The 57,671-nt window shown below is 35.9% G+C and carries 48 protein-coding genes (2 of these 48 cut by a window edge); 36 read left to right on the plus strand and 12 right to left on the minus strand.

Annotated features, from left to right (window positions below):
- The 6 genes from SCA31_RS07915 to SCA31_RS07940 form a co-directional block, all read left to right on the plus strand.
- Positions 1 to 978, plus strand: the 3' portion of a protein-coding gene (locus SCA31_RS07915; protein ID WP_410696418.1) for a hypothetical protein. The gene continues 63 nt to the left of window position 1, outside the view; only the last 978 of its 1,041 coding nucleotides appear in the window; the start codon falls outside the window, past its left edge; it ends in the stop codon at positions 976 to 978.
- 23 nt (positions 979 to 1,001) lie between these two features.
- Complete coding sequence (locus SCA31_RS07920) at positions 1,002 to 2,066, plus strand: hypothetical protein (protein WP_410696419.1); 1,065 nt, start codon at positions 1,002 to 1,004, stop codon at positions 2,064 to 2,066.
- 2 nt (positions 2,067 to 2,068) lie between these two features.
- Positions 2,069 to 2,554: a DUF4280 domain-containing protein gene (locus tag SCA31_RS07925; RefSeq protein WP_410696420.1), complete on the plus strand. Its 486-nt coding sequence runs from the start codon at positions 2,069 to 2,071 to the stop codon at positions 2,552 to 2,554.
- Positions 2,555 to 2,564: 10 nt separating this feature from the next.
- The gene (locus tag SCA31_RS07930) at positions 2,565 to 5,420 is read left to right on the plus strand and encodes an OmpA family protein (RefSeq protein WP_410696421.1); all 2,856 of its coding nucleotides are present in this window, start codon (positions 2,565 to 2,567) and stop codon (positions 5,418 to 5,420) included.
- Positions 5,421 to 5,497: 77 nt separating this feature from the next.
- Positions 5,498 to 6,400, plus strand: a complete 903-nt coding sequence (locus SCA31_RS07935) for a hypothetical protein (RefSeq protein ID WP_410696422.1) — start codon at positions 5,498 to 5,500, stop codon at positions 6,398 to 6,400.
- 14 nt (positions 6,401 to 6,414) lie between these two features.
- A complete protein-coding gene (locus tag SCA31_RS07940) occupies positions 6,415 to 6,900 on the plus strand; it encodes a hypothetical protein (RefSeq protein WP_410696423.1) in 486 nt (161 codons plus the stop codon).
- A 75-nt stretch (positions 6,901 to 6,975) separates the two neighbouring features.
- On the opposite strand, the gene SCA31_RS07945 is transcribed toward SCA31_RS07940, so the two are convergent.
- The 3 genes from SCA31_RS07945 to SCA31_RS07955 all read right to left on the minus strand — a co-directional run bounded on the left by SCA31_RS07945 (position 6,976) and on the right by SCA31_RS07955 (position 9,671).
- Positions 6,976 to 8,757, minus strand: coding sequence for an endonuclease (locus tag SCA31_RS07945; protein ID WP_410696424.1), 1,782 nt, complete (start codon positions 8,755 to 8,757; stop codon positions 6,976 to 6,978).
- Positions 8,758 to 8,959: 202 nt separating this feature from the next.
- Entirely contained in the window at positions 8,960 to 9,487 is a 528-nt protein-coding gene (locus SCA31_RS07950; protein WP_109619095.1) for a DUF4136 domain-containing protein, read from the minus strand.
- Position 9,488: 1 nt separating this feature from the next.
- Positions 9,489 to 9,671, minus strand: coding sequence for a DUF5522 domain-containing protein (locus tag SCA31_RS07955; protein ID WP_034745671.1), 183 nt, complete (start codon positions 9,669 to 9,671; stop codon positions 9,489 to 9,491).
- Between the two features lie 40 nt (positions 9,672 to 9,711).
- Here SCA31_RS07955 and SCA31_RS07960 point away from each other — a divergent pair, with 40 nt between their 5' ends.
- The 4 genes from SCA31_RS07960 (at position 9,712) to hemL (ending at position 13,634) form a co-directional block, all read left to right on the plus strand.
- Complete coding sequence (locus SCA31_RS07960) at positions 9,712 to 10,038, plus strand: hypothetical protein (protein WP_410696425.1); 327 nt, start codon at positions 9,712 to 9,714, stop codon at positions 10,036 to 10,038.
- Positions 10,039 to 10,289: 251 nt separating this feature from the next.
- Positions 10,290 to 11,198: a 1-aminocyclopropane-1-carboxylate deaminase/D-cysteine desulfhydrase gene (locus SCA31_RS07965; RefSeq protein ID WP_410696606.1), complete on the plus strand. Its 909-nt coding sequence runs from the start codon at positions 10,290 to 10,292 to the stop codon at positions 11,196 to 11,198.
- Positions 11,199 to 11,213: 15 nt separating this feature from the next.
- A complete protein-coding gene (locus tag SCA31_RS07970) occupies positions 11,214 to 12,272 on the plus strand; it encodes a glucosaminidase domain-containing protein (protein ID WP_410696426.1) in 1,059 nt (352 codons plus the stop codon).
- 72 nt (positions 12,273 to 12,344) lie between these two features.
- Positions 12,345 to 13,634 carry a glutamate-1-semialdehyde 2,1-aminomutase gene (hemL, locus tag SCA31_RS07975; protein ID WP_410696427.1) on the plus strand — a complete coding sequence of 430 codons (1,290 nt, stop codon included), beginning with the start codon at positions 12,345 to 12,347 and terminating at the stop codon, positions 13,632 to 13,634.
- Positions 13,635 to 13,699: 65 nt separating this feature from the next.
- On the opposite strand, the gene SCA31_RS07980 is transcribed toward hemL, so the two are convergent.
- A complete protein-coding gene (locus SCA31_RS07980) occupies positions 13,700 to 14,053 on the minus strand; it encodes a hypothetical protein (protein WP_410696428.1) in 354 nt (117 codons plus the stop codon).
- 214 nt (positions 14,054 to 14,267) lie between these two features.
- On the opposite strand from SCA31_RS07980, the gene SCA31_RS07985 reads away from it, so the two are divergent.
- The 4 genes from SCA31_RS07985 (at position 14,268) to SCA31_RS08000 (ending at position 18,656) form a co-directional block, all read left to right on the plus strand.
- A complete protein-coding gene (locus SCA31_RS07985; protein ID WP_410696429.1) occupies positions 14,268 to 15,602 on the plus strand; it encodes an amidohydrolase in 1,335 nt (444 codons plus the stop codon).
- Between the two features lie 18 nt (positions 15,603 to 15,620).
- On the plus strand, positions 15,621 to 16,292 hold the full coding sequence (locus SCA31_RS07990) for an ankyrin repeat domain-containing protein (protein WP_410696430.1): 672 nt from the start codon (positions 15,621 to 15,623) through the stop codon (positions 16,290 to 16,292).
- Positions 16,293 to 16,491: 199 nt separating this feature from the next.
- On the plus strand, positions 16,492 to 17,337 hold the full coding sequence (locus tag SCA31_RS07995) for an AraC family transcriptional regulator (RefSeq protein ID WP_410696431.1): 846 nt from the start codon (positions 16,492 to 16,494) through the stop codon (positions 17,335 to 17,337).
- Positions 17,338 to 17,417: 80 nt separating this feature from the next.
- Positions 17,418 to 18,656 carry an amidohydrolase gene (locus tag SCA31_RS08000; RefSeq protein WP_410696432.1) on the plus strand — a complete coding sequence of 413 codons (1,239 nt, stop codon included), beginning with the start codon at positions 17,418 to 17,420 and terminating at the stop codon, positions 18,654 to 18,656.
- A gap of 355 nt (positions 18,657 to 19,011) precedes the next feature.
- On the opposite strand, the gene SCA31_RS08005 is transcribed toward SCA31_RS08000, so the two are convergent.
- Together SCA31_RS08005 and SCA31_RS08010 are read right to left on the minus strand one after the other, a co-directional pair.
- Entirely contained in the window at positions 19,012 to 20,421 is a 1,410-nt protein-coding gene (locus SCA31_RS08005) for a hypothetical protein (RefSeq protein WP_410696433.1), read from the minus strand.
- Between the two features lie 46 nt (positions 20,422 to 20,467).
- Positions 20,468 to 23,257, minus strand: a complete 2,790-nt coding sequence (locus tag SCA31_RS08010; RefSeq protein ID WP_410696434.1) for an outer membrane beta-barrel protein — start codon at positions 23,255 to 23,257, stop codon at positions 20,468 to 20,470.
- A gap of 314 nt (positions 23,258 to 23,571) precedes the next feature.
- On the opposite strand from SCA31_RS08010, the gene SCA31_RS08015 reads away from it, so the two are divergent.
- The 15 genes from SCA31_RS08015 to SCA31_RS08085 all read left to right on the plus strand — a co-directional run bounded on the left by SCA31_RS08015 (position 23,572) and on the right by SCA31_RS08085 (position 45,652).
- Positions 23,572 to 24,246 (plus strand): response regulator, encoded by a 675-nt coding sequence (locus SCA31_RS08015; protein ID WP_076352431.1) that lies wholly within the window; start codon positions 23,572 to 23,574, stop codon positions 24,244 to 24,246.
- A gap of 48 nt (positions 24,247 to 24,294) precedes the next feature.
- Positions 24,295 to 25,326: a sensor histidine kinase gene (locus SCA31_RS08020; protein ID WP_410696435.1), complete on the plus strand. Its 1,032-nt coding sequence runs from the start codon at positions 24,295 to 24,297 to the stop codon at positions 25,324 to 25,326.
- A gap of 134 nt (positions 25,327 to 25,460) precedes the next feature.
- On the plus strand, positions 25,461 to 26,057 hold the full coding sequence (locus SCA31_RS08025) for an IS1096 element passenger TnpR family protein (RefSeq protein WP_410696436.1): 597 nt from the start codon (positions 25,461 to 25,463) through the stop codon (positions 26,055 to 26,057).
- Positions 26,058 to 26,205: 148 nt separating this feature from the next.
- Positions 26,206 to 27,555, plus strand: coding sequence for an alpha-amylase family glycosyl hydrolase (locus tag SCA31_RS08030; RefSeq protein WP_410696437.1), 1,350 nt, complete (start codon positions 26,206 to 26,208; stop codon positions 27,553 to 27,555).
- A gap of 148 nt (positions 27,556 to 27,703) precedes the next feature.
- Entirely contained in the window at positions 27,704 to 28,144 is a 441-nt protein-coding gene (locus tag SCA31_RS08035) for a hypothetical protein (protein WP_410696438.1), read from the plus strand.
- 16 nt (positions 28,145 to 28,160) lie between these two features.
- Positions 28,161 to 28,811 carry a hypothetical protein gene (locus SCA31_RS08040; protein WP_410696439.1) on the plus strand — a complete coding sequence of 217 codons (651 nt, stop codon included), beginning with the start codon at positions 28,161 to 28,163 and terminating at the stop codon, positions 28,809 to 28,811.
- Between the two features lie 145 nt (positions 28,812 to 28,956).
- A complete protein-coding gene (locus SCA31_RS08045) occupies positions 28,957 to 29,751 on the plus strand; it encodes a thymidylate synthase (protein ID WP_410696440.1) in 795 nt (264 codons plus the stop codon).
- 102 nt (positions 29,752 to 29,853) lie between these two features.
- Entirely contained in the window at positions 29,854 to 31,293 is a 1,440-nt protein-coding gene (locus tag SCA31_RS08050; RefSeq protein ID WP_410696441.1) for a hypothetical protein, read from the plus strand.
- 146 nt (positions 31,294 to 31,439) lie between these two features.
- Positions 31,440 to 31,658, plus strand: coding sequence for a hypothetical protein (locus SCA31_RS08055; RefSeq protein ID WP_410696442.1), 219 nt, complete (start codon positions 31,440 to 31,442; stop codon positions 31,656 to 31,658).
- A 22-nt stretch (positions 31,659 to 31,680) separates the two neighbouring features.
- Positions 31,681 to 34,191, plus strand: coding sequence for a M1 family metallopeptidase (locus SCA31_RS08060; RefSeq protein WP_410696443.1), 2,511 nt, complete (start codon positions 31,681 to 31,683; stop codon positions 34,189 to 34,191).
- 119 nt (positions 34,192 to 34,310) lie between these two features.
- Positions 34,311 to 35,639, plus strand: a complete 1,329-nt coding sequence (locus SCA31_RS08065) for a hydroxymethylglutaryl-CoA synthase family protein (RefSeq protein ID WP_410696444.1) — start codon at positions 34,311 to 34,313, stop codon at positions 35,637 to 35,639.
- 419 nt (positions 35,640 to 36,058) lie between these two features.
- Positions 36,059 to 38,941, plus strand: coding sequence for a SusC/RagA family TonB-linked outer membrane protein (locus SCA31_RS08070; RefSeq protein WP_410696445.1), 2,883 nt, complete (start codon positions 36,059 to 36,061; stop codon positions 38,939 to 38,941).
- A 12-nt stretch (positions 38,942 to 38,953) separates the two neighbouring features.
- Positions 38,954 to 40,546, plus strand: coding sequence for a RagB/SusD family nutrient uptake outer membrane protein (locus tag SCA31_RS08075; protein ID WP_410696446.1), 1,593 nt, complete (start codon positions 38,954 to 38,956; stop codon positions 40,544 to 40,546).
- 561 nt (positions 40,547 to 41,107) lie between these two features.
- Positions 41,108 to 43,960 (plus strand): SusC/RagA family TonB-linked outer membrane protein, encoded by a 2,853-nt coding sequence (locus SCA31_RS08080; protein WP_410696447.1) that lies wholly within the window; start codon positions 41,108 to 41,110, stop codon positions 43,958 to 43,960.
- 12 nt (positions 43,961 to 43,972) lie between these two features.
- Positions 43,973 to 45,652, plus strand: a complete 1,680-nt coding sequence (locus tag SCA31_RS08085; protein ID WP_410696448.1) for a RagB/SusD family nutrient uptake outer membrane protein — start codon at positions 43,973 to 43,975, stop codon at positions 45,650 to 45,652.
- A 75-nt stretch (positions 45,653 to 45,727) separates the two neighbouring features.
- Here the strand turns inward: SCA31_RS08085 and SCA31_RS08090 are convergent, their stop codons facing one another.
- Positions 45,728 to 46,654 (minus strand): AraC family transcriptional regulator, encoded by a 927-nt coding sequence (locus SCA31_RS08090; protein ID WP_276875859.1) that lies wholly within the window; start codon positions 46,652 to 46,654, stop codon positions 45,728 to 45,730.
- A gap of 183 nt (positions 46,655 to 46,837) precedes the next feature.
- Here SCA31_RS08090 and SCA31_RS08095 point away from each other — a divergent pair, with 183 nt between their 5' ends.
- The 3 genes from SCA31_RS08095 to SCA31_RS08105 all read left to right on the plus strand — a co-directional run bounded on the left by SCA31_RS08095 (position 46,838) and on the right by SCA31_RS08105 (position 50,096).
- On the plus strand, positions 46,838 to 48,367 hold the full coding sequence (locus tag SCA31_RS08095) for an aldehyde dehydrogenase family protein (RefSeq protein WP_410696449.1): 1,530 nt from the start codon (positions 46,838 to 46,840) through the stop codon (positions 48,365 to 48,367).
- A 220-nt stretch (positions 48,368 to 48,587) separates the two neighbouring features.
- Entirely contained in the window at positions 48,588 to 49,622 is a 1,035-nt protein-coding gene (adhP, locus tag SCA31_RS08100; RefSeq protein ID WP_106915057.1) for an alcohol dehydrogenase AdhP, read from the plus strand.
- A gap of 90 nt (positions 49,623 to 49,712) precedes the next feature.
- Positions 49,713 to 50,096, plus strand: coding sequence for a DUF779 domain-containing protein (locus SCA31_RS08105; protein ID WP_410696450.1), 384 nt, complete (start codon positions 49,713 to 49,715; stop codon positions 50,094 to 50,096).
- Positions 50,097 to 50,153: 57 nt separating this feature from the next.
- Here the strand turns inward: SCA31_RS08105 and SCA31_RS08110 are convergent, their stop codons facing one another.
- Positions 50,154 to 51,356: a dicarboxylate/amino acid:cation symporter gene (locus SCA31_RS08110; RefSeq protein WP_410696451.1), complete on the minus strand. Its 1,203-nt coding sequence runs from the start codon at positions 51,354 to 51,356 to the stop codon at positions 50,154 to 50,156.
- A 93-nt stretch (positions 51,357 to 51,449) separates the two neighbouring features.
- Between SCA31_RS08110 and SCA31_RS08115 the strand changes: the two genes are divergently transcribed.
- From SCA31_RS08115 to SCA31_RS08125, 3 genes are read left to right on the plus strand one after another with little or no spacing between them, the layout of a single operon-like run.
- Positions 51,450 to 52,364, plus strand: coding sequence for a DnaJ C-terminal domain-containing protein (locus tag SCA31_RS08115; protein ID WP_410696452.1), 915 nt, complete (start codon positions 51,450 to 51,452; stop codon positions 52,362 to 52,364).
- Between the two features lie 3 nt (positions 52,365 to 52,367).
- A complete protein-coding gene (locus SCA31_RS08120; protein ID WP_410696453.1) occupies positions 52,368 to 52,670 on the plus strand; it encodes a chaperone modulator CbpM in 303 nt (100 codons plus the stop codon).
- Between the two features lie 36 nt (positions 52,671 to 52,706).
- Positions 52,707 to 53,237 (plus strand): hypothetical protein, encoded by a 531-nt coding sequence (locus SCA31_RS08125; protein WP_410696454.1) that lies wholly within the window; start codon positions 52,707 to 52,709, stop codon positions 53,235 to 53,237.
- Between the two features lie 98 nt (positions 53,238 to 53,335).
- Here SCA31_RS08125 and SCA31_RS08130 read toward each other — a convergent pair whose 3' ends face one another.
- Positions 53,336 to 54,319, minus strand: coding sequence for a PLP-dependent cysteine synthase family protein (locus SCA31_RS08130; protein ID WP_106915062.1), 984 nt, complete (start codon positions 54,317 to 54,319; stop codon positions 53,336 to 53,338).
- 122 nt (positions 54,320 to 54,441) lie between these two features.
- On the minus strand, positions 54,442 to 55,671 hold the full coding sequence (locus SCA31_RS08135; protein WP_410696455.1) for an ABC transporter permease: 1,230 nt from the start codon (positions 55,669 to 55,671) through the stop codon (positions 54,442 to 54,444).
- Positions 55,672 to 55,675: 4 nt separating this feature from the next.
- Between SCA31_RS08135 and SCA31_RS08140 the strand changes: the two genes are divergently transcribed.
- On the plus strand, positions 55,676 to 56,872 hold the full coding sequence (locus SCA31_RS08140; RefSeq protein ID WP_410696456.1) for an exo-beta-N-acetylmuramidase NamZ domain-containing protein: 1,197 nt from the start codon (positions 55,676 to 55,678) through the stop codon (positions 56,870 to 56,872).
- Here the strand turns inward: SCA31_RS08140 and SCA31_RS08145 are convergent, their stop codons facing one another.
- Together SCA31_RS08145 and SCA31_RS08150 are read right to left on the minus strand one after the other, a co-directional pair.
- On the minus strand, positions 56,873 to 57,079 hold the full coding sequence (locus tag SCA31_RS08145) for a hypothetical protein (RefSeq protein WP_410696457.1): 207 nt from the start codon (positions 57,077 to 57,079) through the stop codon (positions 56,873 to 56,875).
- A 4-nt stretch (positions 57,080 to 57,083) separates the two neighbouring features.
- On the minus strand, positions 57,084 to 57,671 hold the 3' portion of the coding sequence (locus SCA31_RS08150) for a DUF3575 domain-containing protein (RefSeq protein ID WP_410696458.1). Its footprint extends 33 nt past the window's final position; the window shows 588 of its 621 coding nt (coding positions 34–621); its start codon lies beyond the right edge, outside the window — the gene reads right to left on this strand; its stop codon occupies positions 57,084 to 57,086.

The following is a 57,671-nucleotide window of genomic DNA, read 5'->3' on the forward strand; positions in this document are numbered from 1 at the left end:
TATGGTTTGGATACAGACGCCTTGAAGTTATTTCATAACAACCACTGTCAGGTAAAAGATATGATCCTCATAGGACTTACCGTGCAGAAAGAGCTTTTTATTCCAAGAGTAGCTGTTGCAGATGAAAATAAGAAAGTGAAATTTGGAAGAGGAAACAGTATTGTTTTTCAACCAGAGCATTCATTGGAGAAATATGGAGTGGTCATCAATATTGAAACAGGAGATCATAAAAATGAACTGAAATATGAAACATCTGTACGCTGGCTGAAATACGAAAATAACCTGCATTATTTTGATATTGACAGAACTTCCAATCTGTATCTGAATGAGGAAGAAGTTAATGAAATAGCAGATACGCTGGCGTATAAAACTTCCAAGGTTTTATACCCTTTGCAGGTGAGTGTAGATAAGCACGGAAAATTTAACAACATTGAGAACCTTTCAGTATTTAAAGAAAGATGGCCCATAGTTAAAGATGAGGTTTATAAAGAGTTTGAGGGGGTTGTAGTAGACCAGTATTGTGATAAGATTGAAAAAATAATAGAGGAACCAGAGACCCTGAAGCTTTATCTGAAAAATGATTATTTCATCAGAACCTTATTCTTCGGAATGTATCAAAGCTTTGGACAAAATTACCAGATAGAGGGTAAAGAAAGCTTTCCGGTTGTTAATAACCCTATAGAACCTGAGTATAAAATCCAGATTGAAGTAGATCCATTAAAAGATGAATACGATCTGGTCAATATAGCAGGAGAAGGAAAATTGAATGATGAAAGAACCACATCTGATTTTATCAATAACTATCCTTTTTCAATGATTATTTCAGATGATCCAATGATGAATAATGAAGGAGAATTCAGGATACAATATTATCTGAACGGGGAAACATCCCTCCCTGAAACGCTGTATCTGGAATGCAGTATTATGTTAGAAGAAGAAAAGAAAATATCGGTAGTAATTACTGCGATAGCAGAATAAATAAATAAAAAAAAACGAACAAAATGAATCTTAAATTAAATCATAAAATACTTACGCTGATCTTTATCATATATTTCAGCATGTCTTTCGGACAAAAAGTAGAATTTACCGTACCGAAGAATATAGAAGTCCTGGAAAATATCATTTTTAATTTCGAAAATGATTTTACCAAAAATGATGGAATGGCGGCTATTGCGACGGCTTCTGATGGCGGTTTTTCAACAACTATTGACCTCCATAACCTAAAATATGATACAGGCTACAAAAATCCTTATCTGGAACTTGCATTAAACAAAGGAGCAAAAACTAAGCAGTTTATTCAACAAGCAAGTTGGAATGTGAGCCTTGCTAAAATTTCCAAAAAAAGTACAAAGGTTAGTATTTCTCTTGAACATATTACCCCTGATAGCTGGTCAAAGAAAGAGGTTGATGTGAAACAAACCAAATCAACAGGCAAGCTGGAAAAAGAAATCAAAGAATTTCTATTGAATCATAAAGGATCCAAAACTTCATCTGCTCAAGCTGTAGCAGATGCTGCTGCCCCTACATCTGATCAGATGGAAGAAGCGGAAGTACAGGCAGAAGCCCAAATGGCAGAGATTGAAAACAGAAGAGCTATAGAAAAAACAACCTCCAAAAAGCTGCAAGGATTATTTGGTAAAAAACAATTTATTTCCCTGCCGGCTACTGCTGATACCTTTACAAAACTCCTACAGATACAACCAAGCGAACTTGAATGTGAAAACTGTAAAGGTGGAAAATATTCCAGCTGGGATATTGAAGAAGTTTTCAATATGATCTACACCAAAATGAATGATGGAGAAGAATACTATGCTTTACAGTATTATGGAGATAAAAAAGTATCAGGGCTGCCTTATGGGTTAATTTTCAATGAAAGTTCACCTACAGAATGTCAAACAAAATTTGCAAGATATAATGCACAGCTTTACCAGACAACGGTAGACACCGATGAAAACTCTTCAAAAGCATTAACGGTAGTCACTTTCAAGATGAACACTAATTTTGTTCGCCTTGAATTTGGAAACCAGTACCTCACAAGACTTGTAGTATCCAATAAAGAGCAATAGTTATGGCAGAAAAACATATTGTAGTACAGGGAGCAATGTGCAAGTGCCAGTTCGGACAGGCTCCGGACAAGCTCAAGGTGCTTTCACATCAGAAAGAATATGCTAATGATAAAAGTGCATCCAAAAAACTGATTGTTACCACAAAGGAAATTGGAGGAGCAACATTTGAAAAAAACACATTCGGAAACTGTACAAAAAATGGAGGTCCGCCACCACCATGCAAAATCATGGTCACCGAATGGCAAAAATTTTATGATAAGGTACAACTTAGCAATGGTGGATACATTATTCTGGAAGACAGTAAGGCAATCTGTGCTGTTGCCGGAACGCCCTGTATAGAAATCATAGATCATGGCCAAAAGGCAGAAGCCAGTCAGCAGAACTTTAAAAATGCCGATAAGGATGTACAACAGCAGATTAATCCTTTGGTAGACACAGAATCAATGTATAAGGATCAGCCTTCTGGTGGGGGTGATGATGTAATTTAAAATAACAGAAATGGCAAAAGGAGTTAAAACAATAAAATTCAATGGTCCTTATCATCCTGATATGACAGTGCCAGGAAAAAGAGTGACACTTATAGCCGATAAAGAGGTTACTTTTGAGGTGAAAGATTGGCTGCCGGGTACTACTGCTGAAGAAAAGAAGAAACCGGTGGTTTGGATAAAACAAACTACGGACAGACAAGGAGTTATTGAGAAAAAAGCATCTGCAGTTGGGTATAAGTTTAAGATTCCAAAAAAATATTGTGGAAGCTATTATTACTATATAGAAGCAAGTCTTTCGGGAAAAAGAGATTCCAATACCACAGGATTGTATGTAAAGGGCTGGTCTGAGCCCAGAATTACCAATAGTGCCTGGTGCAAACAAAAAGGAGGTGAAGATTCAAGAAAAAGCTATGTGTTTTCTTACGGACATCTTATTTATCTTCGTTTAGACACAGAAGGATTGAATGGTGAAAGGGTATTTGTAGATGTTTATAAAGTTGTAGAAGGAGGAAAAGGCCTTAAGGATGATAAACTGATTTTTACCTATTATAACGTAGACGTTGTTGATGGACAGATTAATATTAAAATAGGAAATACGTATCAATGGTACGGTATAATAGGTAAACCTAAAGCTAAGGAGGAATTCTATGTAAGAGTAAAAACAGCATCAGGGCTCGAAGTAACGGATGGTAAAGACAATACCCACGCACGTTTTCTTAGGATTCAGAATAATGTGGTAAGTAAAGGCATAGAAAGTTCCGTAACGAATACTCCTACCAAAGTAGGCTTGCCTGATAAAAATGCAAAGAATACACATAATTGTACATTTAAACAAATTAATGTAGATGATAATGGAGAACATTTTGTAGTGTTTAAAGAGGGGAGCACAAAATTTAAAAAAGTAACTTCCGAAACGCAGCTGGTAACCAACAGAATTCATTTTGCTTTTGATGAATCAGTGATACGTCCTGGTGAAAGAGACGTTTTACAAACAATACTAGACTTTCTATTATACAATCAACATCTGGATATGACCCTTTCCGGGCATGCAGATGATAGGGGTAGCCTGGATTATAATCAGGGCCTTTCTGAAAGAAGAGCACAAGCGGTAAAAGATTTTTTTGTAAAAGGAGGACTTCTTAAAAATAGAATAAAGACGAGAGGCTATGGTAAAGTAAACCCTGCCGTATCAGGAAAAACTGAAGAAGCCTATAAAAAGAACCGCAGAGTAGAGATTGATTTCAGCTATTTAGAATACAACCAGGCTGCATTGATCTATGAAACCATCGGTCCGGATGCAAAAAAAAATAAAGAAATTACTGTAAGCGTAATTGATCGTGAAAATAAAGGATGTTTCAGAAAAGAAAAGCATGATAAAACTACGATCTATATTAATGAGACGGGAGGTAAAGACTTACTGCCTAAAAAAGGAAATAAGATAAAACAAACCGTATTTTCACAACAGGCTGAGTTTCCCAAGAACTATGTATTAATGCTGGCAAAATTTCTTAATCCTTTGTCAGTGATTGATTATAAATTTGCCTTTTACATCAATAGTTGTGCTTATTATGCCAGTAAGAAAAATGCTACCCTGGAAGTAAGAGTATATCCGGATATTATTTGGATTGGCCATTTTCAGTACAATAGCGAAGATAAAGTAATGCCTTACTATTTTCATGAGAAAAATTTCACTCTGGAGCAAGGGATTTCTGATGTTCTTAATGAATTGAAGAATACAACATTCTATAAAATATACAGGCTGTTTCCTGCCAATTTTATCATGGAGCAGACCCTGTTGAAATATATTGAAAGCCAGGCAAAAAGCTATTTCTACGGAATCCACACCATTCATAACCGTACCGTGGAGAAATCAGGGCAGGAGCTTTCTCTTGTTGGTAGCCAGACCAATCTTATTAAGCAGACCGACTATACGAGATTTGCAGCAGCAGCCGTTATTTATGGTTTTGTAGTGATAGGAATTCTTGTCGAGCTTTTAATGATCTATCTAACAAGAGGGAGAAATATTGCTACCAAACTTCAGAAATTCGCTAAAATGGCAAGAAGAGCAGACGCTGTTTTAAAAAGAATGGAAGATGCAGGGGTGGAACTTATTCCACCAGCAATAGCAATGAATGCAGGAATGTATTATCAAAAGCAGAAAGACGGTAGGTTAGGAGTAGTGTATGAAGTAAATATAAAAGCAGATCCTTTAATTGCGTTGAGTTTCAAAAAAGAGTTTGATCTGTTACAGCTGATAACGAAAACGATACAAGATATAAAAGGGGCAATGTATCCCAAAGATAAGGAGGCTAAGAAAAAATTAGACCTAAATAAAGAGAATAATAACAGCATTGCAGAATATTTCAAAAATAAAGGAGTACCAGAAATAAAAGGAATTATAGAGGTAAAAGGCGATATAATGTTTGAACATAATGTGAAATATAGTCTTCTTACCAATACATACTCCATAACTGATAAGCTAAAGAATGGTATTTTTACAGCAAAAGATGAAGTTCTGCTTAAAGACCAGATAAAATTCACGGCAACGGTATTAGGGTCATACAAATATGAGTTTGAATTTGATCCATTACAGACATCAATACAAGGAAAACTTAATATAACAATTCAAGGCTCATGTGGATCCCGATTGAGATATGGAGTCGATAATAAAGGCGGAAAAGGGCTCTTTGTTAAAAAAACATTATATTGTTCTGGTATTGAAGGAACATACCTGGGAGAGCTTAAAATTAAAAATAGATTTACTGATGTTTTTGATGCATCTACTAATAAAGGGAAACCAGCTCCGTTTACATTAATAGAACCTTTTGAAATGCCAATGTATGAGATTCAATTATTTAAACCTTAAATAAAATGAAAAGAATTATTCCAATATTTTTAACATTAATCAGTTTACAAAGCTGTTCACAAGAAAAAAATAAGACTATGCAAAATCCCAATATTACAGCAGATAATATTGTCACAGAAATATCAAAGCAGGTAAAAAATTATCCTATAGAACCCAATTATGGTTTCAGATATGAGAATAATCAATGTTATTTTGAAGTATTTATTAATGACTTTCCCGCTTTTAAACAATTTAAAAAGCCAACGAGTTCGGCCTTTGAGATAAATCCTTTTATTTTTAAAAATGGTACTCAAAAAATAACTTATAAATTATATCCGGTCAATTCAGCAGCTTTATCTGAAGAGACTTCTTTGACATTGAATCTGGAATCTTTTGATATGAAAAATGAAAGTCAGGGAGATGTTGTAGTACAAGAATTTAAAACCCCTTCTACAGAAGTAAAAATAGCTGACAATTATTCTAATCAGAAATTTATAGGAGCAGGAAAAAATTATTACGAAGGAAGTTTTGATGTCAAAGTAAACGTTCCTTATCAATTACATTCAGCCTTTGAAAATGCACAAGATCTTCAAAAAATGGATAAAAAAGAGTTGGAAACAAAATTACTGAAAAAATATAAAGAGATCTGGAGTATTTATCAGAACAAAGAACTGGACAATATTGCGAAGCTTGAGTACGATAGTTTCAAAGATTTGTTTGTATCTGGATACAGTAACAAAAACGAAATTGAAAATAATTGGAAAGAGCTTAATCAAGCATATACATCTTCTACATTCAAGATGCAGCCTATAGAAAAATATAAATTACAGTTTTTTGCAGGAGGCAAATTGGTGGCATTAATGCTTGATACAACAGACAATCAATTAAGAGGAAACACTGCATTATGGGCAAAAGTTGATTATGATGGAGGGATGAGAGGAATGTTTATCAACCGCTATTTTTATATCCCACAAGGAGAAACCGAATTTAAAGTTTACTAAGTGAAATTTTTGATATGATAAAGAATATAGCATTAATAGGAAGCTGGTGTATATTGCTTCTGTCCTGTTCTCAAAATCAGAAAAAAGAGACAAAAGCAAATGATGAACTTAGAACTGTAATTGCAAAATATAAACCTACAGGAGATACCCTGAAGTATGTAAATTCCTTTCTTAAAAAACTGGATGATAAAAATACGGAGGCCGGCATCTTTATCAATAGATATGAATATCAGATAGAAGATTCATGTTTTAAAGCCCAAAAAAAACTTTGGGATTCTTTGAGTTTCCATCAAAATGAAACGGCGCAAGAAACTTTTGACAGCCTCATTATTACTCCTCAAATAAAAAAGTACAGAGAACATTTTACCATCAACTTTGATGAATATGCTATAGCCAGAGAATTTTTAGTATCACGCAACAGCACGGTAAAATACCTCAATAAAAAATACAAATTAGGACTTTGGGATCCTACCTTAGATCCGGTCAGAAAAGACCAATAAAAATAATTTGAATAATAAAAAACAAAAAGGCCGGTCTCACGAGAAGACAGGCCTTTTATAATAAATATACCTGATTTATTTTACCAAAAACTGTATCGTAGAACCATCCAGCTTCAAAATGTATACCCCCTGACCAAGATTTCTGGTCTTGATTGAATTTCCATTTCTAAAAGGACTGTCAATAGTCTGAAGAACCTTTCCCTGTAATGTGTAGATTTCAGCTTTCTTGATATTCTGAACATCGCCACTTACAAAGATTTCCTGATTGGTAACCGGATTGGGAGAGACCTTATAGCTTGGAGCAATACTTTGCGCCTGTCTTCCTGCAGCACCAGAATAACACGTCCATTTAAGATCATCAATAGCCACTCTGTTACTTGCAGAATTATTGACCAAACTTACCGTTACGTTTCCTGAAACATTAATATTGTTAATAGTTGTTGTAGTAGCTGTTGTACTATAAGGAATAGTTCCAACACTTGTTCCATTTATTTTTACATCAAAAGTACCATTGCTTCCTGAGAATTTCATTTGTGTAGTTACCGTTAAAGAACCAATACCACCATTAGATGAACTGCTAGACGTTAAAGAACCATTTCTTATCGTAATAGCCTTATTGTTGATCGTTTGGTCAGTTCTTGAATCTGTAGCTGTCCAGGAAACCCCATTATTACTCCATGTTTTAGAAGTGTAAGTAGAGCTCGCTGCCGGAATTGTTTCGAAGTTTTCATTTACACAGTCCGTAGTTGGAATTGTAGTACCTCCTGCATTTGTTGTTCCGGAAACTGTAGAGCTGTTAGATGAAGAATTTCCTGCAGCATCCTTAGCTATTACATAAAAATTGTATGTAGTGGAAGGGTTCAATCCTGAAATTGTAGCAGAAGTAGAACTCGCAGAGGTTTTCAGACTTCCATTCATGTAAATATCATATGCTGTTACCGCTATATTATCCGTAGAAGGATTCCATGCAAGAGAAATACTATTGGCCGTTTTTCCGGAAACATTTAAACCTGTAGCTGTTGTTGGAGCCTGAGTATCACCTGTTGGTTGTTGAGAACCCCAGATAAGATTAACATAGCTTGGATTATCAATAAAAGGATTCCTGTTACCCTGATAGCTGTAAGAAGCATTATTTCTCTTAATCTCCGCCTGTGAAACCGGATCCTGATTGTGCCATGCAAGAAGAACATTTAGCTCCCAGGTTTGAAGTCCCGGGAATGTAGAACTTCCTAACATATTTCCTGAAGAAAAAGAAGAAAGTTTACTCTGGTAACGCGTTACAAAATAAAAGATCATACGCGCTACATCACCCTTAAATTCATCAATCGGCTCAAAAACCGTTCCCGCATATCCTGAAGAAATAGAACTTCCAAGCCTTGATCCGTTTTGAGAAGTAAAAGTAGCATTTCCCACCTTTCCAAATGGATAGTTGCTTCTCATTCCGTTTACCTTTCCATCTGTAGCCCTGATGAAGTGAACATCAGATACCATTGGTGAAGACTGATTAAACAAACTTTGAGGAACAATGTGTTCCCTGTTATAGCAGTTTCCTTCTGTAGAATAAGTTCCACACTGGTTAGAACCCGGAGTATATTTGTATGGATCAGTTCCTACAGGCTTTTCTGAATAGATATCAAGAATGGAACCGTCATTTTCATAGTCCTTATCAATATCTGTAGTTTTATAAGCAGTCCACAGTCCGCCATAGCCTTTGTCCTGATGTCCGCTACTAATGATGCTGCTCAATGCCGTTTTCAATGCTGCGCCATTCAGTCCGCTGGCCGAGTTATAATATCCTGCAGGTGCCTGTGCGTTGGCAAGTCCCGCAAATACAGAGAATAAGATGATTTTTTTCATATAATATAATTTCTAACAAGATTACTATATTTTTATGAATAAAAAATTACATTACCATTAATTTTGAATGTACCGCATTCAGCTTTAAATAGAGGTGTGTTACCCACGAATTAAGACAGCCTTTATGGATAGTAAATACACAGTTTCTCATAAAAAAACCAGCACAAAAAGTGCTGGTAATATATAATAATAGAATTACATCTTATTTTCTCTGTGGTGGATAATTTTTCATGATCTCAGCCAGAATTTCAGGAATTTGTCTTTGCTTAGATTTTGGAGAATCTACAGAAATTCCGCTTCCGATACCCTGCCAAACCAATTTGTTGGTTTTTGAATCGATGAGGTCAACAATCAGCGCTCCTTCATTGTAATTGGTTGTCCATGTTCTGTTCATCCCAACACCCCATCCGAATGGTCCGCCCCATCCCCACATTCCGTAAGGAGAAGAACTATTGATATCCGTAACTTTCTTATGGTTAGCTTTTACATTGACAATCAGATCTGGATTTTCTCCGGACTGAAGCCCCTTGCTTTGAAGTTGTCTTGAAAGTTCATTCAAAACCCTGTCTTTATCAATATCATTCAATTTTAAATCATCAATTCTTATCTTATACGTTTTAAAAGAATTGAAATTGGCTGTTTCAGCATAATCCGAACGTACCTGAAAAGGGCTACATGAAGTTAAACCCAATGTAGCGGATGCCAACAAAATAAAAATATATTTTTTCATTTTATTTATTTTTTTTATCATTTTTAATGAATGTATCAGTCTTTTTATCGTACCCGTAAGGACAGTGTCTGCAGCCGCTTTTACAGCAATGTCCCCTTTTTAGATGGAATTTTTCTGTAAAAACCTTGTATCCCTGTTCATTATAGTAGAAGTCTTCACCTTCTTTGATGTCATAATGGGCCATAAGTTAAAAGCAAGTCAAAAAACTTTTTATATTTGTTACTATGATAATTGTATGCCAAAAGCCACTAAAAAAGTTAAAAATTAATGGCATTGCTCTTTTTCCCTTTATCTTCATTAGGAAACCCGAAGATAAGGAAAATAATGTACTTATCAATCACGAAAAAATCCATCTTAGACAACAGTTAGAAATGCTCATTATATTCTTCTATATTTTCTATGTCATCGAATATTATTATTGGTTCTTTAAACTAAAAGATGGCTATCTGGCCTATAAAAGAATATCATTCGAAAGAGAAGCTTATGCTAACGAACACAATTTGAATTATCTTAAAAAGAGAAAATTCTGGAACTTTAGGAAATATCTTTAAAATGATGAATGATCTTGTTGTCAACTATCAATCAGTATCATAATATTCAATAGGGGTGGATTTTAATCCGCTTTAACAAATAAAGAAATCAAAACTCTTCTCTCACTCCTTCTGCTTTTGTATGTAAATTTATTCTTTTGCAAACATAGGAGCCAAAACTTAATGTTTACAAACACAAATAGCACGGTTATTTAAAATTAAATCTTTTCCTATTTTTGCAATAATAACCCATGAATAGTACAAAAACTAAAATGCTATTAAAATTCCCGACAGAACCGATTCCCATTCAGGAAATTCCAATCCATAAAAATGTAAGACTTTTCATAAAAAGAGAAGATCTGATTCACCCGCAGGTTTCAGGCAATAAATATTGGAAATTGTTTTACAATGTCAATCATTATCTGGAAAAGAATCCGGAAAAGCCCTATGTTATTACTTTTGGTGGTGCTTTTTCTAACCATATTGCTGCGGTTTCAGCGGTAGGAAATTTGGCGGGTATTCCTACACTGGGGATCATAAGAGGAGAAGAATTACAGCACAAATGGCGCGATAATCCAACATTGCTTTTTGCTAAAAGAAACGGAATGAACCTGAAATTTGTCACCCGCGAAGAATATCGCCATAAAGAAAAGCTAACTGAATTTCTGCAATATGAGTTTCCTGAAGCACTGATTGTTCCCGAGGGAGGTACCAATGAAGAGGCCGTAGCAGGCGTAAAAATGATGCTCAATGAGCAAACAAAAGATTTTGACTATCTTTGCACCGCAGTTGGAACCGGAGGAACCATTGCAGGAATTTCAAAATTTTGTGAAGACAATCAGAAAGTTATAGGATGTAAGGTTGTTGACGATGCTTCACTGGAAAATAAAATTTTTGAATTAACTTTGAAACATAATTTTAATCTAATAGATTCATGTTTTGGAGGTTATGGTAAAATAAGTGATGAAAATATTCGTTTTATCAATGATTTCAAAGAAAAATATGAAATTCCTTTAGAACCGATTTATACAGGAAAGATGATGCAGAAGATATTTGAACTGATTGATGAAGAGTATTTTCCTGAAAACAGCAGAATTTTGTGCTTTCATACAGGTGGATTGCAGGGAATTGAGGGAGCAAATCTGCTTTTAGAAAAACAGAATAGAAATTTAATTATATAAGTAAAATTGAAAAACATGAAAAGACTTTTCCTATCAATAAGCCTTTTAGTTTTATCAAAACTTTCTGCCCAGGGCTGGGCAACTGAAGATCAGTACATTCAGAATTTTGCTAAATATGCAGTAGAGGAAATGGAAAAATATAAAATTCCGGCTTCTATTACTCTTGCTCAGGGACTCCTGGAAACCGGAGGTGGGCAAAGCAGATTAGCACAACAGGGAAAAAATCACTTCGGAATAAAATGTAAAGAAGATTGGACAGGTAAAACAATGAAACATACGGACGATGCTCCCAACGAGTGCTTCCGCGTGTATGATGATCCAAGACAATCTTATGAAGACCATTCCATATTTTTATCCACCAGAAAATATTATGCTAATCTTTTCAAGCTTGATATGAAGGATTACAGAGCGTGGGCTACCGGTTTGAAAAAAGCTGGATATGCAACTAACCCAAGATACGCTTCAATCCTTATTACGAAAATTGAAAAGTATAAATTATACGAATACGACAACACGAATTCTAAAGAAGTGTTGTATGCGGTCCTTAAAATGTATCCGGATCTGAAAGACGACAGAACATTCATGGCTCAGCTGGAACCTGGAAAGGCAATAAAGAAAACCAAGGAACCCGTTACCGTAGAAGTTCCATACAAGCAGACTTCCTATGCACAACAGCAAAAAAGAGTAGAAAGAATCAAGACAAAAGCTGAGATTCTTAATTCTATTCTTATCAAAAGCCACCCGAATGACGGCTTGAAATATATCATCATTCCTGAAGATACCAATGTTAAGTTCATTGCCAATAAATTCAAAGTAAGCGAAAGCAGACTGATGAAGTGGAATGAACTGGAGAATGAAGAATTGAAGAAAAATGAAATCGTTTTCCTTGAATCTAAAAACTCTGCAGGGAATACGGCTACTTACAAGGCAGAATCAGGTGAAGATATGCATGATATTGCCCAGAAATTCGGAATCAAACTACACAAGCTATATGCCAAAAACAGAATGGATGAGGGACAACAGCCATCTGCAGGACAGCTGATTTATTTGATTGATAAAAAACCAAGAAACTAATTTTTGTTGATGGTTTATCATTGACAGTAAAATTTACGCGTCAATTAAGAACCGTCAGCCAGCAACAAATATATGAAGTACCAAAGAAGTTCGGCTTTATTTGAGGAAGCCTATAAATACATTCCGGGAGGAGTAAATTCTCCGGTAAGAGCATTCAAATCTGTGGGCGGAGTTCCCGTTTTCATGAAATCGGCAAAGGGGGCTTACCTTACCGATGCAGATGATAATACGTATATCGATTACATCAACTCATGGGGTCCGGCTATTTTAGGGCACACTCACCCTGAAGTATTGGAAGAACTGAAAATTCAGGCAGAAAAAGGATTCTCATTCGGTGCTCCTACAGAACTTGAAACGGAGATTGCAAAATTCATCATTGAAAACGTTCCCAATATAGACCAGATCAGAATGGTTTCTTCAGGAACAGAAGCTTGTATGAGTGCCATCAGACTGGCAAGAGGATATACCAAAAGAGATAAGATTGTAAAATTTGAAGGATGTTATCACGGTCATTCCGATTCTTTTCTGATTAAAGCGGGAAGTGGTGCCGCAACTTTTGGAAATCCAAATTCTCCGGGAGTTACAGCGGGTACAGCTAAAGATACATTATTGGCTCGTTACAATGATTTTGAGCAGGTTGAGGATTTGTTCCGTCATAATCAGGGAGAAATTGCAGCTGTGATCATTGAACCGGTTGCAGGAAACATGGGATGCGTATTGCCGGAAAACAACTTCTTGCAAAACCTTAGAAAAATCTGTGATGAAAATGGTGCTTTACTGATCTTTGATGAGGTAATGACTGGTTTCAGATTGGCATTTGGAGGAGCGCAGGAGCTTTTCAATGTTAAGGCAGATTTGGTAACCTATGGAAAAGTAATCGGAGGTGGACTTCCAGTGGGAGCCTTTGCAGGAAGAAACGAAATTATGGATCATCTGGCACCAAAAGGAGGGGTATATCAAGCCGGAACATTAAGTGGAAATCCTTTGGCAATGAGAGCTGGACTAAAAACTCTTCAACTGATTAAAAACGATTCGGAATTTTTCAACAGATTAAATAAAACAACAGAAACCTTAGATTTTGAAATCGGAAAGATTTTAAATGAAAAGGGAATTGCTCATAAAATCAACAGAAAAGGTTCTATGATTTCTGTATTCTTCCATATCAACAGAGTTTCCAACTTTGATGAAGCACAGGAAGCTAATCATTCATTGTTCAATAATTTTTTCCATCAGATGCTTCAGAATGGAGTGTATCTTCCACCAAGTGGTTATGAAACTTACTTTATCAGTGATGCAATCAAGGATAAAGAAATTGACATGACACTGGAAGCTGTAAGAAAATTTGAATATTCTAATTTATAAATATAAAGAGACTGCCTTATTAGGCAGTCTCTTTTTGTATTTTTTTACGAGTAATTAAGTTTTTATTATAGAGCAGCATAGCAGAATAGGCACATCCATCGTCCCTCTTTATTGGCTGCTTCAGAATCAAAGATGTAGAGACCTTTACCTTCTATATATTCTCTCTGTCCCAACCTATCTCCTTCCGTAACATCTGTAATATATAATATTGCTCCTTCCTGCTCCTTTCCATATAAAGTGTTTCCTTTTTCTGTAAGCTCTGCACGGGTTAATCTTGGGGGAAGTAATCCGTCAATGGTCAAAATTTCTTTTTTAGCCGTAATATCAAGGGTCGCTTTTGGGATTTCAGTATTAATCCCTGTTTGGGCAGATACAATCAGCGATGCAGATATCGAAATAATGCTTAATATTTTTTTCATAAAATTTTTTTTCAAAAATAAGAAGAAAGTTAGGGAATGATGCTTAATTAGTAGAATTCTTATATTAATTATTTCTATATTCCCTCTTTAATCCAAAAATATTACAGAAGTATTTATTATAAAATCAAGAAAGTATAAATCATACAGATTTTGTAATAAACCATACACTTTGTTCAGGACAGTTCTTTATATTTTTGTCATAAATAGATTGGAAATGAAGACTTCAGACAATAATATGTCCCGTAAGAATTTTATAAGAAATTCAGCACTGGCAATGGCAGGATTAACTTTAATACCTAATATCATGACTGCATCACCTTTTGTGGATGAGAAAAATATTTCAGCAAAGGGAAAACTGAACCTTAAAAATGTTCGTTTAGAAACCGGTTTTGAATATGAGGAGGGAGAAGTTTCTGCTACCAAGACCGATCTATTTTATATAGAAGTTGAAAACGGAAAGATCACCAAGATTGCTCCGAATCAACCTAATGCAAAGGCTGTAGATGCAAAAGGATTACTAATGCTTCCTGCATTTAAAGATATGCATATTCATTTGGATAAAACCTTTTATGGAGATCAATGGCACGCTGTAAGAAAAAGAACAGGAGGAGTGAAAGGAATGATTGAGCTTGAACAGAAAATGCTTCCTGAAATGCTTAAGAATTCAACATTTAAAGCTGAAAAAATGATTGAATTGCTGCAGTCTAAAGGAACTTCATTTGCAAGAAGTCACGTGAATATTGAACCGACTTCAAAACTTCAGTCCTTAAAAAATCTACAAAAAGCTTTAGAAAATAAAAAGAAAGGCTTCGGTGCTGAATTGGTGGCTTTTCCACAGCATGGAGTGTTTTATACAGAATCAGCTCCTTACCTGAAAGAGGCTGCAAAGATGGATGTTGATTTTATTGGTGGAGTAGACCCGTTCAATGTAGATGGAGATATTGAAAAAGTGATGGACTTTACAGTTCAATTGGCTTTGGATAATAAAAAAGGAATAGATATTCATTTGCATGAAACAGGAGATTCCGGACTGAAGACCGTTGAATACCTTATTAAAAAAGTGAATGAAAATCCATTTTTAAAAGGAAAAACTTACCTGAGCCACTGTTTTATCTTAGCCAAATTAGAAGCTTCCAAACAGGAAGAAGTGGCTGAAAAACTTGCCGAAGCACAAATCGGGATTGTTTCTACGATTCCTTTTGGAAGAATGATTATGCCTATTCCGACATTATACAAGCACAATGTAACAGTATTAACCGGAAATGACAGTATTGTAGATCACTGGAATACTTTCGGGACCGGAAGTGTACTTCAGAAAGCCAATCTGATGGCACAGCTGTATGGATATTCAACCGAATTTTTATTATCGAGGAGCTTAAAGCTGGCAACAGGAAATGTACTTCCTTTGGATGATAAAGGAACTCAGCAATGGCCTAAAACAGGAGATAGGGCAGATTTTGTCTTATTGAATGCAAGCTGTTCTGCAGAAGCAGTATCAAGAATCTCAGAGGTAGAATCGTTGGTGCATCATGGAAATGTTGTTTTTTAAATCCTTATCTTAAATAGAATGAAGAAAGTATTGGTATTTCTTTTAGCGTTTGGAAGCCTGAGTGCCTGTGAAGAAAAACCTGTTGATTTTCCAAAAGAAGAAATGATGCAGGAAAAAGATATAATAAATTTGGTGAAAAAAGATAATATCTCTGCCGTAAAACTGGCGTTGGATCAGGGTGCCGATGTTAATACCCAGGATAAAAAGGGACGGTCTTTACTATTGATTGCAACGATAGAAAAGCAAACAGAAATGGCAAGACTTCTGGTTTCCTACAAAGCAAATGTTAATCTTCAGGATGATCAATTGGACAGCGCGTTTTTGTATGCCGGAGCTAGTGGACAAACAGAATTGGTGAAATTATTTCTTGAAAATGGAGCCCGTTTTGATCTGTTTAATCGTTATAATGGTACAGCCTTGATTCCTGCCTGTGAACGAGGACATGTGGATACTGTGATGGTTTTGGTTACAACAAAGAATTTCCCTATCAATCATGTGAACCGCTTAGGCTGGACGGCTTTAATGGAAGCGGTTATTCTTGGAAATGGAACCCAAAAATATCAGGAAATTGTAAAGATTTTAAAAGATAACGGAGCGGATATCAATATTCCGGACCATTCAGGGAAAACACCTTTGCAGCATGCAGAATCATTAGGATTTACAGCAATTGCCCAAATCCTGAAGTCATAGCCCAAATCTTACGATTTAATATTCACCCCATATCATTTCATAAATGTTTTTAACAAGATGTAATGATTTGTTACTTAAGAATTTAGAGATATAATTTAGTTGGTGTTTTTTTGGCCACAAAGGGTATGTTGTATCTTTTGTGGCTATTTTAATTTTTTCTCTCATAAATTTTATTAATTTTAAGAGAAATTGAGGTAGCGTGGGTTATCATACAGATCATTTTCCCATTTTAGGAATTCAGGAGTTTAGTGAGAATCAGCTTAAGGGCTGCAATTTGTTGTTTAATGAACTTTACGGGGCACGCTCTATTAATGATCCCCACAAGCATGATTTTTTTATCATTAATCTTTTTGAACACGGAGTAGGCTCACATACCATAGATTTTACAGAATATAAGGTTGGAGACCATCAGATTCATCTTCTTTTTCCTGATCAGGTACATCAATGGGTGATTGAAAAAGAAACGATAGGCTACCAGTTAATGATCAGCAGGGATTGGTTTGAAAGTTTTTTGCCATCATTACGTTTTTCGGCTTCTTATTATCAGAATCATCCGGTTATTAATCTTTCCAGGGAGTGTTTTTCAACTTTTTTGTATGAGTTTCAGGCTATTCAAAAAGAATTATCTGAAGAAAATATTTTTTGGGAACTGATTCAAAAAAGAAGTGAGTTAATCGGTTTATTGGTAAGCCAATCGGTGAAAGGTGCCTTTAAGGATTTTGAAGTCTATAATTCAAACCCGATCATTTCAAAATTTCTACTTCTTATTGATGAACATTTCAGGACAGAAAGATCGGTTTCCTTTTATGCAGATAAACTTAATATTTCTGCCAATTATCTCAATATCGTCTGTAAAAAGAATCTTAATGCTTCTGCATCATCGCTTATTCAGGATCGTATTTTACTGGAAGCAAAGCGCCTTTTAAAAGTTTCAGAAATGTCTGTAAAAGACATTGTTTACGACCTGGGTTTTTATGATCATGCCAGTTTTTCTAAGTTCTTTAAGGCTCAGACCGGAATGACTCCATCTCAATTCAAGGAATAATTTATACAAAACAAGACATAATTGATACACCGGTTTTCAACAAAAGCTGGTGTAATTTTGTAGTGTTAAAATATTAAAGAATGCAATTTCCCTATCAATTAACTGCAAAAGGAAAATATTCCCTAAAAAATGTCCGCCTGGAAACAGGTTTTGAATATGAAAATGAAGAGGTAATCGGAACAAAAACAGGCCTTTTCAGTATTGAAATTGAAGATGGAAAGATCAAGACTGTAAAAGCAAATGATCCCGCCTCTGATGCAATAGATGCCAAAGGATATCTGATGCTTCCCGCTTTTAGGGATATGCACATCCATTTGGACAAAACATTATATGGTCTTCCATGGCAGGCTCTTTCTCCGAAAAGAAGAACAGTAAAGGATATGATTGCCTATGAGCAGGAAATCATTCCGGAACTGCTAAAAACTTCTGTCGATAGGGCAGAGCAGTTGATTAATCTTCAACAGCACTATGGAACTCATTTTGCGAGAACACACTTTAATATTGATCCTACCTCAGGATTACAATCTCTTGAGCATTTGGAAGAGGCTCTCGAAAATAAAAAGGATTCTTTTAAAGCGGAACTGGTTGCCTTTCCACAGCATGGTGTATACTATACGGCTTCGGCGCCTTTAATGAAAGAAGCTGCCAAGCTAAAAAGTGTTGGCTTTATCGGAGGATTGGATCCATTGAGTATTGACGGAAGTATCGAGAAAGTAATGGATTTTACGGTGCAGCTCGCCCTTGATCATAACAAAGGAATTGATATTCACCTCCATGAAGTAGGAGAGTCGGGAATGAAAACAATCAACTATCTGATTGATAAAACAATTGAAAATCCGGCGCTTCAGGGAAAAACTTTTGTAAGTCATGCATTTGCACTGGCACATCTTTCTCCAAAAGAAACTGAGCAGATTGCAGAAAGGCTGGCGGCAGGAAAGGTGGGAATTGCTTCTTCTGTGCCTTTTAAAGGAACGATAATGCCGATTCCAACTTTAAAGAAATATGGTGTAAATGTCCTGATTGGAAATGATAATGTTCAGGATTACTGGAGTACATTCGGATCCGGAAATATGTTGCAGAAAGCAAATCTGATTGCAGAATTATACGGATATGCTACAGAATTTGCCCTATCAAGAACTTTACAATTTGCTACCCAAAGTATTCTTCCATTGGATGAAAAAGGAAACCAGCAATGGCCTAAGACAGGTGATGAAGCTGCCATTGTGCTTACGGATGCTTCATGTTCCGCAGAAGCTGTTTCCAGAATCTCTAAAATAGAAGCCCTGATGCATGAAGGGAATCTGTTTTGGAGAAGTTAAATGAAATGTATATATATTTTTTATACACTTGTTTTTTGTGAATGCCATCGGAGTTTTCCGGTGGCTTTTTTTGTGATTTATACTTTGTTTAATAAGGGCAGAATCGATTTTATATAAACAAATAAATAGACCAAATTCATCTGTCTTTAAACCCAATTGTATAAATTAAGTCAGATATGGCAATGTGGAGTTATTTTATTTCTCAGGAATTATGAGAATCTGAATTTTCAATGTTAACACGTTTTAACATTCAAAAGTGCTGTTGTTGGTCATTTTTGAAAATCAAGTAAAAAAAAGCCTTCGGAAAATCTTTCCAAAGGCTTCTGATTGAATAAAATCTAATTACTATATTGTTCTATAAATTGAAGTTTGTCCAACCTGCATACCAAGTATCATTCGCATCTTTTACAGCACCTCTGTACGTTACCTGAGTAAACCAAGTAGCTAATTTAGGATTAGTAAATGCTCCTCCTGTTAATAGTGGAGAGCCTGAAGCTGGAGTAAAGTTAGGGGTAGTTCCTGCAGGAGCCCATGCACCGGCAAGTTTTACATCAGCAGTAGAAGCAAGGATTGTATTTCCTTTAGCATTAAACCATGTGGTAAGATCGTTTAATGTGTAGCTTGTAGGAGTAGAAGTAGAGGCTCCGAATTTTAAAGGAGTGGTGCTTCCTGCTATAATATTGTTTTCAAAAAACAGTTTATTACCTACAATATTATTATCTGTTGGAGTTCCTTTAGTGGCATCAATGAATAAACCAACCGGGAATCCTGTGAAAACAGAGTTGAATACTGAAATAGAAGAGTTTCTTCTGATCTGTAATGCATTTTGGAACAATGAATTGATTGAACCTGGGCTTGAAGAATTGATTGGCCCAATGATCGTCATATTAGAGAATGTCGCTGATGATTGAGGCGTTAGAGAAGAACCGTTGGCATCATTATCAGATTCAAAAGCGTTAGAGCCTGAAACGTCCGCTACCTGAGCATCTCTTACTGCAATACCGAACTGAACATTTCCTGAGAAACCGTTATCAGTATCGAAATCGTCATCAAGACCTTTGTAAGAAATAAGGTGAGAACAGTTTACTGTTCCTCCGAACCACTCAAAACTATCATCATTAGCATAAGCAACTTCTACATAATCTACTGTAGTCCCGTTACCTACACCTCCGAATGTAAGTCCGTTAACCTCTTTATCTGGTAAGAAAGCATATCCTGCATATTCAATTCTTACATATTTTAAGATACCACTGTTATCAGCAGCATTAGTTCCACCGTAAAGTCCAAGACCTTCAGAGTTGTTGATACCTCCTTCAATCTCTCCAACTCCGTTAGCACCTCCGAAAGATGCATTAGTAGGTGCATTTCCTAGGATAACAACACCAGCCCAGTCTCCTCTTTTCGGACTTGGCTTTTCTGAAGTGAAGATAATTGGGTTGGCAGCAGTACCTTCTGCCATTATTTTACTTCCTCTTGTAATAATTAAAGCTCCGTTTTTATCAGCTTCACCTACAATTTTTGTACCCGGCTCGATGGTTAAAGTAGCTCCGTTAGTTACATATACTAATCCTCTTAGCTTATAGATTTTATTAGCCTTAAGGGTAAGATTTGATGTGATTTTTCCTGAAAGAATAAGGTTTTCAGTCTCTCCGTTTCCGTTACCACCACCTTGAACGATGGTAGGTCCATCTTCTTCTATATTTCTACAAGCGGTAGTTGATACTAGAGCGCCAAGCATTAAAGAATATAAAACGAACTTTTTCATGTTATAAAGAATTAAATTATTTTTATTAGATTATTTATTGGATATATTAAAATTTGTACCCCAGTGTTAAGCTGATATTGGTACCTGTTACTCTTTCAATAGCAAGAGCATCTGTTTTGTCATATTTACCATTGTCATTAAGGTCATGGTAGAATTTAGCACGACGGTTCAGGATATCTGAAACATTCAGCTTTAGCTCACCTTTGTCTTTCCATATTTTTTTAGAAATCTGGAAGTCTAAAAGAGGTCTTGGAGCTTCCCAGATTGGTGGAACCTGATCATTTCCTACATAAAGAATTCTTCTTCCGATCATGTTGAAAAGTACAGTAGATGACCACCCGGATTTCTCAGTATCATACTGAAGACTGGCATTGATCGTGTAAGGAGACTGCCCCTGCATGGGTCTGTCTATTTTTGTGGTTTCATCCGTTACTCTGTTCCAGATTCTGGAAGCGTTTCCACCCAATGTAAAGTTTCTAAGTGCAGAGATGAAATCAAGTTTTTTTCTGAATTCAACCTCTATTCCATACGCATCTGCTTTGTCTACGTTAAGGTAGTTGAATGTATTACTCGTTCCTACCCCCGATTGATTGAAGTATAGTTCGATTGGTTTTTTGAAGTTTTTATAGAAACCTGCCACCGAGAAGATCTCACCATTTCTTGGGTAATATTCCCAACGAAGATCCGCACTGGTAATCTTAGTTCTTTCAATATTTTTACTACCAATTACCGTAGCTCCCAAGTCGAAATCATAATAAGCCAAAGGAGAAACCTCTCTAAACTCTGGTCTTACAACAGTTTGTGAACCGGCAAGACGTACATTCATCTTAGGATTTACCTTGAATGTTAAGTTAAGCGCCGGTAAAAAGTCTGTTACACGAGTGTTTACAAAACGGTCATCACTTTTTCTTGTGCTTCCCACTAACTGGTCAAAGTTCTCAACTCTTAATCCCCATACAGCTCTTAACCAAGGCGTAAAGTTGTTGTCAAACTGTAAATATCCAGCATTAAGAATGGTGTTGGCAATATATCTGTACTGATTTCCGGCAATTTCATCGAATGTAAATCTACCATCAGTTCCGAAGTTTTCTTGATTAAAGATGGTTTCAAAAGGCTGAGACAGTAATCCCTGGTTGTATCTTTCAAGCCTTACAGAGAATGGTCTTGAATTGTATATTCTGTCTTTTACCTGGAATAAATATCCTCCTTTGATGGTTTGCTTCTGTCCAAATAAAGTAAATGTCTTAGAAATATCACCACCAGCATTGTATAAATAATCGCTTAGTGTGGAATAGAAAACACTTCCTGATTTTTGTGAAAGACCATTAGAAATCAACGCCAGATAAGGACTTCCTTCTATATTGGTATACTGGTTATACTGCAAACGCTGTAGCAATGGAATGTATTGGTCTAGGATTCCGAAGCTTCCGTACCAGTTTACGGTAAATCCGCCAAGAGCATCTATCTTATGGGTTCCGGTAAGAGTAGAGTTATAGAATGTAGTATTTTTAAATCCTGTTTCTCTTGCTATGATATTCGTTCCATTGATAGGATCAAATTCAAAGTCCTTTCCAGATCGGAAAGACATATGATTCACCGAGTTATTGGTGATAATATTCTTGATGGAAATTTTATTGTTGTTGTTAAGCTTTAAGGTAAAATTCAACATTCCACCCAAGGTAACATCATTGCTGTATTTTTCAGTAAAATAATCAAAGTTCGTATCAGCAAGTTGGTTGTTGATGGTAAAGAAACGGTTGGTAGATTCAGTTCTTCTTTTGTTGTTGCTGTAGTTTAGCACTGCAATTACTCCTAAATCCTTTCCGAATAGCTTGGTATTGAAACCTCCGTCTAGTTGTAAACTTATGTTCTCAGGATAACCCACACTATTGTAGCCAAAGTTCTTGGTGTATCCCTTACCGATTTCTGTTTTCTGAGCTTCCGTTAAGACCGTGAATGCATTTTTTGCAGGCATATTGGTCGGAAGTTTTCTATATCCGTCATCAATTCCTAAAAAGTCCCATTTTCCTCCTTTTTGCATATGGAACTCTTGTCCCATCGTGATAGAGTTTCCTCCTACACCTATTTGTGCATTAAAGAAATTCTTATTAGGAATATCCTTAGTATTTACCTGGATTAATGCGCCTCCCCATTCACCTGTATATTCAGGAATAAAAGTTTTATTAATTACCAGGGTTTCAATAACATTGGCAGGGAAAAGGTCAAAAGAGAATGTCTTTCTATCAGGCTCCGTACTGGATAACTGAATACCATTTAACATGGCCTGATTATAACGATCTGATAAACCTCTTACTACAATATATTTTCCATCAAATAAACTCACCCCCGAAACTCTTTTCAGAACCTCTCCCGTGTTTCTATCCGGACTTCTTTTAATAGCTTCAACACCAATAACCTGAGAAACTACCCCTGAATTTTTCTGTAAACCGATGGTAGAAGCTATGGTTTCTTTTCTTGCATTTGATTTTATTACAACTCCCTCAATTTCTTTTTCCTTAGTAGTGGGCTTATCTAAAACAATATCAAGGTGAGTGTTACCATCATTTTTTACAATAACTTCACTGATTTCCTTTCTGTTGTATCCGTTAGAGCTTACCGTTATAATGTAATTGGTACCAGGTGATAGATTGATTGAGTAATATCCGGCAATATCAGTAGTTACTTCCTGATCATTCACCTTTACTTTTACACCCTCTATAGGAGTGTTGTCTTTCTCATCCAATACCCTGCCTTCTAATACTTGGCTCTGTGCAAAAGCAAGGCCCGCAGAAAACAAAGCAAGTAGCGTAATACTCTTTTGGAGTTGTTTTTTCATTTTACTTCTTTTTCAGGGGCAAAATAAGGGCTAAGTTTTCAGGAAAAGTTTAGGAGAATCTTAATTAATTGTGAAGTTTATATTAATAGATGATGAGAGGATTTTGTTATTGATGTTTGTTTTTTATAATTGTATTTTTTTGTTTATTCTATTAATAGTTTCGTATATTTGATTTATATGTATTTATTTACTGTTTTTATTATCGATTTTTGAATTTGAAATTGATGATATGTTTTTTAATAATTAGTTAACATAACATAAATAAGGAAGACCATGGAAAATAGTTACTTTTGTGGGAATTCTTAAACTAGAAGATGAGCAAAAAAATTCTTTTAATAGACGATGAACTGGACATTTTAGAGATTCTGTCTTACAATTTGGAAAAGGAAGGTTATGATATCTATACAGCTACCAATGGTAACGAAGGTATAGAGAAAGCGAAAGAAATAATTCCGGATCTGATCCTCCTAGATGTAATGATGCCTGAAAAAGATGGCATTGAAACTTGTCAGGAACTTCGTAAAGTGAAAGAACTTCAAAAAACATTGATTGTTTTCCTTTCTGCGAGAAGCGAAGAATTTTCTCAATTAGCCGGTTTTCAGGCGGGTGCTAACGATTATGTCGTAAAACTAATCAAACCAAAAATTCTTATTTCTAAAGTAAATGCATTACTGCAATTAACCTCTCAGGTTTCTGATAATGCAAAACTGATCGAAATTGGGGATCTTATTATTGATAAAGATAACTTCAGAGTTTCCAAAAGCGGACAGCAGTTTCTGCTTCCTAAAAAAGAATTTGACTTACTTTATCTTTTAGCTTCCAATACAGAGAAGGTTTTTAAAAGAGAAGAAATTCTGGAAAAGGTTTGGGGTAACGATGTCATTGTAGGAGAAAGAACTATAGACGTTCACATTAGAAGATTAAGAGAGAAGTTAGGAATCAATACCATTCAGACTTTAAAGGGAATTGGATATAAACTGATCGTTTAATCACTTAAAAGCCTTAACTTTACGTTCAATCATTAAAACTTTGTAAAATTGAAATTTTACAGACTTACACTTGTTGCCTCCAGTCTTTTGACTCTGGTAATGCTCTTTTTGGTGGTCGTTTTCGATTCACTTAAGGATATCTATTACGAAACCCCTTTGTTTAAAACAGGGGTTTTAATCTGTGTTATCCTGATCTTTATTATCAACTGTGTAGTATTGGAACTTTTGTTCAATTATTATGGCAGGAAACAGGTAAAAGGACTTTCAGGAATTCTTCCTCAGGAGATTGTGCACGACCATGATGAAAATATTACCATCAAGGAACTGGGAGAAAGGTTTTCAGACCTTAACCAGCAGAAAGTGACAGAAATAGATATGATGAAAGAAATGGAAAGCTACCGAAAAGAATACATCGGAAACGTTTCCCATGAACTTAAAACCCCACTATTTTCTATCCAGGGCTATGTAGAAACCTTAAGAGATGGAGGTGTGGATAATCTCACCATTCGAGATAAATATCTGGAGAGAATTGATAAATCTGTAGAAAGGCTTATTGCTATTGTTACAGATCTGGATATGATCAACAGGCTCGAAGCCGGAGAAATCAATCTTACCGTTTCAAAATTTGATGTCAATCTTCTCATCAAGGAGATTTTTGATTTACTTGATCTTGAGGCAGAAAAACATAATACCACATTACAGATTCAGACCCTTCATCCACAAATTTTTGTGGAAGCTGATAAACAAAAAATTTCTCAAGTCTTTATTAACCTTATTTCAAATGCTATTCATTATGCAAACAGGCAGGAAGCAAGGGTTATCGTGAAGACAAGTGTCTTAAAAAATAAGGTGCTGATAGAAGTAATAGACAACGGAATGGGAATCAAATCAGAAATTCTTCCAAGGATTTTTGAGAGATTCTATCGCGTAGAAACCAGCAGAAGCAGAAGAGAAGGCGGTTCAGGATTAGGGTTGGCTATTGTAAAGCATATTCTTGAAGCTCATAACGAAAATATTACCGTAGAAAGTGTATACCTCGAAGGGACAAAGTTCAGTTTCATGCTCGAAAAAAGTAAATAATTTCGTCAAAATGTAAGAAAAAAAAATAATTTAAAAAATCCTGAAATATTTTTTTGTCACATCTCATTTATTATATATTTGCACCAGAGATTTATCATAATTATAAAGGCAAAAAAGTAATTTAAGAAACTGATATGGTTTACAAAATCCGCGTAATATTAGATGCGAAAGAGGATATTTTCCGTGATATTGAAGTTAAGGGAAAACAAACGTTATGGAATTTACATTTAGGAATTAAAAGTGCGTTCAATCTGCAAGGAGAAGAGCTTTCTGCTTTTAATCTGTTAGAGAGTGATGGAACAATCGTAAAAAGTGTCCCACTCGAAGATATGAGTGATGATGGTGATGGCGAGATTATGTCAGATGTGTACATTGATGAGGCTTTTGAAAATGTTGGAGACAAAGCACAGTTCCAATATGGGCTTCTGGATCTTTGGGAGTTTTATTGTGAACTTGTAGAGATCATTGATGAGAAAAAAGGAGTTGCTTACCCTATTACTGTTTTCAGGTTTGGAAATGTTCCTTTGAAAGCTCCTAGCAAAAGCGGAAACGCAGGAGGGTCTAAAAAGAAATCAGCAATGCCTCTTATGGACGATGATTTTAGCTTTGATGACGATTTTGGAGCAGGGGGGAACTTCTCAGATGAAGATGACAGCTTCGATGATGACGACGAAGAAGACTACAACGACGATGTCTTTGATGATGAAGATGACAATGAAGATGAAAGATAGAATGTAATCATATACAAAATATAGGCCCTGGATTTTTAATCCGGGGCTTTTTTATTGAGTGATGGCAATTCAATGTTATCTTTTCGCCTTTCTCTGCTTCTTTATCCTTTTCCTATCCAAAATTCTTACTTTTGTTAAAAATAGATTAATGAAAAAATTAATTTTATTAGCCATAATTGGTCTGGGAATTTTTTCCTGTACCACTCAAAAAAATAGAGGGAAGATGACAGATTTGCCAAAAGACTGGAAACATAATACGAATATCTACGAAGTAAACATAAGACAATATACTCAGGAAGGAACTTTTAAAGCGTTTGCAAAAGAAATGCCCCGACTGAAATCAATGGGAGTAAAAACACTTTGGTTTATGCCCATTACTCCAATTGCCCAGCAAAATAAAAAAGGAAGTATGGGAAGTCCTTATGCAGCGGCAGATTATACTTCCATCAATCCGGAATTCGGCACGTTGGAAGATTTTAAGAATATGGTGAATGAGGCACATAGACTTGGCTTCAAGGTAATCATTGACTGGGTAGCCAATCATACCGGATGGGATCATGTCTGGACAAAAACACACCCTGAATTTTATTTAAAAGATCCTGATGGAAAGTTTCACATTGCTTCCGGAATGGATGATATCATAGAGCTGGATTATAAAAATCAGGAAATGCGTAAGGCAATGATTGACGCCATGAAGTTCTGGGTAACAGAAACCAATATTGATGGCTTCAGATGTGATCTGGCTTCATGGGTAGAGGCTGATTTCTGGGAACAGGCACGTCCTGAAGTAGAAAAGGGAAAACCCCTCTTTTGGTTAGGCGAATTTGATGAGCTGGAAAGTCCTGAGTACGGAAAAGTATTTGATGCAAGCTATTCTTGGAAATGGATGCATAAATCCGCTGATTATTACAAGAAAAATGAACCTCTTCAGGAATTGAAAGACTTACTGGTACAGTATTCTAATATTGGAGATAAGTCAATGAGAGCATGGTTTACAGCCAATCATGATGAAAATTCATGGAACGGAACAGAATACGAAAAATATGCAGTCATTGCAAAGCCTATGGCCGTATTTTCTGCAACATGGAATGGTGTTCCATTGTTATATTCTGGTCAGGAACTTCCCAATATGAAAAGGCTGGAGTTTTTTGAGAAAGATGTCATCAAATGGAATAAAACGTATCAGGTTGCAGATTTCTATAAAACACTATTAGACTTAAAATCATCCAACCCAGCTTTGAGGGGCGGAGATTCAAATGTTACTACCTATCTTCTGAATACAACTGCCAATGATAAGATTTTGGCCTACGTAAGAAAAAATGGTAAAGATGAAGTATTGGTTGTTTTAAACATGTCAAAAGAGCCTGTAAACTTTACCATTGAGGATGGAAACCTATCAGGAACATTCAGAGATGTTTTTGAAAAAACTAGAAAAAACTTTGATGAAAGCAAGGACTTCAATTTCAAGGTTTCAGATTATGCTGTATTTGAAAAATGAAAATTAAGACCATTGAAATTCTGGCTGAAAATATAAAGCTCTAATTATAGAATTTAAGTGTATCATATTCCCCTCTGCCGGAGGGGATTTAAAATTTATGATTTTGATGGGTGGCTTCTACCTCTCACAACCAAACAATATCATTACAATGAACAAACAGGAAATAATAAATATACTCAAAGCCAAAATAACAGATAAGATTCAGTATTTCGAAAACCTGATTAATGAAACACGTGCTTCCAATAATGATACGAAAAGCTCGATGGGGGACAAATACGAAACGGGTAGAGAAATGCTTCAGCAGGAAATTAATAACCTTCAGCGTCAGCTTAATGAAGTTCTGAATCAACAGGCTGTTTTACAAAAAATAACAGCAGATCTTTCGGAAAAAGTACAGAACGGAGCCTTGGTAAAAACCAGTAAGGGGTTGTTTTATGTAGCGGCTTCAATGGGAGAAGTTGTTTTTGAAAATCAAAAGATTATGACCGTATCAACAGAATCTCCCTTAGTGAAAGCAATGTTTGGCAAGAAAATGGGAGAAGCATTTACCATCAATAATATCAATCAGGATATTGAAAATATCTGGTAAATTAATACTTACTATTATGAAACTTAAAAATTTACTTCTCATTGCTTTTTTATTGGGCGGTTTTGTGATGAATGCACAGGTTCGTGCCACTGTTTCAGGAAAAACCTATGATCTGGAATCTGTAAAGCTTACTGTGGACGGGTTTGTTATTACCCTTGATTCTGAAGGGGTAATCTCAGATTTTAATGCTCCGGATCTGAATGGTAAAATTGAATACTATAATGATAAGACTTTCGATAAGATTAAATATGGAAAGCTTAAAAGTATTGGAGGTGTCAAAATAGATTATTGGGATGAACTGGGCTGGGATAATGCCAAAAACGGTAAACTGAAAAGTATAGGAAATATTTCTGTAGATTATTGGGATGATTCTGCTTTCACCAGAGAAAAAGCAGGTAAAGTAAAGAAAATAGGAGGACTTAACGTAGATTATTGGCCTGATGATATTATCGATAACAGCAGAATGGGTAAGTTGAAAACGATAGGTGATATTTCCATAGATTATGGAACAAAGGATATTATCGACCAGAGTAAATTTCAGAAATTGATAAAGTTCGGTCCTGTAAGTATTGATTATTCAAATGATAAATTTATAGATAAACAAAGTTATGGACAAGTGAAATCCATCAATGGAAATAGTGAAAAAATTAGCGTTTCCGTATTATAGTTCCATAACATGATATAGATGATTTCAATAACTTGTAGATATCAGATATACAAATGTTTAATACAAAACGTTGATATCTATTTCAAAAAGCATTCAAATATTGAATGCTTTTTTAGTAAATTTGAAGCATAAAATTCCTTTCAAAATGCAAAATTACCTGGACCTTTTACAACATATTTTAGACAACGGAACTGATAAAACCGATAGAACAGGCACCGGAACAAGGAGTGTGTTCGGATATCAGCTGAGATATGACCTGTCAAAAGGCTTCCCATTGGTAACCACTAAAAAAGTGCATTTGAAGTCCATTATCTACGAATTGCTGTGGTTTTTAAAAGGAGAAACCAATATCAAATATCTTAAAGATAACGGAGTAAGCATCTGGGACGAATGGGCCAACGAGAATGGTGATCTTGGACCTGTTTACGGAGCACAATGGAGAAGCTGGAATGGAGCCGATGGTAAAGTTGTAGATCAGATCACTGAGGTTATTGACCAGATTAAAAAGAATCCCGATTCCCGAAGATTAATCGTTTCTGCTTGGAATGTAGCCGAAATTCCCAATATGGCATTGGCACCTTGTCATGCATTATTCCAGTTTTATGTAGCAGATGGAAAACTGTCTCTTCAGCTTTATCAGAGAAGTGCAGATGTTTTCCTTGGCGTTCCTTTCAATATTGCAAGTTATGCACTATTATTGATGATGGTGGCGCAGGTTTGTGATTTGGAAGTAGGAGATTATGTCCACAGTTTTGGAGATGTTCACATCTACAACAATCATTTTGAACAGGTAAACAGACAGCTTTCAAGAGAAACCAGACCACTTCCAACCATGAAGCTGAATCCTGAGGTTAAAGATATCTTTGATTTCAGTTTTGAAGACTTTACTTTAGAGAACTATGATCCACATCCGGGGATCAAGGCTCCGGTAGCAATTTAATATGTCGCCGGATATTTTTAATATTCTTTTGTAATTGGTATATTTCCATTATTTTTGGTGCTTGTGAGAATGTAGTTTTCACCACAAATTTTGAAAAATAATATGGAAAAAAAATTAAACAATAGTTATCTGATATTTCTGAATATCTTAATAATTGTTTACAATCTTTATATATGCCTGGCTGTTTTTAAAGAGAAAATAGTAGTCTCGGACGACCTGAGTAAACTTTACGAATCAAAGTACATTTCTGAGTCTTATTTCAGTTATATTTATTCTTTTCTGGATTCTACAACCATGGCTGCAAGACCTATCTCGGGCTTGGTCACCGGAACCTTGATTTTTTTTTCCAAGTCTGATGAATACATCTATCTTTTAGGCGTACTCTTTTTTCCTCTTTCCTTGATTGCCATTTATTGCGTTTCCAAAAGAATTCTGTCAAAAGAACTGGCAAGTTTGATTACTTTGCTGTACTCATGCTCCCTAATAGGAACCAGTATTCAGTTTTCTTCCATTATGCTTAACTCAAACCTGGCAACTATCTTTTTCTCATTAAGTATTTATTTCATTTACGTTCGCGAGAAAATAATACTGAGCTCACTTTTTTTTATTGCCTCCATTTTGAGCTATGAAATTTTTCTTCCGCTGATACTTTTGAATTTATTTTTAATTAAGAATAACAAAAAAAGAATTGTATTCCTGTTGCTTACATCAGGGATCGTTGTACTTTTCAGAAAGGTAATCCAGCCGGAGATATTTATTAATTCTTATCAAAGAGATGAAGTAGGGAAAATTTTTGAGTTCAAAAGGGTAGGTCAGATCGCTGTATATTCCGTTAAATTGTTTTTCAAGGATCTTTTTGTGGGAATGTATAAAGGATTGCTGAACCTTAGAAATATTCATATTGTAGAAATAATATCTGCATTGATAGTATCTTCAATCGTTTATAAAGTATTCTCTGTTTATAACTTTAAAAGTCAATTGCATCGTTTTAAAAACTTAGGAATTATTTCTCTGATTTCAATATTGTTGGGGTTGAGTATTTTCCTTTTCTCATCCTATATTCCTACTGTTTTCGGGTTTGATAATCGAAATCTTGGTGCGATAAGGCTTTTCTATACCCTGTTTATGATTTCGGGAATTGTATATGTATTGGTTAACCTGAACCTTGGCAACAAGATGATCAGTGTATTTTTTGCAACCGTAACTTTTCTTCTTATGATTACAGATATGAGTGTTAAAAACTCATGGATTTATGCAAGCCGGTTTAATCATGAATTATTCAGTAAACTCAATGTTGCTCTTAAGGAAAATCATGTTGAAAATGGAGACATCTGCTTGAAGTATGATATATCTAATGAATTAAAGACCAATCCGCATTTTATTTTTAGAGAACCTATTTTTTACAACAACTGGGAAAGTCCCATGTTATCTGAAATGAATGGCATTGATTCAAAAAAAATCCATGTTTATAATAGGGAGAGAAAAACAGATTGTGCGACCGTATTTCTTTACCAAAACGGAATAATAAGCAGGGTGAAATGATTTAAGCATTATTTTTAAAGACTTAAAATGCCTAAAACAGGCCTATTGTTTCTAAAATAAGTTTTAAATTTGAAAGAAGATCCATAACGGATTCTAATTCCTTTTAAAAAAAGGATTAATAGGATATCTAATTACAAATATAAATCATGAAGTATTTAAAAATAAATATTGAAGAGAATATAGATCCTCAAATGCTTAAGAATGCAATACTTCAATTGAAGGGAGTCACTTCAGCAGAGGTAGTAGATGATGAAAACCCTGAAAGTGAATTGAAAAAAGCCTTTGCCAAAACAAAGGAACAACTGAAAACAGGAGATTACGAAACTCTTGTTAATGATATTTTCGAAATAATAATAAAAAAATAACTCTAAATAATAAAGTAGACAGATGAGAAAGGCCATTTTATCAATTGCTATACTTGGGATTTTATTTTCCACAAATGTATCAGCACAAACTGAAACTTCAGGAAGAGAAAAGGTGTACAGAGCTACCCATACCAAGGTAACAGAACTTAAACATACCAAGCTGAAAGTAAACTTCGATTATCAGAAAGAACAGATGAATGGAGAAGAATGGCTTACTGCTTCACCATATTTCTACGCTACGAATGAATTGGTACTTGATGCAAAGGCAATGCTGATTCATGAAGTAACTCTTGATAACAATGGTAAAAAATCTCCTTTAAAATACGAATATAAAGATGATATCCTGAAAATTACTCTGGATAAAACCTACCAGAAAAATCAGGATTATACAGTTTACATCAAATATACATCCCGTCCAAACGAAGTAAAACAACAGGGAAGTATGGCCATTAATGATGCAAAAGGACTTTATTTCATTAATGCACAAGGAACAGAGCCCAATATGCCTACACAGATCTGGACTCAAGGAGAAACGGAGTCTTCTTCAGCATGGTTTCCAACAATTGATAAATCTAACCAAAAGACTACACAGGAAATCTATATGACAGTTCCTGATAAATATGTAACACTTTCAAACGGAGTTTTAAAAAACTCTCAGAAAGAATCTAATGGACTTAGAACGGATCATTGGGTGATGGATAAAAGACACTCTACCTATCTTTTCTTTATGGGAGTTGGTGAATATGCCATCGTAAAAGATAAATGGAGAAATATTCCGGTTGATTACTATATTGAAAAAGAATATGAACCATATGCCAAGCAGATTTACGGAAATACTCCTGAAATGATTGAGTTTTTCTCCAAAAAGCTAAACTATGATTATCCATGGGCAAAATATGCACAGATTTCCGGTAGAAATTATGTAAGTGGGGCGATGGAAAATACCACAGCAACTCTTCATGGAAGCGACATTCTTCAAAAGCCAGGGCAACTTATCGATGAAAATACATGGGAAGATACCATTGCTCATGAATTATTCCACCATTGGTTCGGAGATCTGGTGACCGCAGAAAGCTGGAGTAACCTTACCGTAAACGAATCCTTTGCCAACTACTCAGAATATCTTTGGAATGAATATAAATACGGAAAAGATCAGGCAGACTATCACCTGATGACTGATGTGAACAGATATATCCATAATCCATCTGACTTTAAGAAAAACCTTGTAAGATTCAACTATGAATCTCGTGAAGATGTTTTCGATCTGGTGACTTACCAGAAAGGGGGAGGAATTCTAAATATGCTGAGAAGTTATCTAGGAGATGATGCTTTCTTCGCCGGAATGAATGATTACCTGAAGACGTATGAATATCAGAATGCGGAAGCCCATCAACTGAGACTTTCCTTTGAAAAAGTGTCAGGAAAAGACCTGAATTGGTTCTTTAACCAATGGTATTTTGCAAATGGTAATCCGAAGATCAACTATTCATTTACTTTCGAACCTGTAAAAAAACAAGTGTCTGTTACCATTAATCAGACTCAGGATCCGCTTTTTGAGTTTCCTCTGGCAATTGATGTATATGATAACGGAAAACCGAAGAGGTATAATGTTTGGGTAAATGCAGAAGCAAAGAATACATTCAATTTTGATGTTTCCAAAACTCCCGATTTGGTAAATATCAATGCAGATGGAATTCTACTGGCAGAGATTACGGATACAAAGACTCCTGAGCAGAACTTAATGCAGTTTACTAATTCTAAAGAGTTTAAAAATAAATATAATGCTTTAGCTGGAATAAAAGACCAGTTGGGAAAAAGCCCGGCTGCAATAAAATTATTGTCTGCAGCTCTTAAGGATCCATTCTTTAGAGTGAGAATTCAGGCTTTACAATTAATGGATCTTTCAAATCCGGAACAAATGAAAGCTTTAGCTGCTGATGTGGAAAAATTAGCTTCTAATGATCCTAAAACATTAACGCAGGCTGCTGCAATTGCTGCTTTAGCGAAAACAAAGGATAAAAAATATCTTCCGATGTTTGAAAAAGGAATGAGTGCTGTCTCAAATGCTGTAAAAGGGAGCTCTCTAGGGGCTATCCTGGCGGTAGATCCGTCCAAGGCAAATAGTTTTGCAGACAAAATTGATCTTGAGGGAGCTTCAGAGGAATTGCAGGCGCAATTACTTCCAATTATTGTAAAAAATAAGGTAACATCTCAAATGTCAAATATTGCTCGAATTGCAGTGTTTTATCCATTTATTAAATTTCAAAACCCGGAATTAGGAAAAGCTGCAGAAGAGGGGTTCAACTGGATCATGACTTCAGATAACTTAGCGGCAACTGAAAGCATTACTAAAATAGCAGGGTATGCCAAAAATCAAATGACAGATAACCCGCAAGCTAAAATGATGATGGTTCAAATGCTGAAAGATGGTTTGAATAAAAAGATGGAGTTGCTAAAACAAAATCCACAGAATGCAGCAAGCATCAATAAGCAGATTGATGTCTTGAATAAAGCCATTGAAAATTATAAGTAAAATATAGAGCCGGCAGAATGTGCCGGCTTTTCTTTTCTTATTAATATTATAAAAAACAGTGGTTTTTACCGCTGTTTTTTGCGTTATCTTTCATAAATTCGTTTAAAATTTAGAAAATTATGAGTTTTGGAATTGAGGCGGCAAGCTACTATGTACCTTCTTTATATCTGGAAATTAAAGATTTAGCTGAAAAAAGAGGAATAGAACCTGCCAAATTGGAGAAAGGGTTAGGACTTCATAAAATGGGACTTCCCGATGTACATGAAGATGCAGCTACTTTTGCTGCAGAAGCATTATTAAGGTTAATTAAAGACTATAGTATCAATCCCAAAGATATTGCAAGAATTTATCTGGGAACAGAAAGTGCATTGGATGCTGCTAAGCCCACAGCTTCCTATGCAATGCAGATGGTGGAAAAGGTGTTGGAAGCCGATTTTGGAGAGAGAGTATTCAGAAATTGTGATGTTGTAGACATGACTTTTGCCTGTGTAGGAGGAGTAGATGCTCTTCATAACGCTTTAGATTTTGTAAGAGTAAACCCTGATAAAAAAGCAGTCGTAATTTCTAGCGACTATGCAAAATATGAACTGGCTTCCTCCGGAGAATACACACAAGGAGGCGGTGCAGTTTCACTCTTGATTTCTGCTAAACCTGATCTTCTTGAAATTGATAACCATTGGGGTGTTGCTACGGAAAGTGTTTTTGATTTTTTCAAACCAAGAAGGCAATATAAGAAAGAAGACCTGATAGGCGCTCCTGATGTTTATCCTGATAAAATTGAGATTTTTACAGATGAGCCGGTTTTTGATGGGCAGTATTCTAATCAGTGCTATCAGGATAGAATACGAGAAGCATATCAGCATTATAAAGATGTTACAGGAAAAGAAAAACCTTATCAGGCTTGGAAATATATTGTTTTTCATCTTCCTTATGCTTTCCATGGAAAAAGAATATTTACTGAAATTTACAGTCTTGAAAACGGGCTGTCTTATGAAACTCCTGAAGAGCAAAAAGTTGTTGCAAAATCTGAAAATTATGTGCAATTGATTAATGATGCAATAGAAAAGACCCAAAGAGCTTCTTCCGAAATAGGAAATATGTATACAGCTTCTATTTTTATGGCATTCCTTTCCGGTTTACAAACCTCTTTTAACGAAAACGAAGATCTGTCTGGAAAAGAGATTGGATTCTTTGGCTATGGCAGTGGTTCCAAATCAAAAGTTTTTGCAGGTAAGGTCTCTGAAAAATGGAGAAAAGTAGTGGGAAAATGGAATCTATTCGAAAACCTGAATAATAGAACTGCTATTAATTTTGATATGTACGAAAAACTTCACCGAAAGCAGCTGAATCAATCTGTAAATGCTGACTACAAAGGGTTTGGTCTTGTTTCTATTGAAGATGAAAATCCTGTTTTGAATGGAGCAAGATACTATAGCTATAAGAAATAACAATTAGAACTAAAAAATTGTAAAAAAGCATCTCAAATATTGGGATGCTTTGCTTTTTCGTATGTTTTTGGGATATTTTATTATTAATTTGTTATGTTTTTCATTTAAATAATAACAAATTACTATTTCTATTATTGAAAATTTTACATTGAAATATTTATTTTGATTAAATTTTTACATTAAATTTTTAATTTTAATGTAATGTGATGTTTTTTTTAACCGTTGTTAATATTTTGTTAAAGTTAAATTGTTTTTAATTATTTTCAACAATAACTTAAATTTAACAGTAATTATAAATTTAATTGCAGTTTTTAATTAATATTTTTCACTTCAATCGATTGTTTGATAGGATATTTTCATTTGAATCTGTTCTTTGTTATTAACATATTTGTCATCGGAATATCTTAAAATTTGTTAATATGAATGGAAAATTATCAGTGTTAAGTGCTGGAGTCCTGTTTTTTATGGGGCAAGGCGTGATGGCACAAACGGTGAAAAAAGACACGGTTTCCACAAAAGAAATTGATGAAGTCGTGGTAGTGGGGTATGGAACCCAGAAGAAAAAAGAAGTTACAGGTGCTGTTACCTCTATTAAAGCTGCTGATGTAGCTAATATTGCTGCTCCAAGTTTTGAACAGCAGTTGGCAGGTAAGGCTGCGGGGGTTCAGATTACCAGTACAACCGGTATTTTGGGGGAAGCTCCAAGAGTGAGAATTAGAGGGATTGCATCTATTACTTCAGGAACATCACCGTTGTATATTGTAGATGGTGTCCCTATCTTTTCTGGAGATGTAGGAGGTCAAACTGCTACCAATGGTTTGGGGGACATTAACCCTAATGATATTGAATCCTTTGAAGTTTTGAAAGATGGTGCTGCAACAGCAATCTATGGTTCAAGAGCAGCGAATGGGGTGATCTTGATAACTACTAAAAAAGGAAAAGGAGGAAAATTAAGCCTTAACTTTAGCAATTACGCTGGATATGCAATGCCGGTAGGCTTGTATAAATTACTTCAAACTCCTGACTTTATTGCCATTTCCAATGAAAAAAGATCGAATGCAGGCCAAACGGCAATCGCATTTGGTACAGAATATAATACAGACTGGCAGAAAGCTGTTCTAAGATCTGCTGCATTCCAAACGGATAATACATTGTCTGCATCGGGTTCATTCGGAAAATCAAGCTATTATACTTCCATAGGATATACCAAACAGGAAGGGGTTGCAATTCCTAACGAAATGCAAAGGTTCTCTACAAGAGCCAATGTTGATCATCAGGCATTTGAATGGATGAAGATTGGAACAAATCTGAGCTTTACAAAAACAGATTATGTAGGACTGAATACGGGTGCATCATCACTTTCAGGGAATATTTATAATGCTATTAAGCAGTTACCAAATACACCCATCTTTGATCCCAAAAGCCCAACAGGGTATAACATTGATGCTACTGATCCAAGAGTAGTGGGTAGATGGCAAAATGCATTGCTTGCAGGGGATAATATTACGAACATCGTATATGCCCTTAACAATAATAAAATGAGATCCAGCGTAAACAGATTAATTGGGTCTCTTTATTCAGATATTAGATTTTTACCTTACCTGTCTTACAGATTCCAGGTAAGTGTTGACCAGTCACAAACCAAAGGGTTTGTATATTGGAATCCTATACATGGGGATGGACGTGGATCTAATGGATATATCAGAAATGACTTTTCAGATTATCTAAGAGGGAACATCCAAAATATCTTGACATTCAATAAGACTTTTGGAGAAAAGCATAACATTGGTGCTGTAGCGGTATATGAATACCAAAAACAAAAGTTGCAAAGCTTCTATGGTGGTGGAACGAACCTGTCGACTCCTTTCTTTAATAATGGAATCATTTCCAATTCTGTGGGAACACCACAGTCAGGAGGAGGAATTACAGAGCAGGGAATCTTATCATATGCTGGAAGATTTAATTATAACTATGCAGGTAAATATTTCTTACAGGCATCCATAAGAAGAGATGGGCTTTCTTCATTACCAATGAACAATAAATGGGGGAATTTCCCGGGAGTGTCTGTGGGATGGACAATAAGCAAGGAAAACTTCATGGAAAAGATCAGTAATGTAGTTTCTGATTTTAAAGTAAGAGCTTCTTATGCTAAAGTTGGAAATACAGACATTGGTAATTATCCATATTTAGGATTGTTCAGCAATTACAAATATGCGGACTACACTGGGGTTGCTTATTCACAAATTTATAACCCTGATTTAAAATGGGAAACAAGTAACAAATATGATTTTGGGGTTGATCTTGCTTTGTTCAGTAATAGATTGAAATTTACTTTTGATTATTTTGAGAACAAAGTTACGGACATGATTATTGAAGCTCCGTTAGCTCCATCATTGGGAGTTCCTAACAACAGTATTTTCAAGAATATTGGAGATATGAAGAACAAAGGATTCGAATTTTCAGTGGATTACAATGTTCTTAATACTGAAAAATTCGGATTGGATGTGAATGCCAATCTGACACTGATGAGCAATAAGGTATTGGCACTTGCTAATAATAATGCTGATATTTTCTCCAGTGCAAACAACATTATCCGTGTAGGAGAGTCTTTGAGATCTATCTACGGATTTGACTATTGGGGAGTGAATGCTGCAAATGGTAACCCTGTTTATTATAAAGCAGATGGAAGTTTGGTTCAGGGACTTGTAGGACAAGGTTCCTATGCTGTTTTTGATCCTTCCAACCCTAATGATGTGAGCAAATCTTCTACATTAGGTTTATCTGATAAAAAAGTATTAGGAAATACATTACCTAAATATTTTGGAGCGCTTGGACTTAAATTCAGATTCTATGACTTTGATTTAGGTACCACGGTTAGATTCAGTGGTGGTAACAAGGTATTCAATGCTACAAGAAGAGATTTGATGACCTTGAATTTTAACAACAATTCAACAGAAATTCTTGGAAGATGGCAGAGTGCTTCTAATCCAGGAGATGGATTGACGCCAAGGTTGATCTTTGGAGACAATACATTGAGTAACCAGACAAGTAATGCCACTTCAAGATTTTTGGAAGATGGAAGCTTCGTGAAGTTTGACGTGATCAGCTTAGGGTATACTTTCTCTAAAGATGTTCTTAAGTCTATAGGGGTTAGAAATCTAAGGATTTACTTCCAGGCTCAGAACGCATTTATCATTACCAAATATAAAGGCCTTGATCCTGAAATGGAGAATGCTGGGGTAGACTTTAATGGAACTCCTCGTCAAAGAGTATTCAGTATGGGCTTTAATGTTTCACTATAAAATAAAATAACAATGAAAAATAATAATATAATAAGAAGAGGGTTGTCTGTTTTATCGGTATCATTATTAATGGCGATGGTGAGCTCTTGCTCAGATAGGGAGACCTTAGATTTACAACCTTATAATAACCTCTATGAGGAGATTGCTTTTACTTCTGCAGTGAATGTGGATTTGGCTGTGATGGGGGTTTATAATGCAGCGCAGAATGGTATTTATAAAACAGCACCAGATGCTGCCAATACACCTAGAGGATATGTGTTTGGGGCTGCTTATGTTGAGCAAAATGATGTGCGTGGAGAGGATATGGTAAATACAGCTACATTTTACCAATTGACATATACGGCAACTTATGATGGGGGTTCTCCTAATAATTCACATTATTGGATGAATGGTTATGGATTGGTTAACAAAGCAAATATTACAATAGATGGGTTGAAGAAAGCAGGAGAAACCGGAGTAATTACCCCTGCTGTAAGAGATAATTATTTAGGTGAAATGTATTTCTTAAGAGCATTGGCTCACTTGGAATTATTGAAGCATTTCTCCCGTCCGTATAATTTTACTGCCAGTGCAAGTCATCCGGGAATTCCTTACCGTACCACTGCAATTACCAGCCCGGCTGCTATTGACGAGGCTCTTAAGATAGGAAGAGGAACTGTAGCAGAAACGTACACGAAGATCCTTGCTGATTTGGATCAAGCTGAATTGTTGACTGCAAGTAAGTCTGCGAGATCAGGTAATGCAAGAATCACCAGAGCTACTAAAGAAGCAGCAATCGCTTTGAAAGTGAGAGCGTATCTAAATATGAGAGATTGGACAAAGGTACTTACCGAGGGAGCGAAATTAAGTTCTGCTTATACCCTTACGGCTACTCCTGAAGTACCATTCGTTTTGGCTAATAACTACAATAATTCTGAGTCTGTATTTTCTATTGAGAATTCTGCCAATACAAATCCTGGTACCAATGCCGGATTGGCTTCCATGTATAGAGATAGATCACTGGTATGTATCAGTCCTATTATCTGGAGAAATTCAAGATGGTTGGCGGATGATAAGAGAAGAGCTGAAACAGCAATGGTAAGAACTTCTGCTGCTGGAGTGAAATATGTGAATAAATATAAGGATGTTACCAACCTATCGGATGGGTCTCCAATCATGAGATATGCGGAAGTAATCTTGTCAATGGCAGAAGCCTATGCAAGACAGGGGAATACTGCTTCAGCTATTACGTCTCTAAATATGGTGAGAAACAGATCATTGGCAACTCCCGGTACTCAACAATATACTGCTGCTTCATTTGCGAATGCAACAGAGCTTGTAGATGCTATTATTACAGAAAGAAGAATTGAGTTCCTGGGAGAGGGAATGAGATGGGGTGATATTCATAGATTGCTTTATGATGATTTGGTGCCTACGCCAGGTATTCCTGCTAAGGTAGCTAATTCTACGCCTCCAGGGTCTGCCTTTACATTGGGTACTCCATATACAGGACCGTTGGGTGTTGCTATGATTCCAAAAACAGATTTCAGAATATTATGGCCTATTCCAAATGATGAGATTGTGAATAATCCAACGCTTGCGGCTCAGCAAAATCCACAGTGGTAAAACAAGCATAGTAAAGGTTTGTTGAAAAAGAATAAAAATTATTTTGCAAAAATATAATTTTTAAATGGTAAGAAGAAGCATGAAAATATTTCTGAAATACCTACCAATTTGAACCGATTTTTAAATCGTATATATTAACAAATTTTTAATTTTAACTGTAGGGAGACTGCCTTTTAAGGTAGTCTCCCTGTTTTTTATAGGGTTATTTTTAATGTGAATGAATAGGAAATAGTATCTTTTTTTTTCTTTTTTTCTTAAAATTAAGATAAAGTGTATTTAATTTTTTTCGTTGAAATTACTGATTTGTATTTATGTTTTTAACTTTATTGAATCAAATGATGTATGTTGATTTTTATTTCATTTTTTGTTAAAATTCCATGATTGTTTAAAATGCTTTGTTTTTCGCTAAAATTTTAAAACCAATTAAATTTTTTCTTTAGTGTTTTTTGGAGATTGATGCGGATAATCCTGTTCTGCTAGCGGGTTTTCAAGGTGTGATAAATTGATGTTGTTAATATTTATTAACATATTTGTCCCTTGAATATATTAAAATCTGTTAATATGAATATGAAATTGCGTGTTTTGACAGCAGGGGTCTTGTTTTTCACAGGCCAAGCTGTATTTGCTCAAGAAAAAGAATCTAAGAACAGTAAGGACAAAGAGACTAAGATTGAGGAAGTAGTTGTTTTAGGATATAGTAAAACAGCTACCAAAGCTAAAACTACCAGCTCTTCGGTGACAGTAGGTGCCGAAACTTTGGAAAACAGACCTAACGTCTCAGTATTGAACTCAATTCAGGGTACGGCTCCCGGTATTGTAGTGAACTCGGCTTCTGGTTCTCCAGGTTCAGGGAAATTCAATATTCTGATTAGAGGAACAAGCTCCCTTAATGGTTCTACGGATCCTTTATACGTAGTAGATGGGGTAATTACTTCAGGTTCTCAGTTCAGAAACTTGAACTCTTATGATATTGAAACATTCAGTATCCTGAAAGATGCCCAGGCAACAGCAATCTATGGTAACAGAGCTGCAAATGGAGTTGTTGTAATTACTACAAAAGGAGGGAAATTTAATTCAGGATTAAAGGTTTCCTATGATGCACTAACTTCTTTCAGCCAACTGCCTGAAACGAACTATAATATGGCAAATGCTCAGCAGTTGTTATATATTCAGAAAAATTTAGAAACAGGTAAAGGAAAATCTTTAACGAACGACCAGATTAATAACTGGGGAACAGATACAGATTGGAATAAGCAATTTACCCGTATCGGTATTTCTCAGCAGCATAACTTATCTATTACAGGAGGTGGAGAAAATATCAATAACTTCTTCTCCCTTGGATATTTAGAAAGTGAAGGTACTGTAAGATCTACAGACTTCAAGAGATTTACAATGAGAAATAACCTTAATGGTAAATCTAAAAATGGAAAATTAACTTTCGGTTCTATCATTGGTTTAGGATATTCCAAAAGAAACCAGTTGGATGATGAAACGAATACTGCAATTTCCAGCAACACTCTTCAAAACCCTTTATTTGGAGGAGTACTTTCAAGACCATATATTGATCCTTCTCCCTATGCAAATGGACAAGAGTTATATAATGCTATCAAAGGCGATGCTTCTAACAACAGACAATGGATCCTTCAGGATAACATTAACGGAGGAATCAGAAACAGATTCGCAGAACTAAGTATTTCTGCAAATGCTAATGTAAATTATAAGATTACAGATTTCCTTAGTATTGGAAACAGAACAGGTATTGAATATAAACAATACGAAAGAACTTTTGCAAGATCACCACTAGGATACCTTGCTATTAGCGTAGCAAACGGAGATCAGGCTAAATATGGAGGTAGTGAAGAATTTTCTACAACAAGAGATTTAACTTTCAACAGTATTACCAATATTTCATTCAATAAGTCTTTTGGAGATCACACAATTAGTGCAGGTGCCTATATGGACTATATCAAAGCACACGTAAGTAATAATTTTCAAAGGCAAAATGGTCTGAACCAATTACAATGGGAGTTTGGTGCAGGAACTGGTTATATTCCTTTCAACCCTGATACCCCTAATTTTTATAGACCTTCTGTAACGGCTTCAAAAGTAACAGCAGGTACCTTAGCGTATTTTGGAACATTAGATTATGATTATAAAGATAAATATGGGGTAAGTGGAGTTGTAAGAAGAGACGGATCTTATCGTTTCCTTCCTACCAACAGATGGGAGACTTTCTGGTCAGTTGCAGCAAGATGGAATATCGACAAAGAAGATTTCATGGCTAATTCAGGATTCAGACTATTAAAATTAAGAGCTTCAATCGGTACTACTGGTAACCAGAATTTAGGTATTGCTACTGATAACTCTAACCCATTGGCTTTACTTCCAAATAATTTCCTTGACCTTTATAATGGTTTCTCAGGATATCAGAATTTATTAGGATATAACTTTGTTAACTTATCAAACCCGTACTTAGAGTGGGAGCAGGTAAAACAAAGTAACATCGGATTAGATTTTAACTTTAAAGGATTAATTGAAGGTAGTGTTGACTACTACCAGAAAAGAACATCAAGAATGTTCAACGATCTCCAAAAATCAGCAACTACAGGATATTACTCAATCAGAGGGAATGACGGAGTTCTTGATAACAAAGGTATTGAAGGGATGATCAAATATAATGTGATCAGAAACGAAAATACAAGATTATCCGTTTTTGCAAACGCTTCATACAACTCTAACAAGATTGTTTCTATGAACAGCGAAAACCTTGCAGGAGATGTGGTAAATGCTATTGGTGGACCTGCTGGTCAATATCAGCTATATTCATACGTTGGTGTAAATCATGATAACGGAAACTTACAGTTCCTTGACAAAAACGGAAATATCACTGAAGCTCCAACATCTGCAGACAGAGTATTGACAGGAAAATCAAGATATGCTAAGTTTACAGGAGGTTTCGGATTTAACTTCCAACACAAAGGATGGTTCTTTGATACCTTATTTTCTTTCCAACAAGGAGGGTGGATCTACGATAACTTACAGTCTTGGGTATTTGACCCGAGTGCAGCTGCTAACAGAAACCTTTCTGCGGACTTGTTAAACGCATGGACTCCTCAAAATAGAGATACAGATGTTCCTGCTTTAAAAGCAAGCAATTTAACTTTAGGATCTTCCGACAGATTTTTACACAGATCAGACTTCATCAGACTTAAGAATATTACTCTAGGATATAACTTTAACAAAAGTCAACTAGGTAAATTACCAGTAAGAGGGATCAAGGTATTTGTTCAGGCAGAGAACCTTTATACCTGGACAGATTGGAAAGGATTTGATCCGGAGCCGATTACTTCATTTTCACTAAATGTTTACCCTAACCCAAAAACCGTATCTGTAGGTTTAAATGTTGATTTTTAACAGAGAAGAATTATGAAAAGAATTATAAATACAATATTAGTTATAGCAACCCTATCATCTGCTGCATTTACACTGAACAGCTGTCAGGATGCACTCGATATAAAACAAGCAGGAGAATTACAGGAACAAGACCTGTATACAAGTGTTGCTAACCTTAATGAAGTTTTAAATGGATCTGTATACGCTCAGTTAGATCCAATTGATGAGATTTACTTTACAGCAGTATTTACAGATGAAGTAAAACCAGGATCTGGTAGTGGAGGACAAGAATATTCACTACACAGACATTTCCTTGATCCGTCTAGTGCTGTTATTACAGGGGGAACAGTAGGTACCGTTGCTAGTGATGGGATCTGGATGAATAATTATAAAGTGATCAACAGAGTTAATAGACTTCTTGAAGGTGCAAAGAAAATTACACCTGTTTCTATTGAAGAGAAGAATACATATAATGCGATTCTTGCACAGGCTAGAGCGATCAGAGCATATTGCTATGTACAGCTAGAAGCTTATTTCTCTAGTGATATGAAAAATCCTAACGCTCTGGGAGTTATTCTTCTGAAAGATGTTCCTTCTACAGAAGCTCAATTACCAAGAGCTAAAAACCAGGATGTGTATGATTTCATTAATGCTGATTTAGATTATGCCAGAGATATTTTAGGAAGTTCTACAAATCCGAGAAGATATCAGGTAGATAAGAATTTTGTAAATGCTGTTGCTGCTCGTTTTAACCTTTACAGAGGTGAATTTGCACTAGCTAAGAAAAATGCAGAATTAGTAATCAGCGGATCTGGTTTGTCACTTACAAATGCAACACCAATGACAGGAACTAATACACAGGTTCTTGTTACTGAGCCTGATGGTTCTGTGTTCCAATCCGGACCTTTCAATGAGTCACCAGCTGACAAATGGAATATTGCATTCTATGGAGGAATTGATGAGAAGACTGGAAATGGTATTGTAGGAGGTTCTTTCAATCCATATAGAAGAATGTGGGCTGATACTGATAATGGAGAGGCTATCTTCACTCTTAACAGGCTTCCATTGGGAGCAGGTGCTGCTATCGGTGGAAAATGGAATACAAACCAATCTAACCTTGGTGGATCTCCAATGTGGTTCTGGGGAAGAAACTTATATAACATATTTAAAAATACTCCAGGAGATATCAGAAAATATGCTTATGTAGATCCTTCATCAAAACCAAACGCTAACTATGCTTCTGCATCTGCAGGGACTACCAGAAATGATGGATTGGTCATTGACAAATATCCAGGAAAATTAAGTGCATCTACGAGAAATGATGTTAAGGTTTTCAGGTTATCAGAAATGTATTTCATTATAGCAGAAGCTGAGGTTGCAGCAGGAAACCTTACAGCAGCTCATGATAAAATTCAAAAAGTGAGAGAGGCAAGAAATTATCTGGGAACAGCTACAACACCTACTTATTCAAGTACACAAGAAGCTTATGCCGATGTCTTGAAAGAACGTAGAGTTGAATTAGCACTTGAAGGACACCGTTTCATTGACCTGAAAAGACTTGCAGTATTGGCAAATGTCTCTATGGACAGAAACCCTACAGATGATATCATTCCGGTTAAGAATCTTCCTAATGGTGATTATAGGTATACTTTACCTATTCCTATCAAGGAAACTTCGGCAAACCCGAATGTTTTACAAAATGATAAATATTAATCATTATAAAAATACCCCTGAAGTTTTTACTTCAGGGGGCTTTTTTTATTAAGAGACTTCAGGAATTATAAATAATTATCTGGAGAATATTTTTCCATTCTGATAACTTTTTGGGGTAACTCCTACAAGCTGTTTAAATACTCTTGTGAAATAATTAGTATCAGAAAATCCCGTCTGAAAAGCAGTTTCTTTAATGCTGTTTTGTCCCGCTAATAATTCTTTTGCCTTACTGATTCTTTCCTGTAGAATAAAATCATTTGGGGAAACTCCCAGTTCATCCCTAAACATCTTAAAGAAGTTGGATTTACTCACATACGCAAGTTTAGCAATGCTGTCAATAGACAATTTCTGGTGTAGATTTCTTTTAATATAATCCACCACAAACCCCATTCTTGATCTGTTTTTTACAATATTTTTTTCCACCAGACTTCTTGCTTGTGTTTGCATAAGCCTTATCAGAAGCTCTTTCAGTGCAAAATCAGCCATGATGTCCTTTTGAGAATTATCATCCATGGCAATCCTCATAATATTATTGGTTGCAGAAGCCAATGCCTGATTATTAAAAAGAAAATATTCGTCCAGTTGAATATTCCATTGCGAAGACTCATCTACCTTTGGGAGGTGATAGTTTAAATAATTGAGAGAATCCTCTATAAAATCAGGATTTAAACTTAAGGAGATGCATTGTGTAGCTGTTTCATCAGCTTCCGGAAAATCAATCACCATGGTTTCCCCCGGAGCAACCAGAATACTTTCCCCTGGAAAATAATCAAAATAATTGGTCTTGTTATCCAGCTTCATATGCTTTTTCCCTCTTAACATGGCCGTAAATGCAATGTTTTCAAAGTGAAGCTTTACCCCAAAGGCGGCCTTATGGGTTTCATAGATACTGAATTCACAATTGTTTAGATTGAATGTAGTCTGGTTTTCAACAAGACTCAATAGATGCCTCTCCTGAGTTAATTCAGGAGTGTTTAATAAAAACTTGCTATTGTTATTCATTTCTAAATATTTTTTGAAAACTGGTATTTCAAATATATAAAATATGAACCTATGTTGTTGTTAATAAAATGATAAAATTAGACTCCTAATACTATTTTGCACCTTTTTTATACGATTGTGCTATGTTTTTTTGAGGTTGTACATGTAATTTGGCATCATCGAAAAAATATAAACAATACTAATATGAGCACTATTACAGAACCAAAATCAACAACTCTTTTACAACGTCCAGAGTTTAAAGACAGATATGATAACTATATTGGCGGTAAATTTACACCTCCGGTTAAAGGACAATATTTTGATGTAGTTTCACCGGTGGATGGTAAAAAATTCACTCAAGTAGCTCACTCATCCAAGGAAGATTTGGATTTGGCTGTAGATGCAGCAGAAAAAGCATTCCAAACCTGGAAAAATACATCATCTACAGAGCGAAGTGTCATTCTCAATAAGATTGCTGACAGAATAGAACAAAACCTGGAATATCTTGCTACAGTAGAAACTATTGATAACGGTAAGGCTGTGAGAGAAACACTGGCCGCAGATATGCCACTTGCGATAGATCATTTCAGATATTTTGCATCCGTGATTCGTGCGGATGAAGGTTCACATAACGAATTGGATAAAGATACTGTATCCTTAATTGTACATGAGCCGCTAGGAGTAATCGCACAGATTATCCCGTGGAATTTTCCAATATTGATGGCGGTATGGAAGCTAGCCCCGGCATTAGCTGCTGGAAATTGTGTAGTCTTAAAACCTGCAGAAAGTACACCCGTGTCTATTATGGTTTTAATGGAGCTCATCGGAGATTTACTACCGGCAGGAGTTATCAATATTGTGAATGGCTTTGGAGCAGAACTGGGAAGAGCATTAGTTACTAATCCTAAAGTTGCCAAGGCAGCATTTACAGGATCTACAGCTACAGGACGTTTAGTGATGCAATATGCAACCGAAAACATCATTCCTGTAACATTAGAGCTAGGAGGGAAATCCCCCAATGTATTCTTCAATTCTGTAATGGATGCAGACGATGAATTTTTAGATAAAGCCATTGAGGGGGCTGTACTTTTCGCCCTTAACCAAGGAGAAATTTGTACATGTCCGTCAAGATTACTGGTTCAGGAAGGAATTGCAGATGCCTTTATTGAAAGAGTAATAGAAAGAGTAAAGGCCATTAAGGTAGGAAACCCACTGGATAAAACTGTTATGATGGGAGCACAGGCTTCTCAGATTCAAAAAGATAAGATATTGTCTTATATTCAGCTAGGAGTAGAAGAGGGAGCGGAAGTTTTGGTAGGAGGAAATGTAAATAACCTAGGAGAAGACCTTGAAGACGGATTCTATATCCAACCAACTATTTTTAAAGGAAATAATAAGATGAGGATCTTCCAGGAAGAGATCTTTGGTCCTGTGTTGGCATTTACAACCTTTAAAGATGAAGAAGAAGCCATAAAAATAGCCAATGATACCATCTACGGACTAGGAGCCGGAGTTTGGACGAGGGATGCCTATCAGCTATACAATATTCCGCGCCAGATTGAGGCAGGAAGAGTTTGGGTAAATCAATATCATTCGTATCCGGCAGGAGCACCTTTCGGAGGATATAAGCAGTCTGGAATAGGAAGAGAGAATCATAAAATGATGCTTGATCATTACCGTCAGACCAAAAACATGCTGATCTCCTATAACAAAAACAAGTTAGGTTTCTTTTAATATTAATTTTAGAACGTGCCCGATTGCCTTGGCTTTATCCAGGGCAAAACGGTCGGGCTATGCAGGGCTCCATTTCATTTCGGTGCTCCATTGCATTCCGCACCGGCTCGTTCCTCGCCGCGCTTACTATCCCTCACGCAAATACTACTTTTCTTATCCGGAACTTTTTGGATGAGCAGAAAACTAGTAACCTGTAAAAATCCAATTCAAAAAATAAAATATGATTCCAAAAACAATGAAAGCTGCCGTCGTTCAAGGCTACGGACAGCCCCTTAAAATAGAAGAAGTACCCGTAAGAGTACCTGGCAGATATGAAGTTCTTGTGAAGGTAATAGCCTGTGGAGTTTGTCATACAGACCTGCATGCTGTAGATGGAGACTGGCCTGCCAAACCTAAAATGCCCCTTATTCCGGGACATGAGGGCGTAGGTATAGTGGTGGCTTGTGGACCTGAAGCCTTTGTTAAAGAAGGAGATGCAGTAGGAGTTCCATGGCTATATAGTGCCTGCGGTTGTTGCGATTATTGTATCACAGGATGGGAAACACTTTGTGAGGCTCAAAAAAATGGCGGGTATAGCGTAGATGGCGGTTTTGCAGAATATGTCATTGCAGACTCAAGGTATGTGGGACACCTAAAATCCAATGTTAACTTCTTGGAGATTGCTCCTATTTTATGTGCAGGAGTAACCGTTTATAAAGGACTCAAAGAAACAGAAACCAAACCCGGAGAGTGGGTGGCTATTTCAGGAATCGGAGGATTGGGCCACGTAGCAGTTCAGTATGCAAAAGCAATGGGTATGCATGTTGCGGCAATTGATGTAGCAGATGATAAATTGGAACTGGCGAAAAAATTGGGTGCAGATCTTGTAGTCAATGCAAAAAATACAGACCCTGGAGAATATTTGCATAAGGAAGTTGGTGGCATGCATGGTGCATTAATTACAGCGGTTTCACCTATTGCCTTTAAACAAGGAATAGATGTTCTGAGAAGAAAAGGAACCATTGCTTTGAATGGATTGCCTCCCGGATCTTTTGAATTACCGATTTTTGAAACGGTTTTAAAAAGAATAACCGTTCGAGGTTCTATTGTAGGAACCCGAAAAGATATGCAGGAAGCTCTGGATTTTGCCAATGAAGGATTGGTAAAAGCAACGGTAACAGCAGCAAAGCTCGAAGATATTAATGACGTCTTTGATAAAATGAAAAAAGGACAGATTGATGGACGTATTGTGTTGGATATTGCAAACTCAAATTAAATAATGAGCTGAAGGCTCGGCAAAGGTATTTGCCGAGCCTCTTTATTCAAATAACAGGATTCAATTTTTTAAATTTGAAAAAATAAAATAATGGAAAGAAAAATAACAAGGCTTTCTGTAACAGAAAACGCGCTTGAAGTCATTCGTGAACTTGAAAATAAGTATGGAGCACTCATGTTTTATCAGGCAGGCGGATGCTGCGAAGGAACACAGCCACAATGCTTCGAAAAAGGAGGATTCTTTCCAAGGATGAATGATGCCATGATAGGAACCATCAACGGATATGAATTCTGGATAGACCGTGACCTTTTTGAATACTGGAAATATTCACACTTTACACTTGATGTTACAGATGGTTTCGGACCGGGAGGATTTTCATTGGAAACCCCTTTAGGAAAAACATTTAAAGTTCATTACAGACTTTTCACTCCTGAAGAATATGAAAACCTTGAACCTGTACAACGCAGTGAATAGTTTAGGTATATTTTAGAGTAAAAGTACCGGTAAACTATATTAATAATCAGCTTTCCATCAGGTGACTTTTACAAATCGATTCACAAACATGGCTGCAACAATATCTCCCACAGAGTTTAGAACTGTTGCTAAAGGATCTACAAGAGTTCCGATAATCATTACAGCAGGAATGGCTTCCTGGGGAAGTTTATAAACAGAGATCATCAGCATCTCACCAATATATCCACCATTAGGAATTCCTCCGGCTACAATACTTACAAAGACCGTAATTCCTAAAGCCAGAAGTAAATTGGCAGGATCAAAGAAGTCTTTTCCAATAATTAAAAAAGCCACATAGATCTTAATAATAGAAGACATGGATGACCCATTTTTATGCAAGGTAGTACCAATAGGAATCACCAGATTCGCAATAGAATTGGGAATTCCAATTTTGGAGGCTGCCTGTAGATTTGCAGGCATGGTTGCAAAGCTGCTGCAGGTACTTATTGCTGTAAGTGTAGGATAAATGGCATTGGTCCAGAAACTTTTAACCCCATTTTTTCCACTCGCCATGAATGCATAGATTGAAAAGAAGACAAGGAAATAAATAATTCCTGCAATATAATACAACCCTAAAGGTTTAGCATAAAATCCAAAAAGCTGTGGCCCCAATGTCGCTACCTGATAGGCAAAATAGGCTCCTAAACCAATCGGAGCCAGTTTCATAACGAGTAAAAGAAGTTCCTTCATTACCTCATACCCTGAAGCAATAAAAACTCTGAAAGGCTGGCCGCTTTCTCCTGTTTTTCTGGCTGCAAAACCTGTCAAGAATGCAAAAATAAGCAGTGCAAGCATATTTTGCCTTGAAAAAAGTGCGGTGAATTCTCCCACAGTGAAAAAGCTTACAATTCTATTCCCCCAACTTTCATCACTTGCCGCTTCAGTTACGACCTCTGAACTTCCGGAAACTCCTGAAACAGGAAAGAGATACACTACACAAATAGTGAAAATAGCCGCTGTCAGAATAAAGAATAAAAAGGTAAGTGCCATCACAAGAATGATTCTTCCGAATCTTGATTGTTGTTCCAAAGAGGCAATAGAGTTGGAAACAGCAAAAAACACCAATGGTACTACACTTACAAAAAGAAGATTAAGAAAAATATCTCCTAATGGTTTTATGTATTCCACAAAACCCGGAGCTACAATTCCTATAATGCTTCCAATAGTGATTCCCAAAAGTAAAAATATGATTCCTGAGTAGTTTTTTAATACCTCTTTCATGTGGCGCTTTTTATCAAAGATAAGTTTATTTTTAACACTCTGCTATGCAATTTTCAAGCCTAAATTTCATAAATTTGAGTAAACATCGTTTCTATGGCTTATATAGATTACTATAAAATTCTAGGCGTAGATAAAAACGCAACACAAGATGACATTAAAAAAGCCTACCGAAAGTTGGCTAGAAAACTACATCCGGATCTTAACCCCGATGATAAGGAGTCTGAAAAGAAATTCAAGGAGCTGAATGAAGCAAATGAAGTGCTCAGTAATCCTGAAAATCGTACTAAATATGATAAATACGGTGAAAACTGGAAGCATGGTGAGGAATATGAAAAAGCCCAACAGCAGCAACAAAGACAATATCAGCAGCAGAATTATGGAGGTGGAGGCTTTTCAGGTGCCGATTTTGGAGAGGGTGAGGATTTTTCAGATTTCTTCCAAAATATGTTTGGCGGTGCAGGTGCTACTGGCAGAAGTTCAAGAGGAAGAGCGTCTGGAAAATTTAAAGGAAAAGATGTACAGGCTGAGCTGAATCTAAATTTAAAAGATGCTGCAGTAACGCATCCACAAACTTTTGAAATCAATGGAAAAAAGGTGAGAATCACCATTCCGGCCGGAGTTTATGATGGGCAGCAGATTAAACTGAAAGGACATGGAAATCCGGGCATAAACGGAGGACCAAGTGGAGACTTGTATATTACGTTCAATATTCCTGCAGATCCTGATTTTGAAAGAATTGGTGATGATCTTAAGACAAAGGTAATCATTGATCTGTATACTGCGGTTTTAGGTGGTGATGTAAAGGTAAATACCCTGGATGGAAGTGTAAACCTAAAAGTAAAACCGGAAACACAAACCGGAATTACCGTAAGACTAAAAGGAAAAGGATTTCCTGTCTACAAAAAAGAGGGCGAATACGGCGATCTTTTTGTAACCTATGAAGTGAAACTGCCTGCCAATCTTACGGAAAAGCAGAAAGAACTTTTTGAACAACTTAAAAATTCCTAGGCTATGAGTGAAAGAATATCACGGGAAGAACTCGTAAGAATATACAATATAGAAATCACATTTTTTGATGAACTTGTAGAATATGGCCTATTAAATATACAGGTGGAAGATAATATTCACTATCTGATGTATGAAGAGCTGCCTAATCTGGAAAAATTTACCAACTGGCACTATGATCTTGAAATCAATCTTCCAGGTTTGGAAGTTATTCATAATATGTTGAATAAACTAGAAGCTTTAAAACGTAGAAACAGGGATCTGATGAACAAACTTTCTGCAATAAGTGACCAATATGAGGATATTTAGTTTAGTTTTGTAGCTTTTTAAAGCAAACCATGTATTATGAATGAGGAAAAGGTTATTACGTTAAGAACCGACAGAAAAAATTTTGAGGATATTTATTTTAGTGGTAACCAAGGAAGTCTGCTTTTTTCACCTACAACTAAGAGTAAAACAATAACAACCATTGCATCTGCTGTTATCCTAGTCATTGTATTTTTTTTGAAAGATAGTCTAAGTGAAAATAGCAAAGGAATTTTATACTTTCTAAGTTTTATATTCCTGCTTTGTGCCGTTTTCTTGTCTGTAAGTGTCAACAAGGTTTCAAGATGGAAGAAGCAGGTTAATCATTATTTAGGTGTGCTTGAAAGATGTAAGGTATACGAGATCAGATTTGATCAGAACTTTTTCACAGTGAATATTGACGGAGAAAAGGAAACCAGTGAATGGAAAGACTTTGAATATTTTGACAGTAATAATGAATTCATCTCTTTGGAAGGGAAATACAATTATATGTTTCCGCAGAAATCCATGAGTGAGAAAGAGTATAATCTGCTAAAGAAAACCTTAAAGGAAAATACCAATAAACAATAAAAAAATCAGAGCAACGCTCTGATTTTTATTTTATATTAAAAGTAGCAAAAGTAAAGTCACTTGATATTATTTGCTCTTTTATTATTTTGCTTGTATGCTTAGTCCAGCCAGCCCATTTCTTTCATCCATTCGTCATTGTAGATTTTCCCTACATATCTTGAACCGTGGTCGTGAAGTAAAACTACAATGACATCATCTTTCGTAAACTGATCTTTCATTTGAATTAATGAAGCAATTGCGCTTCCTGCAGAATATCCACAGAAAATACCTTCTTCTTTAGCCAGTTTTCGAGCATAGATGGCCCCATCTTTGTCCGTTACCTTTTCAAAATGGTCAATTACAGCCATGTCATAGTTCTCAGGAATAATATCTTCCCCAATTCCTTCCGTAATGTAAGTATACGCATGGTCGTAGTGTAATTCTCCGGTTTCGTGGAATTCCTTAAGAATAGATCCGTAAGTATCAACACCAATTACCTTGATATCTTTATTTTTTTCTTTGAAGAATGTTCCACATCCTGTTATAGTACCTCCTGTTCCTGCACCTGCTACAAAATGAGTAAGTTTACCTTCAGTCTGTTCCCAGATCTCAGGAGCTGTAGATTCATAGTGAGCTGTTCTGTTGGATAAGTTGTCATATTGGTTTACATACCATCCGTTTTCAGTTTCCTTAGCCAGTCTTTTTGAAACCGAGTAATAAGAACGAGGGTCAGTAGGTTTTACGTCTGTAGGACAAACAATTACTTCTGCTCCTACAGCACGAAGAATATCACACTTTTCCTTAGACTGTTTAGAATTGGTTACAAAAATACATTTGTAGCCTTTGATGATGGCGGCAAGTGCCAGTCCCATTCCTGTATTTCCGGAAGTTCCCTCAATGATGGTTCCTCCAGGTTTTAATCTGCCATCTTTTTCGGCATCTTCTATCATTTTAAGAGCCATTCTGTCCTTTACGGAGTTTCCGGGATTGAATGTCTCAACTTTTGCTAAAACTAGTGCTGGAAAGTCTTCACCTAACACCTTGTTAAGTTTTACCAGCGGTGTGTTACCTATCGTTTCAAGGATATTTTTTGCGTATTTCATAAATGTTTTATATGCGGTGCAAAGGTAATGCTTTTAAAATTATCACTGTCCTGTATGATTTGCAGACGAAACTGAAGCATTGAAAAGAGTTTCAATGATCAACATTCATCAACTTCTAATAATTAATTGTACTTAATTGCCTTTACCGGAGAGATCTTACTGATCAGATAACTCGGAATGATTAAAGCAAGTGCTGAGATAGCCAAAATCCCCAATGAAATAGAAACAATGGCAATAGGGTTCAGATCCACGGGAACTGTACTTACATAATAGTTTTCCGGATTAAGCTTGATAACCCCAAAGAATTTTTGAATCAATATCAATCCTAATCCAATGGCATTTCCATACAAAAGCCCTGGAATCATGATGATAAGTGTATAGTTGATAAAGGTAGCCCTGATCTGTGCATTACTGGCGCCCAATGTTTTTAGCAAACCGATGGAATTTGTTCTTTCAATAATAAGGATAAGAAGAACCATGATAATATTGATCACCACTACAATCAGCATAATGATAATAATCAGTGCGATATTGGTGTCAAAAATACTGATCCAGTCATTAATCTGGGGGAACTTTTCAGTGGCTTTTTCTGCATAGTTTTTATAACCGATCAGTTTTTCAATTTCAGGAAAATCCTTGTCAATATCATTAACGTTTTTCAGGAAAATATCAACACCACCAATCTCGTCGCCTTTCATATCCAGAATTTTTCTTACATGATTAATCCCGCCGATAACGAACTGCTCATCAATCATTTTAATATCCGTTCTATAGATTCCGATAACTCTGAATTTACGGTAGATTGGTTTTTGATCAGTCTTTAAAAATACAGTAACTATGCTGTCATTTATCTTGAGGTGAAGGTCATTGGCCACTTTTTGTGAAATGGCAACATCATTATTAAACCCTACTTCAGTAACCTTGGGTGTGGTACCGGCAAGAAGAAATTTTTTAAACCTCAAGCTGTCAAAATCCTTTCCTATTCCTTTAAAAATGATTCCTGCAAAATTATGTTCATTACGCATAATACCTGTCACTGTTGCATATTTTTGAACAGTTTCCACGTCAGGAAGCTCCTTTATTTTCGAAATATTTAATCCTTGATTATCCAATACGGAAGTGTTGTATGAGGAATTGGATCGTGTAGACCTTACTGTAATATGTCCGCTGAAATCTGCAAGTCTCTCCTTGATAGCCTTTTTGGAACCTAATCCGGTGGCTACAGTAATCAGGGAAACAATGATTCCAAGAGCTACAGAAAGCCTGCCAATGAAGATGATAACCCGCGATAGGTTATTTTTGTTATCTTTGGAAAATGCTATTTTTCTAGAGAAATATAAAGGAAACTTCAAGCTTATGAATTTAGATTTCAAAATTAAAAATTTACTTCTGATTTGCCTAATTTTTTTAGGAGTATTCAACCAATATTATTCTCAAACCCAAGTTCAATCGGATTTTAAAACCGGTGCGGACCAACCTGAGCTTTATTTACCATTATTAAAAGGAAAAACAATTGGGGTAGTTACCAATCAAACAGGTTTAATGGGTGATAAAACCCATTTAGTAGATTTTTTAGTAAAAAACGGTATTAAAATCAAATCTATTTTTGCACCGGAACATGGTTTCAGAGGGGATGCTGATGCTGGAGCAAAGGTAAAGAATGGGGTAGATGTTAAAACAGGAATTCCAATTGTTTCTTTGTATGCAAGCAATAAAAAGCCAAAACCAGAACAATTAGCGGGGATAGATGTTGTTGTATTTGATATTCAGGATGTTGGAGTGAGGTTTTATACCTATATCTCGACTTTAACTTATCTCATGGAAGCTGGTGCTGAAAATAATGTGGAAGTAATGGTACTAGATCGCCCGAATCCTCATGATGGGTATACCGACGGACCTGTTTTGAAAAAAAAATGGACAAGCTTTGTCGGAATGCATGAAGTTCCTGTAGTCTATGGATTAACAATAGGTGAATACGGAAAAATGGTAAACGGGGAAAAGTGGCTGAAAAATAGAGTTCAGGCGAAATACACCTTAATTCCAATGAAAAATTATCACAAAAAACAGCGTTATCCAATACTAGATAAGCCATCACCTAATTTACCTAATGATAAAGCCATTAATTTATATCCGAGTTTATGTTTTTTTGAAGGAACCCAAGTCTCTGTAGGAAGGGGAACTGAGCATCCTTTTCAGATTTATGGCTCTCCATGGACCGAAAGCTTACCTTATCAATTTACTCCAAAACCAAGTTATGGAGCAAAAGATCCTTTCTTAAACGGGAAGCTTTGTTATGGAGAAGATCTTTCCAATTATCCTAAAGATTTAAAAGAACTGAATTTGGAGTGGGTAATAAAGGCCTACCAAAACTATAAAAACCCACAACTGGATTTCTTTTTGAAAAACTTATGGTTTGATACCCTGTCCGGAACTGATGAATTCAGAAAGCAGATTATTGCTGGAAAATCAATTCCGGAAATTAAGGCTTCATGGAAAAAGGATTTAGAGGATTTTGAAAAGATCAGAACCCGATATGTAGTCTATGAAGATTAATTAATCAAAATTTTGGGGCGGAGTCTTGTCATTTTTACCCCTATTTAGGATGAAAAGTCCAATACTCAGACCAACAACACCCGCAAAGGCTGTTAATAAGGCTCTTTGTAATTTGTCGGGAAGATCATTCCCAAGGTAGTTCATTAAAAAAAGGATCACAAAAGTGATCACTGAAATGATAATATGGTTTTTTCCGAATAACTTCATTGTTCTATTTAAATTTGTAAGAGATCATTACACCGCCTCTATAAGGCATAATTTCACCACTTTTATTAAATTTTTCAGCTCCATCGTAGCGTTGTCCTGTTACACGGTCATACCCCTTATAGAATCCTTGAGATGTTCCGACTGTAGCATACAGATCCAGGTTCCAGCGTTCTGATAACTGAAACTGATATCCCCCTGTGATACCTAGCATCAAGGAAAATCCCTTTTGATAAAGGTCGGTATTTTGATAAACGACTCCGGCTTCTGTAGTAAGGGTTCCTTCTTTCCAATAGTTCCATTTTTGTGCGTTATAAGCCGCAAAAGAAAGGTTTGCTCCGACATACCAATGTTTGAAAGCTTCCTTGAAATAATACCTTCCTTCAACAGAAGCTGAGTAAAATTGTAATTCATGTCCGGCAAATGATTTCCATGGTGAAATAAAGACATCTCCCTGAATAGTATATTTAGGACTGATCTGTTTTTCTAAGCCCAGATTGACAATACCTAATGGTAAAAAAAGAGCATTACCCTTTATATATAAACTTTTTTCCTCATTTTGCTCTTGTGCATTGAGAGACCCTATCGCCAAAAA

This window comes from Chryseobacterium sp. SIMBA_028 (assembly GCF_046535285.1).
Taxonomy (GTDB): domain Bacteria; phylum Bacteroidota; class Bacteroidia; order Flavobacteriales; family Weeksellaceae; genus Chryseobacterium.

Bases quoted from the DNA above. Each gene is read 5' to 3' on its own strand.
- SCA31_RS07935 (WP_410696422.1), top strand. From the start codon at position 5,498: ATGCAAAATCCCAATATTACAGCAGATAATATTGTCACAGAAATATCA.
- SCA31_RS08120 (WP_410696453.1), top strand. From the start codon at position 52,368: ATGAGTGAAAGAATATCACGGGAAGAACTCGTAAGAATATACAATATA.
- SCA31_RS08140 (WP_410696456.1), top strand. From the start codon at position 55,676: ATGAATTTAGATTTCAAAATTAAAAATTTACTTCTGATTTGCCTAATT.
- SCA31_RS08125 (WP_410696454.1), top strand. From the start codon at position 52,707: ATGAATGAGGAAAAGGTTATTACGTTAAGAACCGACAGAAAAAATTTT.
- SCA31_RS07945 (WP_410696424.1), bottom strand. From the start codon at position 8,757: ATGAAAAAAATCATCTTATTCTCTGTATTTGCGGGACTTGCCAACGCA.
- SCA31_RS07985 (WP_410696429.1), top strand. From the start codon at position 14,268: ATGAAGACTTCAGACAATAATATGTCCCGTAAGAATTTTATAAGAAAT.
- SCA31_RS07980 (WP_410696428.1), bottom strand. From the start codon at position 14,053: ATGAAAAAAATATTAAGCATTATTTCGATATCTGCATCGCTGATTGTA.
- SCA31_RS08090 (WP_276875859.1), bottom strand. From the start codon at position 46,654: ATGAATAACAATAGCAAGTTTTTATTAAACACTCCTGAATTAACTCAG.
- SCA31_RS08030 (WP_410696437.1), top strand. From the start codon at position 26,206: ATGAAAAAATTAATTTTATTAGCCATAATTGGTCTGGGAATTTTTTCC.
- SCA31_RS08115 (WP_410696452.1), top strand. From the start codon at position 51,450: ATGGCTTATATAGATTACTATAAAATTCTAGGCGTAGATAAAAACGCA.
- SCA31_RS08105 (WP_410696450.1), top strand. From the start codon at position 49,713: ATGGAAAGAAAAATAACAAGGCTTTCTGTAACAGAAAACGCGCTTGAA.
- SCA31_RS08025 (WP_410696436.1), top strand. From the start codon at position 25,461: ATGGTTTACAAAATCCGCGTAATATTAGATGCGAAAGAGGATATTTTC.
- SCA31_RS07940 (WP_410696423.1), top strand. From the start codon at position 6,415: ATGATAAAGAATATAGCATTAATAGGAAGCTGGTGTATATTGCTTCTG.
- SCA31_RS07990 (WP_410696430.1), top strand. From the start codon at position 15,621: ATGAAGAAAGTATTGGTATTTCTTTTAGCGTTTGGAAGCCTGAGTGCC.
- SCA31_RS08070 (WP_410696445.1), top strand. From the start codon at position 36,059: ATGAATGGAAAATTATCAGTGTTAAGTGCTGGAGTCCTGTTTTTTATG.
- SCA31_RS07965 (WP_410696606.1), top strand. From the start codon at position 10,290: ATGCTATTAAAATTCCCGACAGAACCGATTCCCATTCAGGAAATTCCA.
- hemL (WP_410696427.1), top strand. From the start codon at position 12,345: ATGAAGTACCAAAGAAGTTCGGCTTTATTTGAGGAAGCCTATAAATAC.
- SCA31_RS08130 (WP_106915062.1), bottom strand. From the start codon at position 54,319: ATGAAATACGCAAAAAATATCCTTGAAACGATAGGTAACACACCGCTG.
- SCA31_RS08085 (WP_410696448.1), top strand. From the start codon at position 43,973: ATGAAAAGAATTATAAATACAATATTAGTTATAGCAACCCTATCATCT.
- SCA31_RS08050 (WP_410696441.1), top strand. From the start codon at position 29,854: ATGGAAAAAAAATTAAACAATAGTTATCTGATATTTCTGAATATCTTA.
- SCA31_RS07960 (WP_410696425.1), top strand. From the start codon at position 9,712: ATGATAATTGTATGCCAAAAGCCACTAAAAAAGTTAAAAATTAATGGC.
- SCA31_RS08045 (WP_410696440.1), top strand. From the start codon at position 28,957: ATGCAAAATTACCTGGACCTTTTACAACATATTTTAGACAACGGAACT.
- SCA31_RS08065 (WP_410696444.1), top strand. From the start codon at position 34,311: ATGAGTTTTGGAATTGAGGCGGCAAGCTACTATGTACCTTCTTTATAT.
- SCA31_RS08015 (WP_076352431.1), top strand. From the start codon at position 23,572: ATGAGCAAAAAAATTCTTTTAATAGACGATGAACTGGACATTTTAGAG.
- SCA31_RS08095 (WP_410696449.1), top strand. From the start codon at position 46,838: ATGAGCACTATTACAGAACCAAAATCAACAACTCTTTTACAACGTCCA.
- SCA31_RS08000 (WP_410696432.1), top strand. From the start codon at position 17,418: ATGCAATTTCCCTATCAATTAACTGCAAAAGGAAAATATTCCCTAAAA.
- SCA31_RS08075 (WP_410696446.1), top strand. From the start codon at position 38,954: ATGAAAAATAATAATATAATAAGAAGAGGGTTGTCTGTTTTATCGGTA.
- SCA31_RS08040 (WP_410696439.1), top strand. From the start codon at position 28,161: ATGAAACTTAAAAATTTACTTCTCATTGCTTTTTTATTGGGCGGTTTT.
- SCA31_RS08145 (WP_410696457.1), bottom strand. From the start codon at position 57,079: ATGAAGTTATTCGGAAAAAACCATATTATCATTTCAGTGATCACTTTT.
- SCA31_RS08010 (WP_410696434.1), bottom strand. From the start codon at position 23,257: ATGAAAAAACAACTCCAAAAGAGTATTACGCTACTTGCTTTGTTTTCT.
- SCA31_RS07955 (WP_034745671.1), bottom strand. From the start codon at position 9,671: ATGGCCCATTATGACATCAAAGAAGGTGAAGACTTCTACTATAATGAA.
- SCA31_RS07970 (WP_410696426.1), top strand. From the start codon at position 11,214: ATGAAAAGACTTTTCCTATCAATAAGCCTTTTAGTTTTATCAAAACTT.
- SCA31_RS08110 (WP_410696451.1), bottom strand. From the start codon at position 51,356: ATGAAAGAGGTATTAAAAAACTACTCAGGAATCATATTTTTACTTTTG.
- SCA31_RS08005 (WP_410696433.1), bottom strand. From the start codon at position 20,421: ATGAAAAAGTTCGTTTTATATTCTTTAATGCTTGGCGCTCTAGTATCA.
- SCA31_RS07930 (WP_410696421.1), top strand. From the start codon at position 2,565: ATGGCAAAAGGAGTTAAAACAATAAAATTCAATGGTCCTTATCATCCT.
- SCA31_RS07925 (WP_410696420.1), top strand. From the start codon at position 2,069: ATGGCAGAAAAACATATTGTAGTACAGGGAGCAATGTGCAAGTGCCAG.
- SCA31_RS08035 (WP_410696438.1), top strand. From the start codon at position 27,704: ATGAACAAACAGGAAATAATAAATATACTCAAAGCCAAAATAACAGAT.
- SCA31_RS08055 (WP_410696442.1), top strand. From the start codon at position 31,440: ATGAAGTATTTAAAAATAAATATTGAAGAGAATATAGATCCTCAAATG.
- SCA31_RS07920 (WP_410696419.1), top strand. From the start codon at position 1,002: ATGAATCTTAAATTAAATCATAAAATACTTACGCTGATCTTTATCATA.
- SCA31_RS08060 (WP_410696443.1), top strand. From the start codon at position 31,681: ATGAGAAAGGCCATTTTATCAATTGCTATACTTGGGATTTTATTTTCC.
- SCA31_RS07950 (WP_109619095.1), bottom strand. From the start codon at position 9,487: ATGAAAAAATATATTTTTATTTTGTTGGCATCCGCTACATTGGGTTTA.
- SCA31_RS08080 (WP_410696447.1), top strand. From the start codon at position 41,108: ATGAATATGAAATTGCGTGTTTTGACAGCAGGGGTCTTGTTTTTCACA.
- adhP (WP_106915057.1), top strand. From the start codon at position 48,588: ATGATTCCAAAAACAATGAAAGCTGCCGTCGTTCAAGGCTACGGACAG.